This window comes from Sagittula sp. S175, assembly GCF_049800975.1.
Classification (GTDB): Bacteria; Pseudomonadota; Alphaproteobacteria; order Rhodobacterales; family Rhodobacteraceae; genus Sagittula.
Genome location: NZ_JBNAGB010000002.1, coordinates 55,909 through 112,214 on the forward strand (window position 1 = coordinate 55,909; position 56,306 = coordinate 112,214).

Here is a 56,306-nt window from a genome sequence, read left to right on the forward strand (position 1 = left end):
CAGGCTCTGTTCCGCTCGATCCCTCTGCCCGGCGCGGACAAGAACGCCCGCCCGCTGGTGGCGATCCCCGGCAACTTCCCCCTGCCCCACGAGCGCCCGCCCGGTTGCAACTTTGGCCCGCGCTGCGATTATTTCGAGGCCGGGCGCTGTGACGCCGTGGACCGCGTACCGATGTCGCCGGTGCCGGGCGATGAAAGGCATCGCTCGCGCTGCCTGAAATTCGCGGAAATCGACTGGACCGCTCCGCCTGCCAACGTCGTGGCCAAGGAGAAATCCGAACCGGGCCGCGTGATCCTGAAGATGGACCACCTCAAGAAATATTACGAGGTGGCGGCCAACAAGCTGTTCGGCGGCTCTGCCGGGACGAAGGTGGTCAAGGCCAACGAGACCCTGACCTTCGAGGCGCGTGAAAGCGAGACCCTCGCCATCGTCGGTGAATCCGGCTGTGGCAAGTCGACCTTTGCCAAGGTGCTCATGGGGTTGGAGACCGCGACCGACGGCCAGATCCTGCTGGACAACCGCAACATCGAAAGCACCCCCATCGAGGCGCGTGACACCCAGACCATCGCCGATGTGCAGATGGTGTTCCAGAACCCCTTCGACACGCTCAATCCGTCGATGACGGTCGGGCGGCAGATCATGCGCGCGCTGGAGATCTTTGGCAAAGGCGCATCGGATGCCGAGCGGCGCGACGAGATGTTGCGCCTGCTGGACCTCGTGAAACTGCCGCGCGAGTTTGCCGGACGGATGCCGCGCCAGTTGTCCGGCGGGCAAAAGCAGCGCGTCGGCATTGCCCGCGCCTTTGCCGGGGGCGCGCGGATCGTGGTGGCGGATGAACCGGTATCGGCGCTGGACGTCTCGGTACAGGCCGCCGTCAGCGACCTGTTGATGGAGATCCAGCGCGAGCAGAAGACCACGCTTTTGTTCATCTCGCACGACCTGTCGATCGTGCGTTACCTCAGCGACCGGGTCATGGTCATGTACCTTGGCCACGTGGTCGAACTGGGGACCACCGAACAGGTCTTCTCTCCCCCCTATCACCCTTATACCGAGGCGCTTTTGTCAGCGGTGCCCATCGCGGATACCTCGGTCGAGAAGACGCATATCGTCCTCGAAGGCGACATTCCTTCTGCCATGAACCCGCCCCCCGGATGCCCGTTCCAGACGCGCTGCCGCTGGAAATCGCAGGTGCCCGGCGGCCTGTGTGAGCGCGAAGTGCCGCCGGTCCGGATGCTGGCCGAGGGCCATCAGGTCAAATGTCACCTCTCCGACGCAGACCTTGCCGGCATGGAACCGGTCATCAAGATCGCGGCGGAGTAGCGCGGGCCACGCCGCTCCCTAGCATGTCGCGCTGTTCCGCGGCCTGCTCGGACGCGGCGGGGACCACCAGCGTGATGACCTCCGCCTCTCCGCCATCGCGGGACTTGCGGATGAAATACGGCGAGATCGTCGACTGCGCGAGAATGTCGTTCTGGCCCTTCACCGACAGGGCATCGGTCAGTCGGAAGTCCGCCACAGCCTCGTGCAGGCGGCTCAGCTCCGCCTGAAGCGGGACGGCCGCCTCGACGTGCAGGACAACGCTGGCCCCTTCGGCCAGGGTCAAATCGGCCATGTCATAGGGATGGAACCGAAAGCCCCCCCGGCCCAGCGTCAGGACAAGGCCGGGAACAGCGGTTCCGTTCACGTCCATCGTCGCGGGCACACGGCAGGCGCGACGGTTGTAAACCAGCGCCCAGGCCCATCGCACCACCAAATCCGCCCCGAACAACAGTCCGATCACCAGGATCAGAAGACCGACCACCGCACCACCGCTGACCACCTTGTTGTCGCGCAGCAACCGGTCGACCTCGTCCCAGTCGACGCGCCCCTCGGTAAAGACACCGGCCAGCTCTTCGGGGGTGCTGGTCATGGCGTTCTCCGCCTGCTGGCAGGCCAGCGTCGCCTGTTGGTCGAATTCCCGCAGCATCAGGCGCACATGGCGCCCGTCGAACTCTGCCCCGGGGTGTGACAAGCGCGCCGCTTCTGACATGATTTCCAGCGCAATCCCGCTGAGCACCTGCATGCGGTGCTCCTCCAGCGCGCGCAGCATGGACACCTCGCTCAGCGTACCGATCCTTGTCGACAGCCGGTCGGCAAAGGCGGGCGATATCGCACCACCGTTTGGCGGCAGAACGGACATCAGCCGCACCAGTCCCACGAGGTCGCCGGGCGCCTGGCATGGCTCCGCCCGCGCCCCGGAGGACGCCATTACGCATAGCGCCAACCCAAGCATCGCCACCAGCCGATGCCATGTCGCCGTCAACCGTTCTTGCCGTCCGTCACCCGCCATCACCCTCGGATCCTGCAACATCCGCGTTGGATGTAAGGATCGCGCAAAAGCCTCAACAGCGCGCTAAACTTTTCAATTGTCGGGAAATTTGCCCGCTGACCGAAGCCCGGCAGAGGCACGCCAGTGGCAACCCGGACAGGGAAAAGGCAGCCTCAGCTGCCCCAGATCACCTTCACGTAGTTCTTCGTCTCGCGGTAGGGCGGCACACCATTGTGCTTTTCCACCGCCCCCGGCCCCGCGTTGTAGGCCGCCAGAGCCAGTCGCCAGTCCCCGAACTTGCGGTACTGGATCTTCAGGTACTTGGCCCCGCCTTCGAGGTTCTGCTGAGGATCATGCGGATCGACTCCCAGCGCCTTGGCCGTGCCCGGCATCAACTGCGCCAGCCCGATGGCGCCCTTGTGCGACAGCGCTTTTGGATTGAACCGCGATTCCTGCATCACGAGGCGCAGGAACAGGTCCTCTGGCACGCCATGCTTCTGCGCGGCGACCCGCGCCATAACGGCATAGGGACCGTTATAACGTCCCCGGTACTTCGGCACCGGCCCGCCAGCCGCGGCATCATCCCCGGTGCCCCATTTCGTCGGCGTGACCACCTTTGGCGGCTGCAACCGTATGGAATTGTTGTATTGCTGGGATGCACGGTTATCCAGAACACTGGTCTGAGAGGAAAACAGCAGCGCGCGGTTCTTGGTCGAAATGGTCTCGGCCACAGTCGCACCGGCCACGAGGCTCAGCCCCACGGCCAAACCGATCCCAAAGCGTGACACCGCCATTCGCTATCCCTCACCGCTACTCTTCTTTTGCGCGAGACACTAACCGAAATGAACGAGACCGGGAACCCCGAACCACCCTACGCGTTTGTCCCCTCTGGGCCGCTGGTATAGAAACGGCAGACATTCGCCGACGCGATTCTCCCGCATCGGCCCCAATCCTGTTTCGAGAGGGAGTTACATGGCCGGTTCAGTGAACAAGGTGATCCTGGTGGGCAACCTCGGGCGCGATCCCGAAGTCCGCAGCTTTCAGAATGGCGGCAAGGTCTGCAACCTGCGCATCGCGACCTCCGAGACCTGGAAGGATCGCAACACCGGCGAGCGCCGCGAAAAGACCGAGTGGCACTCGGTGGCCATCTTCCAGGAAGGCCTCGTCCGCGTGGCCGAGCAGTACCTGCGCAAGGGCTCCAAGGTCTATATCGAAGGCCAGCTTCAGACACGCAAGTGGCAGGACCAGTCCGGTCAGGACCGCTATTCGACCGAAGTCGTCCTGCAAGGATTCGGCGGTCAGCTGGTGATGCTCGACGGCCCGGGTGGCGGTGGCGGTGGCGGCGGGGATCGCGGCGGCTACGGCGGCGGCTCCTCCGGTGGCGGCTACGATGACCGGGGCGGTTATGACGACGGCGGCTACGGTGGTGGTTCGGGCGGCGGCTACGGCGGCGGCTCCGGTGGCGGCTCTAGCCCATCGCGAGCACCCGCGCGCGACATCGACGACGAAATCCCGTTTTAAGGGACACGCAAGGGGGCCAATCGGCCCCCTTCTTCTTACGCAGCCGCCGCTGCGACAAAGGCGGCAACAACCGGATGCCGCCGCCCGACCAGCGCTGCGCGCTCGGGCCGGAACGCCGTCCCCAGAAAGAACCGCCGTCCCTCCAGCGCCATGGCCCGCACCGCGCCGTCCCTGTCGCGCGCCGCCACCCGCAACCCGCTGCCGTCGAAAATCCCCGCGTACTTCGGGTTCAGCCCGAAACTGCAACGATAGCTTTCGTCTTGCTGAGCCTCCCCGCACAGCCGCGCAACCAGCCCACCCGGCTCCGGCAGAACCGGCTCCGACACCTCGACCAGCGCACAGGTCAGCGCCGACACCAGCGGCATCCCGCACGTCGGATCAATCTCGGTGATCCCGGCCGCCGGATAGCCCAGCACGTTGCGCGCATATTCCACCAGCATATGCTGGTAGCCGCCACAGGTCCCGAGGAAGGGCATGTCCGCTTCGCGCAGGTATCGAATGGCGGCGAGGGCATTGTCGAAGTCGGCGTAGGGACTGGCCGGGACGACCCAGCCCGCATCATATTCCGCCAGGACCGATGGATCATCCAGCCGCGCGGTCCCGAGCCATGCGAAGGAGACCTCCAGTCCCAGCGCCGCAGCCTCCATATCCAAGGCCACGGGGATGGCGCGATGCGCCGTCACCTCCTCGGAATGATCCCCGATCAACGCGATCCGCATATCACACTCCCCAGCAAACCTCGTCACATGACCCCTCTCCGTCCCATCTGTCCAGCCCCGGGACACCACGTCCCCTTTACCCTTTGCGCGCGCCATGCTCCTATCGGGCGCAACCACGCGGAGCCGCCATGACCTGGTCCTTTCCCATCGGCCGCCTTCTCGGATCCGAGCTGCGCGTCCACGCGACGTTCTTCCTGCTGCTCGCCTGGATCGGCATCTCCGCCTGGACAACGGGTGGCCCCGCCGCCGCGCTCGACAACGTGCTGTTCGTGGTGCTGCTGTTCACCTGCGTCGTGGCGCATGAATACGGCCACGCCCTCATGGCCCGCCGCTTCGGGGTGAAAACCCCGGACATCACCCTCCTGCCCATCGGCGGCCTCGCCCGCCTGGAACGCATCCCCGAACGCCCCGGCCAGGAAATCGCCGTCGCCCTCGCCGGTCCTGCGGTCAACGTGGTGATCTGGGCCGTGCTGATCGCGCTTGGCGCCGACACCAGCGTCGAGGCCCTGTCCGACCCCACCGCCACCGGCAACCTCGCGGGCCGCATCGCCGCCGTGAACCTCGCACTGGCGCTGTTCAACATGCTCCCGGCCTTCCCCATGGACGGAGGCCGCGTGCTCCGCGCCGCCCTCGCCATGGGCACGAACCGCGTCCGCGCCACCCGCATCGCCGCCGCCGCCGGACAAGTGGTGGCCTTCGCCTTCGCCTTCTACGGGCTATACTCCGGCAACCTCATGCTGATCCTGATCGCCCTCTTCGTCTGGATCGCCGCCGAGGGCGAAGCGCAGGACGTCTCCATGCGCGACGTGGCCAAGGGCCTCTTCCTGCGCGACGCCATCATCACCAGCTTCGAACCCCTCGCCCCCGAGGACAGCCTGCACACCGCCGGCCAGACCCTGATCCGCACCACGCAACACGAATTCCCCGTCCTCGATCCTGATGGCCGCCTGCAAGGCTTCCTCACCCGGCAGGCCCTCTTCACCGCCATGGCCCAGGGCGAAACCGGCCTGCACGTCGGCGACGTCATGACCCACGACGTCCCGGCCCTGCCGCTGGCAACACCCCTGCTCAAGGTCCTCGAAGCCCTGCAATCCGCTCCCGCCGTCGCCGCAGTGGACCCGTCCGGCCACGTGCTGGGCTATGTCACGTCGGAAAACGTCGGCGAACTCATGGTGCTCCGCCGTCCACGCTGACCGCAGCGCCGTCAGAGCCAATCCTCGTGTTGGCCGTCGATATTCTCCCACGTGCGGGCGATGGCGCGCCGTGCTTCCAGAACGTAGTACCCGATGGGCTGACCATCGCCGCCTGTGATCTTTCCGATCCCCAGCGCCCAAGGCGTGCCATCGGTCGTGTACATTCCCCAGGCTTCCTTCGACGTGAAATCGTCGCCAGCGGGCGTGCTGCCCGGCAATGTCCCCACGTTGACGTATTCCGAGGGGCTGAACCCCATCACCGTGCCCGGCCGCAACCCCCTCACGTGGTTGCGAAACGCGGTCTTGACCGCAACGTTCATCCCCGCGGCCCAGGCGCCGGAACCTGTCCCCACATGCACCACTTGCCGATCACGGATGTTGAACAGCCAGCAGCCGCTGAACGGTCCGCTTATCACCGGACGCCAAAGGGTCGCCGTCGTGGCCACCCCCGCCTGCCACAACAGGAACCGAAGGTTATGGGCGACGGGCGCGTCCGAGTATCCAAGAATATGATAGACCGTGGACATGACCAACCCGGGTTCGGGCTTGCGTTGCATGACCTCGTCCAGATCCGCCACCGTCCAGGTGGCATCCCGGAAATAGTCGGCCACCGCGCCTTCGTTCGGGGCATCGGGGGCACCAAAATACGGGTTTGGTCCGACAAGCACCTTGCCGACAAGCTCACTGGGTCGCATCCATCGAACCTTTCACAAGACCGGGGCGCGCGACGCGGACCTGCCACCAGAGCAGCCGACGCGCACCTCTTCCGTCTCGATCTTGGGATGCGATCCGAGTCGCGGCAATGGATAAATTCCGCTAGGTAAAGTATACCATACCGTGTGTGACGCACGTCGGCCCGAAGGGGGTCAACGCCCGGCCAACTGCTCTGCCAGCAAGGCGCGCACGGTCTCGCGCGGCACGTCCGAGGTGACAAAGGCCTCCCCGATCCGGCGCGCCAGAATGAATCGCAACTGGCCGTCGATGACCTTCTTGTCCTGTCCCATCAGGTCCAGCAGGTGCTCCGCATCCGGCAGATCGCCGGGAATGTCCTTCAGGTCGCAGCGCATCCCCGCGTCTTTCAGAAGCGCCCGAACCCGGCTCGGGTCCTCCTGCGGGCACAGCCCCAGCCGCGAGGACAACTCGAAGGCCAGCGCGCAGCCGATCGCCACGCCTTCGCCATGCAGCAGCCGGTCGCCGTATCCCGTCGCCTTTTCAAAGGCGTGACAAAACGTGTGCCCGAGGTTCAGCAGCGCGCGGTCGCCCTGCTCCGTCTCGTCCCGCAGCACGATCTCCGCCTTCATCTCGACCGAGCGTTTCACCGCGTATTGCCGCGCCGCCACGTCGCCGCCGATCACCGCCGCCGCGTTCTGTTCCAGCCAGTCAAAGAACCCCGCGTCGCCCAGCATCCCGTATTTCACCACCTCGCCCATCCCGGCGCGGAAGTCGCGCGGCGTCAGCGTGCCCAGCACGCCAATGTCCGCCAGCACCCGCGCGGGTTGGTGGAAACTGCCCACGAGGTTCTTGCCCTGCGCCGTGTTGATCCCGGTCTTGCCACCGACAGACGAATCCACCTGCGCCAGCAGCGAGGTCGGGATCTGCACGAACCGCACACCCCGCCGCAGCACCGCCGCAGCAAAACCGACCAGATCGCCGATCACGCCGCCGCCAAGTGCGATCACCACGTCGCGCCGCTCGACCTTGGCCTCCAGCAGCCATTCCACCGTCTGCGAAAAATACGGCCAGCTTTTCGTCCCCTCGCCCGCAGGCAGGGTCATGGCAACGCTCTCGATCCCCTCGGATTTCAGCGCCGCCTGCAAGGTCGCCAGATGCGCCGCCGCCACCGTTTCATCCGAGACGATGGCCACGCGAGACCGCTTCAACAGCGGTGCGATCTCGGCCCCGGCCCGCTCCAGCAGGCCCTCGCCGATGCGCACCTCGTACTCACGACCTTCCAGCGGGACAGAGACGGTTTCGATCATGTCAGTCTTTCCAATACATCCGGGCGCGTGCTCAGCAGCGCCTCTTCCACCCGGCGCGCCATGGCGTCCAGCGACAGCCCCGGCTCGGAGCGCACGACCACATCCGCCTGCGCATAGACCGGCACGCGCTGCTCGTAGAGCGCGCGCAACGTGCCCTTCGGGTCGGGCGTCTTCAGCAGCGGTCGCGTATCCTTGTGCCGCACCCGCTCCCACAACAGGTCGAGGTCCGCGTTCAGCCAGATGGACACGCCCTTCTGCGTCATGATCTGCCGGTTGCGCTCCGCCATGAAGGCGCCGCCCCCAGTCGACAGAACGCCGGGCGCGCCGTCCAGCAGCCGTTCGATGATCTGGGTTTCCTTGCGGCGAAAGAACGCCTCGCCGTCGCGGGCAAAGATCTCGGCGATGGTGCGCTGCGCCGCTTCCTCGATCTCGTGATCCGAATCGCGGAAGACCACGCCCAGATGCGCCGCAAGCGTCCGGCCCACCGCCGTCTTGCCCGCGCCCATCATCCCCACGAAGACGATGGTCTTGTGCAGGACCAACCCCCTGCCGGACGCCTCGTCCGCCGCATTGGTCAATTCCCGGTGATCCGTCGCTTCGGCCATTCCTTGCCCATCTCTTGCCTGTTGCGTGAATGACGTGAACCGGACAAAAAGGCTAGGTATAAAGCGAAAAAACCTGAGGCAGGGGGTGCCCACATGGGGCGACTTATCAAATGGCTATTCTATCTCCTCATCCTGGGGCTGCTGGTGCTGATCGCTTACGTCTACGTCGGCCCGTACTTCGGCGCCGACTTCGGCCCGGCCCAGGATGAAATCCGCGTGCCCGTGCAACTGGACGGGAACTGACGTGACCATGGCGGCATGGAAACGACGTCTGGGAGTCGCATTGATCGCGCTGGCCCCCGCGCAGGTGCTGGCACAGACCGACCCCGTGACCTCCAGCGCCCTGCCGCCCGCCGTGGACAGCGCACCGCTGTCCGCCGCGAATGTCGGCGCGGCGGGGCTTCTGGGAACGGCGACGACCGGCCTGCCGCCGACGCTCTGGCGCGCCTCCGATCCACGCAGCCTTGCGACCCTGATCGCCGCCGTGGACCTGCCCGTGCCCGCCATGACCAGCCTGATGCACACGCTGATCCTGGCCGAGGCCGCGCCGCCTGCCGGGGACAACCGGCTCGACTTTCTCGCATCGCGGCTCGACTGGCTGATGGCGCAAGGCGCCGTCGAAGAGGCCCTGGCCCTGCTCGACATCACCGGCACCGAGGACCCGCGCCTCTTTGACCACTGGGTCGATCTGTCGCTGCTTCTGGGCCGCAGCGAACCCGTCTGCGCCAAGCTCGGAGCCCAGCCGCGCCTGTCCAACGACCTCTCGCTGCGCATCTTCTGCACCGCCCGCGCCGGTGACTGGCAACGCGCAGCCCTGATCCTGCAAAGCGCCGAGACGCTGGGCGAGATCACCGGCCGCCGCGCCGAACTGCTGCGCCGCTTTCTTGACCCCGACATGGGGGACGATCGCGTCCTGCTGCCGCCCGTGCGCCCGACGCCGCTGGAATTCCGCCTGTTCGAAGCCCTTGGCGAACCGCTGCCCACCGCGCCCCTGCCCTTGCCCTACGCCGTGCTCGACCTCTCTGGCGACAACGGCTGGCGCGCGCAGATCGAAGCCGCCGAACGGCTGGCCCGCGCAGGCAGCTTTGCGCCGAACCGCCTGCTGGGCATCTACACACTGCGACAGCCCGCCGCCTCCGGAGGGATCTGGGACCGCGTCGAGGCCCTTCAGGACTTCGAGACCGCACTGGACCGCAACAACGATGCCGCCATCTCACGCGCGCTGATCCGCGTCTGGCCGCAGATGGCCCACGCCCGCATGCTGACTCCTTTCGCCGACCTTTTTGCGCCGCGCCTCGCAGGCCGCAAGCTGGACGGACGCGCCATCAGCATGGCACGCCGTGCGATGTTCCTCAGCCCGCAATACGAGGAACTCTCGGTCCAGCTGGGCGACAGCGGAACGGAGGCCCGGTTCCTGACCGCCGTGGCGCGCGGCCTCCCGCCCGAAGACATCCCCAACCTGCCCCATGCCGATGCCGTCGCGCAGGCCTTCCGCAACGCGGCGATGCCCTCGGTCCTGCAAAACCAACTGGACGAAGGCCGCCTCGGCGAAGTCATCCTGCGCGCCATCGCCCTCTTTGGCTCGGGCGCCGCCGGGAACGGGCAGGACCTGACCGATGCCCTGGCCACCCTGCGCGCCGTGGGGCTCGAGGACACGGCCCGCCGCGCGGCGCTGGAACTGATGATCCTCGACGCCGAACGGGCCCTGCAATGAGGTCCGGGCGATGACCATCCCCCCCTCCCGCTGGCTTCCCCTGTTCCTCGAAGCCATGGCCGCCGAACGCGGCGCCGCCGCCAACACGCTGGCCGCCTACGAACGCGACCTCACCCATGTGGCCGACTGGCTGGCGGACAAGGGCCGCGATTTCGCCACGGCCTCGCGCGATGACGTCGAAAGCTATCTGGTGGATTGCGATACGCTGGGCCTGAGCCGCGCGACACGGGCGCGCCGGCTGTCCGCGATCAAGCAACTCTACCGCTTCGCCTTCGAAGAAGACCTGCGCGAAGACAACCCCGCCGTGCAGATCTCCGGCCCGGGCCGCGACAAGCGCCTGCCCAAGACGCTCTCCGTCGAAGAGGTCGACCGCCTTCTGACCGCCGCCGAAGCCCATGGCCGCACCCCCGCCGACCGCGCCCGCAACGCCTGCCTGATGCAGGTGCTCTATGCGACGGGCATGCGTGTCACGGAACTGGTCTCACTGCCCGTGTCCTCGGCGCGCGGCGATCCCCGGATGCTTCTGATCCGCGGCAAGGGCGGCAAGGAACGCATGGTGCCGCTGTCTCCGCCTGCGCGCGAGGCCCTGGCCACCTGGCTCGCCATCCGCGACGCCGCCGAGGACGAGGCGCGCAGCAAGGGCCACGCCCCCTCCGCCTTCCTCTTCCCCAGCCACGGCAAGGCCGGTCACCTGACCCGCCACGCCTTCTACATACTCATCAAGGACTTCGCCGTCGAAGCCGGCGTATCTCCGTCCAAGGTCACCCCCCACACCCTGCGCCACGCCTTCGCCACTCACCTTCTGGCGAACGGCGCGGACCTAAGGGCGATCCAAACCCTGCTCGGCCACGCTGACGTGGCCACGACCGAGATCTACACCCACGTCCTCGAAGAACGCCTGCGCGAACTGGTGCTGGACCACCACCCGCTCGCCAAGGACTGATAAGCCGCGTTTCCCGCCATGTTTCACATGGGCTTTCAGGTGTCACTTTCAATCAGATTTCGCTTGCTGACGCAGGCGACACTCTAAACGGGATTTCGCCTGCTGACGTAGGCGGCACTCTAAACGGGATTTCGCCTGCTGACGCAGGCGACCGGGGGGGGGGGGGGGCCCCGGGGGGGCCCCCCGGGGCCCGCGGGGGGGGGGCCGCCCCCCCCCCCCGTTTTTCGCTGGCAGACGCCGGCGACCGGCGCGCCGCTCCGCGGCGCGGGACCAGTAATTGCCAGTCGGATCTTCGCCAGACCGCACCGTCGAGGGGGCGCTGCCCCCGGCCGCTGCGCGGCCCCCCGAGGGTATTTGGATCAAGATGAAGGCACAGGACGGCCCTCCCCTTCATCTTGATGAAAATACCCTCGGGGTGTGGGGCAGAGCCCCACGATGCCGCAGGCATCTCACCGGACCTCCACCGGGCGGCGAAGTTGTTTGGGCAGAATGTCCTGCGACGGCCAGACCCCGGTTTCCAGACAGCGGTCGTAGCCCTGCGTCAATCCCACCGCCCGCATCCGCTCGCGCGCTCCCTGCCAATTGTACTCCAGCCGGTGCAACGACACCTGCCCGCTGTCCAGCACTGCATAGCAGGTGTGAGGCCGCCCATCGTTCGGCGGCAATCCAAGGGAGCCGGTGTTGATCCATTCCGTCTCGCCCACTTCGCGCCGAAACGGCAGCCCGCAATGGCCGGCAAAGATGCGACGTGGCGTGCCCTGCCCCGTCAGCGCCGACCGCCTTGCCAGTTCCTCGGCGAACGCTGCCTCCGCAGTGACCGGCCACAGGAACTGCGCGATATCCGTATAGCCGCCATGGATCGCCGCGCAGTCGTTGAAGGTGATCTCGTCGGGCAAACCCGCCATCCAGGCCCGCGCGTCCTCGTCGATCTTCCCCCGCGCGAAGCCGTACTACCCCACCGACAACACATCGCAGGTCGAGCCTTCGTCGAACCCGCAGCCACAGTCCTCGGCGTTCTCCGCCAATTGCCGCTCGCAGTTTCCGGCCAGGACGTGACAGCCCCAGTCGCGCACCTCGGCCACCGTCGCCGCCGGATCGCCGCAATAGGCGACAACGTCCCCGGTACACACAACCCGCTCCGCCGGGATGCCCCGGGCGGCGGCCTCTGCCCTCAGCGCCTGCACCGCCTGCAGGTTCGACACCGGCCCGCCAAAGACCATCACCGGCGCGTCGTCGTCAAACGCGTGCACAGTGCGAAAGCTCATTCTGCTGCCCCTTGAACCATGGGCGCACGCGCCCCATAACCCCTCCATACATCAAGGAAAGCGCGCCCACATGGAACCTCAAACCGACCTGGACACGGCCTTCTGGATCACTTCCGGGGCCATCCTCGCATTGATTACCATGTCCGCCTTCTTCTCTGGCTCGGAAACCGCGCTGACCGCTGCCTCGCGCGGGAAACTGCGGGCCGCCGCGGACAAGGGCGCATCCGGTGCCGAAAAGGCACTGAAGATCACAGAGGACAACGAGCGCCTGATCGGCTCCGTCCTTCTGGGCAACAACCTGGTGAACATCCTGGCCACCTCGCTTGCCACCGCCCTGTTCACCAACCTCTTCGGCGACAGCGGCGTGGCGCTGGCCACCATGGTGATGACCGTGGTCGTCCTCGTCTTTGCCGAGGTCCTGCCCAAGACCTACGCCATCACCAACCCCGAAACCGCCGCCGCCCGCGTCGCCACGCCGATTGCCGTGATCGTGCGGTTGTTCTCTCCGGTGGTCTCCGCCGTCCGCCTGCTGGTGCGCGGCGTGCTGCGCGTGTTCGGCGTGCAGACCGACCCGGACAGCCACATCCTCGCCGTCCGCGAGGAGATCGCCGGTGCCCTGCAACTCGGCCACTCCGAGGGCGTGGTCGAGAAGGAAGACCGCGACCGCATCCTTGGCGCGCTCGACCTTGGGGATCGGACCGTCGAAGAGATCATGCTCCACCGCTCCAACATCGAGATGATCGATGCCGAGACCCCGCCGCAGGACATCCTGCAACAGTGCCTCGAATCCTCCCACACGCGCCTGCCGGTCTACCGCAACGACCCCGAGAACATCATCGGCGTGGTCCACGCCAAGGACCTGCTGCGCGCCATGTACAAGCTGACCACCGGCGAGGAGCCGCTCTCCGAGGCGCTGAAGGGCTTCAAGGTCACCGACGTGATGATGAAGCCCTATTTCGTCCCCGACACGACCTGGCTGGACGACCAGATGCGCCAGTTCCTGCGCCGCCGCACCCATTTTGCGCTGGTGGTGGACGAATACGGCTCGCTGAAGGGGCTCATCACCCTCGAAGACATCCTCGAGGAAATCGTCGGCGAGATCACCGATGAATTCGACCCGCAGGCCGAGCACCAGATCACCCGCACCGAGGACGGACAGTTGCTGGTCGACGGGGCCATGACGATCCGCGACTTCAACCGCGCCACCGATTTCGCCCTGCCGGACGACGAGGCCAACACCGTGGCGGGCGTGGTGATCTACGAAAGCCAGATGATCCCCACAGTGGGTCAGGTCTTCAGCTTCCACGGCTTCCGCTTCGAGGTGCTGGCGCGCGAGAACAACCGCATCACCAAACTGAAGATCATGCCGCTCTGACCACCTGTGACAGCCTCCGGCGTTAACCCGTCGCATCTGATTAGAACTGTCATAACACCGGCGGCGCGGGGCAAGGGTTTGTCAACGAAGCTCTGGCCTGATGGCGGGTGACCCGGTCGCAGAACCGGCCCTTCGATCAGGCAGAGCAGCCATGAGCCCAGAGGCAATCCTCAACATCCTGCGCATGCGCGCGCAGGCCCTCGACGACAAAAGCGGCGCAGTCATGCACTGGCACATCCCGCGCCCGCTGAACGGTGTCACGCCGAAACCCCGGATGCACTGGGGAGTCCTTCCGTCCGAACGGCGCCCCTCCGCCGGCACGCCGCCTGTTCCGTCGCCCCGGCCCCGGCGCGGGACCAACTGACCTCAGCCGTCGCAGGCGCAGCCCACGCCCTTATGGCACTGGTAGCTGCGCGAAATGCAGCTGTTGCCACAGGCCTTGCCCTTGCTGCACCGCTTGCAGCAAGTGGCCGACCAGACAACACCGTCGTCGAGGTTCAGCAGCCGCTCCATGACGCCATTGGGATCGACCAACGTTTCCGGCGCGGTGGACTGCACGCCCACGTCCTGCGCCAAAGCGACTTGGGCCGTTGCTGTCACCACGACGGCGAAAAGACATGACATAAAACTGCGCAGCATCTAAATTCTCCCTGCCCCGCCAGCAGGTTACGCGCAGGTTAATGCATCGCCAACACGTTTACCGTTTATTAACCGTTAGCGGGTCTCGGAGAGTATCATCCGTTCGCCCGGTCATGGGCCGCCTTGGCCGCCGCCTCCAGCCGCTTGCGGTCCGGCTCCCAGTCCAGCGCCCCCATCGCCCGTTCGAGGTATTCCTCCGACCGCACCCGCGCCGCCTCGCTCAAGCCCTCGTCCGGGTGGCGCGTCAGACCGGCCAGCACCTTCTGCAACCGCTCCTGCACTTCGCGCGTGCCCGCCCCGTCGCGCGAAATCGCGTCAAAGGCATCGCCCACCAGCGCCTCGGCATCCAGCGGCCGCACGTACAGCCGCGGATTGCGCGCCTCTCCGTCGCCCTCGGTCTCGTCGCGGTATTCCGACAGGATCCGCCCCGACCGGTTGATGATGTCGATCGCCGTGCCGCCATCGTTGATCCCCGGCGACAAGGCCTTGGACGCGATCTGCGCCATGGTCATCAGGCCAAAGCGCGGGTCCTGGTCATACGTCCGTTCATCGCCCATCACCACGTTGGCATGGATTGTCTCGCGCAGCCGCCGCCGCGTGTCCTCGTCCGCCTCCGCCAGCCCGCAGACCTTCGCCACGGGCGCCCGGACAAAGACGAAATCCCCGATCTCCGCCAGCATGTAGACCTCGCAGCCCAGTTCCTCTGCCATCTCCTGCAAGGGCTCGGGGTGAATGATCTGCACGTACCCCGTCTCGGGCGCGACCACGGTCAGCCCGTCCTCCGGCACGTCACCGGTCAGGGGCGTCGCCCCAAGGCAGGGGTTCTCCAGCCGGTCGCGGAACTGCTGGTCGGTGATTTCCTCCACCTGCCGGGCCGAGTTGATGAGCGATCCCAGCGACTGCAGATGCATCATCCAGCGGATCAGCGACCAGACGATCAGCACCAGCACCGCCACCGTCAGGACAAACATCACCAGCGCCTTTTCGTCGCCGATGTAACTCACCTCGCGCAGCACGATGGCCGTCAGCGCATAGACATAGGACCCGATGAAGGTCGCCAGCGTGTTCTGCGTCACCGAATCCCGCCGGATCAACTGTTGCAGGCGCGGCGTGAACTGGCTCGCCGTGGCATGGTTGGTCGACACCATGACCGTCAGCGAAAAGGTCGTGACCGTCAGCATGGCCGCCGCGATGATGTCCAGCAGCCGGTCGACCGAGGTCCCCGCCACCCAGGCCTGCATCGCTTCGGGCAGCAGCCGCTCGATGATCTGGCTCAGCGGGATGACCGCCATGGCCATCAGGCCAAAGATCGCCACCCGCACCCAAAGCATGCGGGAGTATCCGCGCAGGATGCGCAGGGCTTTGCGGGGCAAGGAGAAAATACTGTCCATGCCGCGCAATCTAATGCGCCCGCAGGCCGTGCCAATCCCAACAAACACGACACCAAAGGTCGCATTCGGGCAAGGAACCGTCTCATCCGCCGCTAGGCTGAAATCAAAACCGCAGGGAGCCCACCATGAAAACCACCACCCGAGTCGTCGTGATCGGCGGCGGAGTCGTAGGCTGTTCCGTCCTTCATCACCTCACCAAACTCGGCTGGTCCGACGTCATGCTGCTGGAACGCTCCGAACTCACCTCCGGCTCCACATGGCACGCGGCGGGCGGCTTTCACACGCTGAACGGCGACACCAACATGGCGGCGCTTCAGGGCTACACCATCCGCCTCTACCGCGAGCTGGAGGAGCTCACCGGCATGTCCTGCGGGCTGCACCACGTCGGCGGCATCACCCTCGCCGACAACCGCGACCGCTTTGACATGCTGCTGGCCGAGCGCGCCAAGCACCGCTACATGGGCCTCGAGACCGAGATCGTCGGCCCCGAAGAGATCGCCAAGATGACCGATCTCATTAACCTCGACGGCATCGTCGGCGCGCTTTACGACCCCCTCGACGGCCACCTCGACCCCTCCGGCACGACCCATGCCTACGCCAAGGCCGCGCGCATGGGCGGCGCGGAAATCCACCTGCACACAAAGGTCATCGCCACCACCCAGCGCCCCGACGGCACATGGGACGTGGTGACCGACAAGGGCACCGTCCACACCGAACACGTCGTCAACGCGGGCGGTCTCTGGGCGCGCGAGGTCGGTGCCATGGCGGGCGTCTACCTGCCGCTGCACCCGATGGAACACCAGTACCTCGTGACCGAGGAAACCCCGGAGATCTACGAGCGCGCCGAGGAACACCCCCACGTCATGGACCCCGCCGGCGAGTCCTACCTGCGGCAGGAGGGCCGCGGCCTCTGCATCGGTTTTTACGAACAGCCCTGCCGTCCATGGGCCGTCGACGGCACGCCGTGGGAGTTTGGCCACGAACTGCTCCCCGACGACTTCGACAAGATCGAACAGTCCATCGAATTCGCCTATCGCCGTTTCCCGGTTCTGGAACGCGCGGGCATCAAATCGGTCATTCACGGCCCCTTCACCTTTGCCCCCGACGGCAACCCGCTGGTCGGCCCCATTCCCGGCCTGCGCGGCTACTGGTCGGCCTGCGGCGTCATGGCGGGCTTCTCCCAGGGCGGCGGCGTCGGCCTGATGCTCGCGCAATGGATGATCGAGGGCGAATGCGAACGCGACACCCGCGCGCTGGACGTGGCGCGGTTTGGCGACTGGATCAGCCCCGGCTACACGCTGCCCAAGGTGATCGAGAACTACCAGACGCGCTTCTCCGTCTCCTACCCGAACGAGGAAAAACCCGCCGCCCGTCCCCTCGCCACCACGCCGATGTACGACATCTTCGACGACATGGGCGCGGTCTGGGGCGCGCAATACGGCCTCGAAGTGCCGAACTACTTCGCCGCCGAAGGAGAGCCGCGATATGAAACGCCGTCCTTCCGCCGCTCCAACGCCTTTGACGCCACCGCCCGCGAGGTCCGCGCCGTCCGCGAAGCCGCAGGCATCAACGAGGTGCAGAACTTCGGCAAATACCGCGTCACCGGCGAAAACGCGCGGGCTTGGCTGAACCGCATCATGGCAGGCCGCATCCCGAAACCGGGCCGCATCGCGCTGAACCCGATGCTGTCCCACGCGGGCCGCATCATCGGCGATTTCACCGTCGCCTGCCTGTCGGACACGGACTTCCGCCTGACCGCCTCCTACGGCGCGCAGGCTTATCACATGCGCTGGTTCCTCCAGAACGCCGAACCGGGCGTCACGATCGAGAACATCTCGGACCGCTCCACCGGCTTCCAGATCGCAGGTCCCAAGGCCCGCGAGATCCTGCAATCCTGCACCCGCTCCGACATTTCGGACATGAAGTTTCTCGACGTGCGCCCCCTGACCGTCGGCATGGTCGACTGCCTCGTGCAGCGCGTCAGCTACACCGGCGACTTGGGGTTCGAGATCTACTGCGATCCGATGCAGCAACGCGCGCTCTGGTCCGTGCTGTGGGCCGCTGGCGAACCGCACCGCATGAAACCCTTCGGCATGCGCGCCATGATGAGCCTGCGCCTCGACCGCTTCTTCGGCTCCTGGGGGCGCGAGTTTTCGCCCGACTACACCGCCGCCGAAACCGGGCTGGATCGCTTCATCCAGTGGGACAAGGACTTCATCGGCAAAGCCAGGGCCGAGGCCGAACACGCCACGCCGCCCGACCGCACCCTCGTGCATTTCATCGTCGCGGTCGAGGACGCCGACGTTCAGGCCTACGAGCCGGTCTGGATCGACGGGAAGGTGCAGGGCTTCTGCACCTCTGGCGGGTATTCGCATCACACCGGCCAGTCGGTTGCATATGCATTGATTCCCCGCGCCTGCGACGCCCCCGACCTGTCCGCCGAGATCGAAATCCTAGGGAAACGCTGCCCGGCGCGAAAAATTTCCACGGATCTTTTCGACACGGACGGCAGCCGGATGCGCGGCTGACCGATACGGTTTGCCCTGCAAAACAAGGGCCAAATCACTACCGCAAAGGTTGCATTCGCCGCGTCGCGGCGGTGTCGCCTTCGCAGCCGCAGCGAATAATTTTCTGTCTTTTCAGGATATTCCTCGGTATAGAAATGACCATGCGAGACATTGCCATTTTGATCCCTGCCGCCGGTGCCAGCTCCCGGATGCGCGGTAAAGACAAGCTGCTAGAAACCGTCTGCGGCGTGCCACTCCTGCGCCGCATGGCTCAAACCGCCATTGCCACCGGTGCCCATGTCGCCGTGACGCTGCCAGACTACGACCACCCCCGCGCCCGCGCCCTAGCGGGTCTGCCGGTGCAAATCGTGGCCGTGCCCGATGCCTGCGACGGAATGTCCTCGTCGCTGCGGCGCGGCGTCGGCATGTTGCCCCGTGGCATGAGCGCCGTGGTGATCCTGCCCGCCGACATGCCGGAGCTGGAGGCCAACGACATTCGTCACCTGATGGAGGCGTTCAAGTCGATCCCCCATCCCATGCTGCAACAGGCCACGGCAGAGGACGGCACGCCGGGTCACCCGGTGCTCTTCCCCGCCGATTGCTTCTCGGCCATGGCGCAACTGACGGGCGATCACGGCGCACGAGAGATCCTGCGCGCCAACCAGCACCGCCTGCGCCGCGTGACCCTTCCGGGCAACCGCGCGCTTGTCGACCTCGACACGCCCGAAGCCTGGGCCAGCTGGCGTGGAAACTGCGACGACATGATCGTCGAAAACATGAAGGTGCCGGCGGAATAACCGCCGGTCCACCAGTCCCGACAGATCGGGGCCCCGCTCATGGGGTCCCCGTCCAAGGAACACTGACAGACGGGCACTTCCCGGAAAATTCGATGGAAACGTCAGGACGCCACGGCGTAGCGCTGCATGACGCGCCGCACCGACGGCCCCAGGAAATCGCGTTTCGACCAGACCTCCCGCACATTGGCGGCCTGCGCCTTGGCATACATGAAGGGCGTCGGGAAATCGCTGACGATCACCACCGGCACGCGCCTGAACTGTTCGCTCGCCGCCAGCTCGCGCACGAAATCCACGCCCATCCCGTCGGGCAAGGCATTGTCCAGAAACACCATCGTCACATTGCGATCGTTCAGCCGGGCGCGGGCCTCCTTCAGGTCCTTGGCGACCAGCAACGGGATATTCGGGAACTCCTTGGCCAACACCCGGCGCATCATCCGCCGGTCAAACTCCTGATCGTCGACGATCAGGCACAGCTGTTCTGTCTTGCCCATGGCCTTTCATCCTTCCCAAACGTCGACCGAGACTGACCGGGAAAGATTAACAAACCCACAACCTATTGAATTACATCAAATTAAACGCAAACAGGGCGGCCTCCCCCAAGGCCGCCCTGTTCGTTTGTCCGCCCCCGCGAAATGCGCGTTCAGGGGACAGGCTGCATATGTCAGGGCACCAGCAGTGCGGCCTCGTGCTTCTTCAGCGAGCGGCGCGCCGAAGCGTAGGCCTTCAGGCCCTCGGCCTCTGCCAGCTCCGGGAACAGTTCCAGGATTTCCTGGCGCTGCGCGTTCCCGATGCCCTTAAGCGAGTAGTCGCCGGGCTGGAAGCTCTCGGTCCATGCACCGTTCGACAGAACCACCTCGTGCTGGTCGAACATGATGTGGATGTAGGACACCGACCCGGTTTCCACTTCCTCGACACCGTCCAGACCCAGCAGGTGCTTCGCGGCCACCAGAACTTCGCGCTCTTCGAAGTACAGGGCGGTCTTGTCGTTGGCCACCAGCACGCGGTGGTTCGGCGACACCAGCATGTCGTGCTCGGGCAGGTTGTTGCCCAGGGCACCCTGACGGATCAGCACCGGGTTCAGGTGCGGCTTGCGGGCCAGATCGTGGCCGGTCAGGTCCTTGCGGCCGACCCACTTGATCTCCTGGATGCCGTTGTCGCGGGTGATGACCCGGTCACCGACTTCCAGATCCTCGACCAGCTTTTCACCGGCCGGGGTGGCGATCAGCGTGCCGGGGGTGAAGCAGGGCACCACTTCCTCGATCTCGAAGAAGTTCATGGTCCCGGTCACGTTGCCCGCGCCGTCGAGGTATTCCACGGTGCCGTCGATGCCGTTGCCGTTCGAGTCCGTCACGGTGTTGACGATGCGCCAGTCGACGTCCCGCACACCCGCACCGGTCAGGTCCAGAATGTCGTAGTCGCCGTTTGCCGGGTCGGACACGTCGGGCGTGTCCACGAAGCCCTCGGAGCCACCGTCGACCACGTCACCGGTGCCTTCGGCTGCCGAGGACACCACGATCACGTCGCGGCCTTCGCCACCCGAGATCGAGTCCACACCGGCGCCGCCGTTCAGCGTATCCGCGCCCTGACCACCGATCAGCGTGTCGTTGTCGTCACCGCCAAAGATCAGGTCTTCGTCGATGCCACCGTCGAGGTAGTCGTCGCCCGAGCCACCGCGCAGCGTGTCGTCGTCGTCGCCGCCAAAGATCGTGTCGTTGCCGAGGAAGCCCTCGAGCAGGTCACGGTCGTTCTCGGTGTTGACGTCGATGGCGTCGATCTGCTCCAGCGCGGCGATGTTCGACCCGTCGATGTAGTCATTGCCCTGGCCACCGTCGATGGTGTCGGAACCGTGACCGCCGATCAGGCTGTCGTCGTCGTTGTTGCCGCGGATCAGGTCGTCGTCGATGCCGCCGATCAGCGTGTCGTTGCCTGCGCCACCGGTGATGGTGTCACGGTCGTCGCCGGTCTCGATGTAGTCGTTGCCGCCTTCACCGTCGACCGAGTCACGGCCGTCTTCCTGGTTCGGGTCACGGGTGAAACCGAAGGTGTCGTTCAGGAACGACCCCGGCAGGAAGGCCGCGTCGTCACCCTCGTAATCCGAGAAGGTGTCGGTGCCCGCGATGATCGTGTCGTTGCCCTGACCGCCGGTGATGGTGTCGGCACCCTGCACGTCGTACAGGTAGTCGTCGCCACCCGCCAGGTCGACGAGGTCGTCGTCGATGCCCGGCAGAACGGTGTCATCGCCAGCGCCCGCCAGGATGGTGTCGGCATCGTCGCCCGTCGAGATCACGTCCGCACCGCTGGTGCCAACGACGCTGTCCAGATCATCCGACGGATCGGCGTCTTCGTCAAAGCCGTCCAGCGGGTCCAGCGGCTGCAGCGCCGGGTCGACCGGGAACACATCGGTGTCGATGCGCCCCAAGGCCGGGTTGTTGATGCCCACGCCCACGGTGATCGTACCGGTGTCGGTGCCGCCCTGACCGTCGGAAACGGTGTACTCCAGCGTCTCCAGGCCCAGGAAGCCCGCGTCCGGCGTGTAGGTCACTTCGCCCGTGGTCGGGTCAAAGGTCACGGTGCCGTTGGCCGGAGTGGTTACACCGGTCAGCGTCAGCGGGTCGCCATCGGCATCGGTGTCATTCACCAGCGGCAGGATGGTGACCGGAGTGCCCGGCGCGGTCTCGACCGCGTCGTCTACCGCCACCGGCGGGGTGTTCTCGGCCACGGTCACGGTGATGGTGCCGGTGTCGGTGCCGCCGTTGCCGTCGTCGATGGTGTACTCAATGGTGTCGGTGCCTTCGAAGCCGGGGTTCGGCGTGTAGGTCACTTCGCCCGTGGTCGGGTCCAGCGTCGCCGTGCCGTTGGTCGGCGTGGTGATCGAGGTCACGGTCAGCGGGTCGCCGTTCGGATCGGTGTCGTTCGACGCCGGGGTGATGACCACCGGGGTATCGACCGGGGTCGATGCCGTGTCATCCACCGCTGTCGGGGCTTCGTTGCCGGTGCCCACGGTGATCTCGATCACGGCGGTGTCGGTGTTGCCGTTGCCGTCGGTGATCGTGTACTCGATCCGGTCGATGCCGTTGAAGCCCGCATCGGGGTTATAGGTCACTTCGCCGGTACGCTCGTCGAACACGGCCACGCCGTTGGTCGGCTGGGTGATAGCGGTGATCGTCAGCGGATCGCCATCCGGATCGGTGTCGTTGTCCAGCGGAGTCATCACCAGGTTGACGTCCTCCGGCGTGGAGTACGCGTCATCCGCAGCGACCGGCGGGTTGTCGCCCGGCTCGGTCACGGTGAAGGTCACGGTGCCGGTGTCGGTGCCGCCATTGCCGTCGTCGACGGTGTAGAACAGCGTGTCGGTGCCGATGAAGCCGGCGTTCGGCGTGTAGGTCAGCTCGCCGGTTGCATCGTCCAGCACCACGGAACCGTTCAGCGGCGAGGTGATCGACAGGCCGGTCACGGTCAGCGTGTCGCCATCCGCATCGGTGTCATTGGCCAGCAGCGACACGGTCACCGGAGTGTCCAGCGAAGTCGTCGCGGAGTCATCCACGGCCACCGGCGGGGTGTTCGGATCGGTCGGATCGGTCACCGTCACGGTGATCAGGCCGGTATCGGTGCCGCCATTGCCGTCGGATACCGTGTATTCGATCGTCGCCTCACCGACGAAATCCGTATCCGGAATGAAATTGACAGCGCCAGAGCCCGGATCGACCTCGGCGAAACCGTTGGTCACTGTACCAATGGAGGTCACGGTCAACGTGTCGCCATCGGCGTCGGTGTCGTTCGCGGTGGCACTGATGGCCACACCCTCGTTGATCGTCGTGGTCGCGATGTCGTCCACGGCCACCGGCGGCGTGTTCGGATCGGTCGGGTCGGTCACGGTGAAGGTGATCGTCGCCGTGTCGGTGCCGCCGTTGCCGTCGGTGATGGTGTAGTCCACGGTGTCGGTGCCGACGAAACCCGCGTTCGGCGTGTAGGTCACTTCACCCGTGGTCGGGTCCAGCGTCGCGGTGCCGTTGGTGGCGGTGCCGATGGTGGTGACGGTCAGCGTGTCGCCGTCCGGGTCGGTGTCGTTCGACAGCGGGTTCACGATCACCGCGGTGTCCAGCGTGGTCGAGAAAGCATCGTCCACGGCATCCGGGTCCATGTTCGCGTCTGCCACGTCCACGGTCGAGAACTCGATGTCGGACACGTTCACGCGCTGCTCGGACACACCGCCGTTGGCATAGTTGATGACGATCTGTGCGACCGGACCCGCGATCTCGACGAGGACAGAGCCGTCCGCGTCGGTCAGACCGGTGGTGGTCTCGCCGTCCAGCGTGTTGCCGGTCACGTTGACCGAACCCGCCGGGGTGAAGGTCACGGGAACTTCGTTGCCCGCCGCGTCATAGGCGGTCACGGACAGGATGTCCTCGAAGGCGCCTGCGCTGCCGTCGATGTCGCCCACGGTGTCGGTGTCGATGTCGTTCAGACGGAAGGACACGTTCTGCACCTGGTCGGTGTACAGCGCGCTGTCGGTCGACCGGAAATCCAGCGTGGTGGTCGAGGTCGGCCCGGCCACGCCGTCAGCCTCACCGAACAGCTTCAGCCAGGACTGCGGGTCGTAGGTCTCGCCATCGGCCACGTAGCCCGGTGCGTTGAAGGTGAACGCCTGAGAGCCCACTTCCAGCCCGTCAAAGGTGATGTCCACGGCAACGCCGCCGGTGTCCACGGTTGCCGACGGTGCGCCCGCCAGTTCGTCGGTGTCGGTCAGAACGGTGCCGTATGCGCCCAGTGCACCCCAATCCAGAACCAAATCAGCCATCTCAAGACCCTCATTTTCCTGTCGGGGGCAGGCCCCAGCCGCAGATCATCGCGGCGACAATGCCCGCGGCACTGCCCATTTCCTCATTTCGCTCTGCTCTGATGGTCTCGACGTTTTCGCCGTGCCTCATGCCCACGTCTTTACGCGGACTGAAGAACGCCTGGCGGCTTGGACGAATCTCGTCCTCGCATCACGTCGGATCAACAAACCCGAGCCGTTCAGCGGCCGCCCCCGTGGCCTTAAATCTTCACCCCCCAGTTGGGCTTGAGAGATTAATACGGCATCGGACCGCCTCCCCGGAAGTGAAAAGTGGCGCAAACCGGGCAGCCGAGGTCCGCTTTGCGCCCCAATCTGGGCGGTCTGTACATATGGCGACAGAGGAAAATCGGGCGATTGTTCACGCTTGCGAAACGGAAAAATCGCCATTTCCTCAGGATTTAGCGGTTATCCACAATCGCCTTCGCCTCAGGCAGCGGTTTCGTCCCGCCGTTAACCAATATTTAAGAAACAATAATGCCTGCCCAAATTGTGGCCCGATTGCGCGCGGTCTTTAGTGACAGGCTCGCGATGTTTGTCCCAGCCCACGAACCAATCCCCAAGACTTGCGGAAATTGACCACCCAAGCCGCCGTCCAGAGGTAAAAGCAGCCCGAATCATTTGAGGAAAATCGGTCAGAACCGCCGCAATTCAGATCGCCACATTGGGACACCCCTGCCCCAATTCCGCCCGCTTTGCCGCCAAACCGCTACAAATCGTCCTGCCCCGCCGCACGGATCGACGCTGTTTCGGGCGCATTCCCCCCGCCAGACCGCCAATCCGGCGCAGATTGTGGCGGATGTCACCCACGCCCGGCCCCCCGAAGCCCGCGGCAAAGGGCAAATGCGGCAAGCTCGCCCCAATCAATGCCAAAGGCCCCCGGCATCGCACCGGGGGCCTCCTCGCTGCACCGCAACGAAGCCTCACTCCACGTAGATCATCTTCCGCGTCATACCGCCGTCGACCGTCACCACCTGCCCGGTCACAAATCCCGCGCCGGCCAGATACAGCACCGCCCCGGCGATATCCGCCACGCGCCCCGCGCGCCCCACCGGATGCTGCGCGTGATCCTCGTCCGACAGCGCGTCCCACTCACCGGTGACGATCCAGCCCGGCGCGATGGCATTCACCCGCACCTCTGGCCCCAGCGACACCGCCAAGGCCTGCGTCAGCCCCTCGACCCCGCCTTTCGACGCGCAATAAGCCTCGGTGTCAGGCTCGGCCATCCGCGCGCGCGTCGAGCTCAGGTTCACAACCGCCCCCCTGGCCCGCCGCAAATACGGCACCGCCGCGCGCACCATCAGGAAACTCCCGGTCAGGTTCACCCCGATCCAGCGGTTCCAATCCGCCAGCGACAGGTTCTCCACCGGCCCGCTGACCGGCCCGGCCACCCCGGCATTGTTCACCAGCAGGTCCAGTCCCCCGGACAGCGCATCCCGGCACGCATCAAAGGCCCGCGCCACCGCGCGCTCATCGGACACGTCGCAGACCACCTGCCGTCCCCCTCCACCCGCGTCAAAAGACAGGTCGAGCGCCAGAACCGTCCAGCCCTCCGCCTCCAGCCGCTCGCAGATGCCGCGCCCGATCCCGCGCGCGGCCCCTGTCACCATGGCAACCGGCAAGGCTCAGCCCGCCAGCGGCATCCGCCGCTCGACGATCTCCGCCCACCAGCTGCATCCCGCCGGGATGGCCTCGTCGTTGAAGTTGTACAAAGGGTGATGCACGTTCGCCGTGTCGCCGTTGCCCATCAGGATGTAGGCGCCCGGACGCTCCTCCAGCATAAAGGCGAAATCCTCGCCCCCCATCACCAGCGGCGCCTCGTTGCAGTCACCCGACACGGCCCGCGCGACCTCGGCGGCGAATTCGGTCTGCTCGTCGTGGTTCGCCATGACCGGGTAGTTGCGCTTGTAATGCACCTCGGCCTTGGCGCCAAAGCCCGTGGCGATGCCCTCGGCAATCTCGGCGATCCGCTTTTCCGCAAGGTCGCGGTTCTCGTTCGACATGGTCCGCACCGTGCCCATCATGTGCACCGAGGTCGGGATCACGTTGAACGACTTCGACGAGGTCTGGAACGAGCAGATCGACACCACGATCTGGCTGATCGGATCGGCATTGCGGCTGGCAATGGTCTGCAACGCCGTCAGGATCTGCGCCGCGCAGACGGTCGGGTCGATGGTCTCATGCGGTTTCGCCGCATGGCCACCCTTGCCGGTCACCGTGATCTCGATGTGATCGGCGGCGGCAAAAAACGCCCCCGACCGGATCGAGAACGCGCCCACCGGCTGCCCCGGCCAGTTGTGCATGCCATAGATCTCCTGCACGCCCCAACGCTCCATCAGCCCGTCGTCGCACATCTCCTTGCCACCGCCGCCACCTTCCTCGGCGGGCTGAAAGATCACCACGACGGTGCCGTCGAAATTGCGCGTCTCGGCCAGGTACTTGGCCGCGCCCAGCAGCATGGCGGTGTGGCCGTCATGACCACAGGCATGCATCGCCCCCGGCGTCTTCGAGGCATACTCGACGCCAGTCTGCTCCTCGATCGGCAAAGCATCCATGTCGGCGCGCAGACCAATCACCTTGCCCCCCTGCCCGCGCCCCTTGATGACGCCCACGACCCCGGTGCGCCCGATGCCGGTGACCACTTCGTCACAGCCGAAATCCTTCAGCTTCTCTGCCACCAGAGCACTGGTGCGGTGGGTTTCGAAAAGGATCTCGGGATGTTCATGAATATCGCGGCGCCAGGCGGTGATCTCGTCGTGCAACTCGGCGAAACGGTTCTTCACGGGCATTTGGGTCTCCTGTCGGGATGAGTCTCTGGGCCGGGGATGGCCTTCGCGCAGGAGCCTAATAAGATACATGCCGAGCGCAAGCATCTGGGCGGATATTTTTGATCAAACGGTCAGAGCCGCCGGTTCCCCGTGCAGTCCACCGCAACTTCCGCGCCACCCACACCTACTTTTCGCCCTCGCGTCGCTCGGGCGACCGGTCCTGAGTGTATAACCCTCGCGTCGCTCGGGCGACCGGCCCTCGGCTGACGCCTCGCGCCGTCGGAGGCTCTGCCTCCGAACCTCCGCGGTATTTTTATCAAGATGAAGGAGAAGAGCCCCCGGTTCCCTTCATCTTGATAAAAATACCTTGGGGGTTAGGGGGCAAAGCCCCCTTTCGCGCGCAGCGCGACAAACTGCGGTCGGAGATGAGGCAACGCGCTCCGACGACTTGACGCGCATCGGCCGGACGAAACCGGTCCTGTCTCAGGCGTTTCCATACAAAACTCTCGCGTCGATGCCCCGTGCGCCACAAACATCATCGGCGCACCCCACCTCAGATGTTCGGCCCCGGCACCAGCGGGCTGCCGTCGCTGAACCGCCCCAGCCGGAACCGCTCCAGCGAGACACCCGGATCACGCCCCAGCGCCAGGTCGGCCGTCACCCGGCCAAAGCCCGGTCCCGCGCCGAAGCCATGCCCGCACATCCCCGTGCAGACCACCAGCCCCGGCAATGTCTCGACCTCGTCGACCACCGGCACCACGTCCGGCAGCACGTCGATCATCCCGCCCCAGGCCGCCTGCGCCGCCACCTTGCCCACCTGGGGATACAGCATCGGGAATCGCTCAAGCAGGTCCGTCACCCGCGCCCGGTTCGGTCCGGGGTCAAGGATACGGCACCTCTCGAAGGGACTTTCCTCCGCCCCGCTCCAATGGCGCGGCGTGCCAAAGGCATCGGGCCAATGCGCGGGCTGGGGCTCCCTGAGCCGTACATCGAACGCGTCCGACAGCGCCAGCTTCAGGTACACCGGCAGATGCCGCAAGGCATCCGGCCCGGCGTACAACTCCGCGAACCCCGCAGGGGCGAGCGTATAGCCGCCATCCGCGCGCCGCCGGAAGGCGATTTCGCCATCCACGGACGCCGGAACCCCGAGGTCTGCCACCCGCCCCGTCGCACAGACCGTCGAGCGCACGGACAGCTGCGGAATATCCACCCCGTGCCGCCGCAGGAACAGCGACGACCAAGCGCCGCCCGCCAGCACGACCCGGTCGCAGCGCACCCGGCCCGCTTCGGTCACGACGCCGGCAACCTTGCCGCCCACCACATCCAGCCCCCGCACTGCGCAGCGCTCGCGCACCGTGACGCCCTCGGACACCGCCAGTCGCGCCAGCTCCGGCACGGCGACCCAAGGCTCGCCCTTCATATCCGTGGGCGTCAGCAGCCCGCCGCACCAGCCCGCATGGGGATAGCGCATCTCCCGCGCCATCTCGGCCCGGCCCATCAGGCGCGAGGACACGCCCGTCCCGCGCGCCGCCTCCAGCCAGCCCTCGAACCCGGCCATCTCCGCCTCGGAGCCCGCCAGATAGGCCACCCCCAGCTGCGCCAATCCCAACCGTCCGTGACACTCCGTATCTAGCGCCGTCCACAAGCCCTGCGCCTCCAGCGCCACGGGGATCTCGGCCAGATCGCGCCCCTGAACGCGGATCCAGCCCCAGTTCCGGGAGGACTGCTCGGCGGCCACCCGCCCCTTCTCCAGCAGCAAGACCGACGCCCCGCCCCGCGCCGAATAAAGCGCGGTGCAGACACCGATGACCCCGCCGCCGATCACCACCAGATCGACCGCCTCCGGCAGATCCGCGGCAAACTCCGGCGCCACCGGCAACAGAAACGGAAACCTCACGCGCATACCTCGACCAGTCGCGCCATGAAGCGCTGCCCCTCCTCCAGCTGCGCCACAGCCAGCGACTCATCGGGCTGATGCGCCACGGAAATCGACCCCGGCCCGCAGACGACGACCTTGTAGCCCGCCATCTGGAAATGGCTCGCCTCCGTGGCGTAACTCACGAAATTCTCGCTGTTATCGCCCGTCAGCCGCCGCACCAGCGCCTCGGCCCCGTTGTCCTCCACCGGCACGAAGGGCGGCAGCGAGAACCGCTCCGTCACTTCCACCCGCGTGCTGGGCACCACCGCCTGCATCTTCGCCTCCAGCGCCGCCACCTCGCGCACAAAGACCTCGCGCCACATGTCCAGCGTCTCCCCGGGCACCACCCGGAACCCCAACCCAAAGGAACAGTCCTTCGCCGTGATGTTATGCGCCGTCCCGCCCGAGATCGGCGCCACGTGCACATTGGTGTAGGGCGGATCGAACAGCGCCGCCATGCCCTGCGGCGCGACACCCGCCGCCGCCGCGTTCACGGCATTGGCCCACGAGATCAGTTCCGCGCCATACATGATCGCCGATACGCCGGTGTGCAGGATCGACGAATGCACCTCGTGACCATGCACATGCACCCAGTACGACAGCCCGCCCTTGTGACCCGTCACCGCCTTCATCATCGTAGGCTCCCCCACGATGACATCCGAGGCACGCGGCAACGCCCCCATCGCCTCGATCAGGTCCGGCACGCCGACGACCCCGATCTCCTCGTCATAGCTCAACGCCAGCTGGATCGGCCGCGAGACACCGCGATACCGCGCCTCCACCATGGCCCAGATCGACAGCGCCACGAATCCCTTCATGTCGCAGGCGCCGCGGCCATACAGACGCCCGTCCTTCTCGGTCAGCACAAAGGGATCAGTCGACCAGTCCTGCCCGTCCACCGGCACCACGTCCGTATGTCCCGACAGCACCACGCCGCCTTCGACCATCGGCCCGACATGGGCATACAGCCCCTTCCAGCCGGGATGCCCCGGCTTGTCGAACACGCCCGCCTCGATCCCATGCGAGGCCAGATACTCCGCCACCCAATCAATCAGCGGCCCGTTCGGATCACGCGATACGGTGGGAAACGCCACCAATCGCTCCAGCAGCGCCCGCGGCGTCAGCCTTTCAGCCATGTCTTTCCCCTTTACGGCACATGATGTCAGCCACCACGCCCGCCCTTCATCTTGATCCAAATACCCTCGGGGGAGTCGCGTCAGCGACGGGGGCAGCGCCCCCATCCCGCGATTTTTCCCCGAAAAAATCGCACCCGCCCCGTAACGGTTAATACCCCGACTCAGAGGTCAGCACGAAATGCCCCGGGTTCACCTCCGCGTAGACCGACGGCCCCGGCTCATGACCTGCGGGATGGATCGGCGAGGGGATCGGCTTGAAGTTCAGGTCCTTCTCCGATTTCCGCTGACGCGGGTCGGCGATCGGCACCGCCTTCATCAAGGCCTGCGTATAGGGATGGCGCGGGTCCTCGAAGACGGCGCGACGCGGTCCCAGTTCGACGATCCGGCCCAGGTACATCACCCCCACCTGGTGCGAGACCCGCTCCACCACCGCCATGTCATGCGAGATGAACACATAGCCCAGCCCCAGTTCCGCCTGCAGTTCCATCATCAGGTTCACCACCTGCGCCTGCACGCTGACGTCCAGCGCCGACACCGCCTCGTCCGCCACGATCAGCTTGGGGTTCAGCGCAAGCGCCCGCGCGATGGCGATCCGCTGGCGCTGGCCGCCGGACAGCTCGTGCGGATAGCGCATCATGAAGGACCGAGGCAGTTCCACCCGGTCGAACAGCATCGCCACGCGGTCCTGCCGCTCGGACTTCGAGCCCACACCGTAATTCACCAGCGGCTCCGCCACCTGGTCGGCCAGCTGCAACTGCGGGTTCAACGAGGCAAACGGGTCCTGAAAGATCATCTGCATCTCGCGCCGCGCCTCGCGCAGCTCCGCCTGCGACAGCGCCATCACATCCGTGCCGTCCAGATCGACCTTCCCGGCCATCGGCTCCACCAGCCGCAGGATCGACCGTCCCGCCGTGGACTTCCCGCACCCCGATTCCCCAACCAAAGACAGCGTCTGCCCCTTATTCAGAGTGAACGACAGGTCCTCCACCGCGTGCACATTCGCCACCGTGGTGCGAAAGAACCCGCCCTTCACCGGAAAGCGCGTGGTCAGCCCCTCGACCTTCAGCAGCACTTCGTCGGTGCCCGCAATCGGCGCAGTGGAATGCCCCTCCTGCCCCACCAGTTTCATCGGCGAAGGCAGGTCCGTGCCCTCCATCTCGCCCAGCTTCGGCACGGCCGCCAGCAGCGCCTTGGTATAAGGGTGCTGCGGGTTCTCGAAGATCTCCTGAACCGTGCCTTCCTCGACCTTGTTGCCCCGGAACATGACCACGACCCGGTCGGCCATCTGCGCGACCACCGCCATGTCATGCGTGATGAACATCACCGCCGTGCCGGTCTCGCGCTTCAGCCGGTCCATCAGGGCGAGGATCTCTGCCTGGATGGTCACGTCCAGCGCCGTCGTGGGTTCGTCCGCGATCAAGAGGCGCGGCTTGCAGGCCAGCGCCATGGCGATCACGATCCGCTGCCGCATCCCGCCCGACAACTCGTGCGGGTATTGCTTCAACCGCCGCTCGGGCTCCGGGATGCGCACCTGTTTCAGCAGGCTCAGCGCCTCCGCCTCGGCCTCGGCCTTGGACATGCCGCGATGCACCCGCAACCCTTCCGTCAGCTGCCGCCCCACGGTGAACACCGGGTTCAGCGCCGTCATCGGCTCTTGGAAGATCATGCCGATCTCGTTGCCGCGAATGTCGCGCATGGCGCGCTGGTCCTCGGTGGCAAGGTCCACGACCCCGCCGTCCTTGCGGTCGAACAGCAGCCGGCCCCCGGCAATCTCGCCGCCGCCGTATTCGATCAGCCGCATGAGCGACAGCGACGACACCGATTTACCCGATCCCGATTCGCCCACCACGCAGACGGTCTCGCCCGGGCCGATGTCGAAACTGACATTCTCGACCCCCGCGACCCTGCCGTTCTTGGTCTGGAATTCCACCCGCAGATTCTCGATCCGCGCGATGGGGCCCTTTGCCGTGGTGTCATCAAGCATGTCGTCTTTCCCCTGTCCGTCCCGAAGGCTAGTGGCGGCCCGCGCCCGGTGTAAAGCCCGCTTCTCGTGACGCCGCCCGCCGTCCGGCCCTGCGCCTCAATTTTCACCGCACCCCGAGTGTGCCCATTTTCGCATCACATGGAAACGGGCCTTAACCCCCGGAAATCCCCCCGCGAAGCGCGTCCCACCTGACCTTTCGGACAGGTTATTGACCAGATGGTCAAGAAAGCGAAGCCCTGACCCGAGGCAACGCTTGCAATTTAGGCGCGCTCGGTTTTCGATATGACCACGCGTGGGGATGTTTTGTGTCTGGGGGTCAAATACGGGTTGCAACACCCGTTGCCCCCTTGCAGCCTTTCCCACACAAACGACGCGGGCCGGAGGATACCGGCCCCGACCAACATGGAGATAGTCATGACTGTGAAGTCCTTGATGCTGGGTGCCGCGGCCGCCTTGGCCCTTGCCCCCGCTGCGTTCGCCGAACGCGGTGCGGACGGCGAAGTGAAAATCATCTACTGGCAGGCGCCCTCGATCCTGAACCCGTTCCTCTCGGGCGGCACCAAGGACGTCGAATCCGCCTCGATGATCATCGAGCCGCTGGCCCGCTTCGACCAGGACGGCAACCTCGTGCCCTGGCTCGTGACCGAGATCCCGACCGTCGAGAACGGCGGCGTGACCGAAGACCTGATGCAGATCACCTGGAAGATCACCCCGGGGCTCAAGTGGTCCGACGGCACCGACTTCACCTCCGAGGACGTGGCCTTCACCTATGAATACTGCACCCACCCCGAAGGCGGCTGCGCCCAGTTGACGAAGTTCGAACCCGTCGCCTCCGTCGAAACGCCGGACGAACTGACCGTCGTGGTCAAGTTCAAGGAAGCGACCCCCTATCCCTACACCGCCTTCGTCGGCGGCGAGAGCCCGATCCTGCAGAAGGCGCAATTCGCCAACTGCCTCGGCGCCGCGGCCTCGACCTGCACCGAGCAGAACTTCAACCCGATCGGCACCGGCCCCTTCGTGGTCGATGAATTCAAGCCGAACGACACCATCTCCATGTCGGCCAACCCGAACTACCGCGACCCGGCCAAACCGGCCTTCGCCAAGGTCACCTTCAAGGGTGGCGGCGACGCGGCAGCAGCCGGCACGGCGGTCATGGAAACCGGCGAATACGACTACGCCTGGAACCTCCAGCTTGCCCCCGATGTCATCGCCAAGATGGAAGCAGGCGGCAAGGGCGTGACCGTGGCAGGCTTCGGCCCGCTTATGGAGCGGATCGAACTCAACCACACCAACCCCAGCCCGGACCTCGGCCCGGACGAACGCTCGGTGATCCGTCCCCACCCGTTCCTGCAGGACCCGGCGGTCTACAAGGCCATGTCCATGGCCATCGACCGCCCGCTGCTGGTCGAAGTGGGCTACGGCAAGGCCGGCAAGCCGACCTGCTCCTACGTCCCCGCCCCCGAGGCCTACGCCAACGACCCCGAGGATTGCGCGGTCCAGGACATTGAAGGCGCCAAGAAGCTGCTGGATGATGCGGGCATCGTCGACACCGACGGCGACGGCATCCGCGAAAAGGACGGCGTGCCGCTGAGCATCCTCTACCAGACCTCCACCAACGCCGTCCGCCAGGACTTCCAGGCGCTCATCAAGGACTGGTGGGAGCAGATCGGCATGTCGGTCGAGCTGCGCAACATCGACGGGTCGGTCTTCTTCGGCGGGGATGCGGGTTCGCCCGACACCTTCCAGAAGTTCTACGCCGACGTGGAAATGTACGCCAACACCTTCAACGGCACCGACCCGCAGGCGTATCTCGCGAACAACCTCTGCGACAAGGCGCCGACCCCGGCGACCCAGTGGCAGGGCGAGAACATCACCCGCTTCTGCGACGAGGAATACGACGCGCTCTGGCTGGAACTGTCCAAGACCTCCGACATCGCCAAGCGCGAGGAAATCGGCAAGCAGATGGTCGGCATCATCTACGAAAAAGGCATGCAGATCCCGATCGTGCACCGTGGCCGCCTGTCCGCGCATTCCAACACCCTCGGCGGTGTGGTCCTGAACGTCTGGGACTCGGAACTGTGGAACGTGGCCGACTGGTATCGCGTGAAGTAACCTGATCGCCTCGCGGCGACCAGCGACCCAGGGCGGGGCCCCCTCTGCCCTGGGTTCACCAACAAAAAAAACAACAAGAACAATAAGACACGGGGACAGGGGCGCGCACGAATGCTTACCTACGCCACGCGACGGTTGATCCTATCCATCCCGACGCTGCTCTTCATCAGTTTCGTCATCTTCATGCTGCTGCAACTCGCCCCCGGCGATCCGATGGCACAAGTCCCGCTGACCGTCCCGCCCGAGGTCAAACAGAAGATGCGCGAGGCGCTCGGCCTCGGCGCGCCGCCTCTGGTGCAATACTGGAAATGGCTGGTGCAGGTCTTCTGGATCGAACCGCAGGTGTTCATCGACTGGTTGTTCGGCACCTCTCTTGCCGAAGGCAAGCTGCGCGTGATCTCCTGGCAGACCCGTTCGCCGGTGATGGACATCGTGCTCCAGCGCATTCCGCAGACGCTCTGGGTGGTGGGCCTGTCCTACGTGGTGGCGATCCTCATCGCCATTCCCATCGGCATCTACTCCGCCTACCGGCAATATTCGATCTTCGACCAGGCGGGCACCTTCGTGACCATGGTCGGCTTCTCGATCCCGCCCTTCTTCACCGGCCCGCTTCTGATCGTGGTTTTCTCCGTCCAGCTGGGCTGGTTCCCCTCGATCTACGACACCACGCTGGTGGTGGACGACTGGGCCAGCTTCAAGACGCAGCTGCAACAGATGATCATGCCCGTCATGGTGCTGGCGCTGCAGACCACCGCACAGCTCAGCCGCTACATGCGCGCCTCCATGCTCGACAACCTGGGCCAGGACTACGTCCGCACCGCCCGCGCCAAGGGCCTGTCCGAGGCGGTCGTCGTCGGCGTCCACGTCCTGCGCAACTCGATGATCCCGGTCGTCACGGTCATCGCCCTCGGCGTGCCCTCGATCTTTGGCGGCGCCATCATCACCGAAAGCGTCTTCAAGGTGAACGGCATCGGCCAGCTTCTCCTGACCGCGCTCTTTGCCAATGACCTGCCGATGGTCATGACACTCACCTTCATCTTTGCCGTGCTGATCGTCCTCTTCAACCTGGTGGCCGACGTCCTGTATGGCCTGCTCGACCCGAGGATCCGCTATGACTGACGGCCAGATTCCGCACCAGACTCCGGACCAGATCGCCACAGCCGCCGGCACGCCCGCCACCGCAACCGCCATCGGAGCGCTCAGGGACACCGGCCCCACCGCGCCGCCCACCTCGCGGGCGCGGGACATCTGGCAGCAGCTGCGCAAGCACAAGGGCGCCATGTTCGGCCTCACCTTCCTTATGCTGATAACCTTCGCGGTGCTCTTCGGCTCGCTGATCTGGACCGTCGATCCGCAAAAGCTCGACATCCGCAACAAGGACATGCGCCCGATCTACACCGCGCTCTGGGACGCCTCGGCAAAGGTCTCGTGGGAGAAGCCCCTCGGCTCCGACCAGCTGGGCCGTGACAACCTCGCGCAGCTTCTGGCGGGCGGGCGCACCTCCATGGCCGTCGGCTGGTCGGCCATGCTGCTGTCGCTTTTCATCGGCACGCTCATCGGGACGCTGGCGGGCTACTTCCGCCGTCTCGACGGGCCGCTCATGCGCATGACGGACCTGTTCCTCGCCCTGCCGATCCTGCCCCTGCTGCTGCTCGCCGTGACCCTGTTCCGGCAACCTCTGCGGGTGGCTTTCGGCCCCGAAGGCGGCATGTTCGTCCTCATCGTCGGCATCATCGCCCTGACCTCCTGGATGCCCACCGCCCGCATCGTGCGCGGCGACGTGCTGGCGATCAAGGAACGCGACTTCGTGCTCGCCGCCCGTTCCATCGGCTCGACCCCGGCGAAACTGATCCGCCGGCATATCCTGCCGAACATCCTCTCGCCCATCATGGTCTCGGCGGCGCTCGGCCTTGCCCGCGCCATCATCGAGGAATCCGCCCTCTCCTTCCTCGGCGTGGGCTTCCCCTCGGACTTCCCGACCTGGGGCAAGATGCTGGCCGACGCCGTTGTCCGCATGGAGGATTTCCCCGAACGCGTCCTGCTGCCCGGCATCGCCATCTCGCTGACCGTGCTCAGCGTGAACTACCTGGGCGACGGGTTGCGCGATGCGCTCGACCCGCGTATCCGGGGGCGGTAATTCAACCAGCGCGGCAGCCCTCCCGCTGCCGCGCGCCACTGGACGAGGTCATGCGCCATTACGCCGTCTTCCTTCGCGCCGTGAATGTCGGTGGCACCGGCAAGCTTCGCATGGACGACCTGCTCAAGATGGCCTCCGCGATCGGTGGCACTGCGCCCAAGACCCATGGCGTCTCGGGCAACCTCGTGCTGTCGACCGACGACAGTGCCGAACAGGTCCAGATGACCCTTGAGGAGCAGCTCCTCGCCTATGCCCGCAAACCCGTCGGCGTCCTCGTCCGCACCCTCCCGCAGCTGGACGCACTGATCGCGGCCAATCCCTTCCCCGAGGCGAACCCCTCCTTCCTCATCTGCCTGCTCACCGACGAAGACATCCCGGATCCGCTCCTGCCGGAGGCCCGCCACCACAGGACCGAGCTGATCGCCCCCGGTCCCGGAGCGATCTACCTGCACTACCCTGACGGGCAGGGCCGCTCCCGCCTGATCCTGCCACAGATGAAATCCGGCACCGCGCGCAACATGAACACGATCCGCAAGATGCGTGACCTGCTCGCCGTGCGCCGATGACCGCCGCTGCACGCAAATAAGAACACCCGTGCCCGGCCCCGCAGGACCCTGCGTCCCGCCGTTCCCCCAAGGCCGCGGCCCGCAAGGTCCACGTTTCCCGGCACGCCCGGTCAATCGGGAAATCGTTCCGCTTTTACGGCGGAAGCGCCCGGCCACCACCATTGAAACACGCCAAAACCTGCTTCAAATGGAACGATCATTCCATCGGAGACAGACCATGTACGAATCCCTCGGCTTCGAAGAGCTGACCGCGCCGCAGGCCGCCGTCTACTTCGCCGCGCTGATCGGCCTTGCCTACGGCATCCTCGCCGAGCGCACGAAGTTCTGTTTCCGCCGCGCACTGGTCGGCGAGGACCGCCGCTCCGCTGCGGGCGTCTGGTTCACCGCGCTGGCCTTCGCGCTGCTGGGCACGCAGGCCGCCGTGGCCGCCGGGCTCATCACCTTCGACGACCACCGCTTCCTGTCCTCCGACCTGCCGCTCGCCGCGATCCTCGTCGGCGGCGCGCTGTTTGGCGCGGGTATGGTGCTGACCCGAGGCTGCGCCTCGCGCCTGACCGTGCTGGCGGGCACCGGCAACCTGCGCGCCGTCACCGTTCTGGTGGTCTTCGCCATCACCGCCCACGCGCTGCTCAAGGGCGTGGCCGCACCGCTGCGCACCAGCCTCGGCGCGCTCACCGTGGATCTGGGCGACACCACCTCGCTGGCCGCGCTGCCCGGCGGCGCGCTGGTCTGGACCGCGCTGCTGATCGTCACCGCGCTGGCCATCGCCGCCCGCTCCGGCGCACGGCCGCTGACCCTGCTGGGCGCCGCCCTTCTCGGCCTGCTGGTCCCCGCCGCCTGGGTCGGCACCGGCTTCGTGCTTTACGACGACTTCGACCCGATCGCCCTCGAAAGCCTCGCCTTCACCTCCACCTGGGCCGACACGCTGTTCTGGACCATCGCCGCCAGCTCGATCCCCGCAGGCTTCGGCGTGGGCCTGATCGGAGGCGTCCTGACCGGCGGCTTCCTCTCTGCCGCCGCCGCGCGCCGCCTGCAGTGGCAAAGCTTCTCCACCCCGCGCGAAACCGGCCGCTACCTGAGCGGCGCCGTGCTGATGGGTGCGGGCGGTGTGCTTGCGGGCGGCTGCACCGTCGGCGCAGGCCTCGCAGGGGTCCCGACACTGGGCTTCGCCGCGCTTCTCGCGCTGGCCGCCATCGCCGCAGGCGCCCTGGCCACCAACGCGGTCCTCTCGCCCTCGGTCCGCCCTGTCCTGCAGCCCGCCGAATAACGGCCCCCCCCCCGGACAGCCCCGCAGACAGCCCCAAACAACACGAAAGCCCGCGGCATCCACCGCGGGCTTTTCGCATGTCGTCCCGGCAACCGGGTGTAAACAAAGCATAAGCGTGCTGGTACCCGAGGCCGGACTCGAACCGGCATGACCGTTAGGTCGGCGGATTTTGAATCCGCTGCGTCTACCATTCCGCCACTCGGGCACGCACGTCCATGTAGCCATACCCTCCGGGCAGGTAAAGAGGCATTGCGCATCCTTGACGCCCGTTTCACCACATGGTCTCTCCGCCGCAGGACACAGGAGACGCAGATGCGCAGGCTATACGACTGGACCATGGCACAGGCGCAGGGACGCAACGCGCTCTGGGTGCTGGCCTTCATTTCCTTCATCGAGGCCTCGGTCTTTCCGATCCCGCCCGACGTGCTGATGATCCCCCTCGTCCTCGCCGCGCCCCACCGCGCCTGGCTGATCGCGCTGGTCGCCACCACGGCCTCCGTCGCGGGCGGCCTCTTCGGCTACGGCATCGGCTTCTTCGCCTTCGAAGCCATCGGCCAGCCGATCCTCGAATTCTTCGGCAAGGCCGACAAGATGGCCGAGTTCAACCAGACCTTCAACGACGCAGGTTTCTGGGCGGTGCTGATCGCGGGCGTCACGCCCTTCCCGTTCAAGGTCATCACCATCATGTCGGGCTGGACCGCCATGCCGCTGGCCACCTTCATCACCACCGCCATCGTCGCCCGCGCGCTGCGCTTCTTCGTGGTCTGCGGGCTGCTGCGAGTCTTCGGCACACCCATTCGTGATTTCATCGAACGCTACCTCGGGCTTGTCTTCACCGCCTTCATCGCGCTTCTTGTCGGTGGCTTTTTCCTGCTGAGGTACATCTGATGCCCGACCTGACCACGGCGCTGAACCGCAAGACCCTGACCCTTCTCGCCACACTCGGCTCGGCGGCGCTTATACTCGGGGCCTGGGGCTTCCAGTACATCGGCGGCATGGCGCCCTGCAAACTCTGCTACTGGCAGCGCTACGGCCATTTCGGAGCGATTCTCTTCGGCCTTCTCGCCCTGTTCCTCCCCAACCGCCTCCTCCTTTGGTTGGGAGCCGCCGCAGCAGCCTCCTCCTCGGCCATCGCCATCTATCACACCGGTGTCGAACGCAAATGGTGGCTCGGCCCGCAAAGCTGCACCGGCTCCATGCCCCCCGGCCTGTCACCCGACGAGATGGTCGACTGGCTGAACAACCGCCCCGTGGTGGTCTGCGACGTGATCCCGTGGGAAATGTTCGGCCTGTCGATGGCAAATTACAACATCGCCGCCTCCGCCGTGATCGCCATCCTCTTTATCTGGGCATCGCGCAGCCGCGCCTGACCCAGACTCACCTGCATCTGGCCCACCTGCGTCCGGCCTACCCGCATCCCGCCCACCTGCGTAAGGCCCACTTGCATCCGGCCAAACCATTCCCCACCAAACAGGCCCGGCGCCCCGCCACGCGCGCCGCCACGCAACCAGCGTAGCACCCGAACCCAACCCCCAGCGTATCCTCACCGCCGCGCCCCCCTGAACGGGCGCGGCGCGCCGCCCATGCCAACCACCGTCCCCCGCCGCCCCACCACGCCCGACGGCGCAGACCCTTGCGCCACGCCCTGCCTTCATCTTGATCCAAATACCCGCGGGGGAGTCGCGTCAGCGACGGGGGCAGCGCCCCCACGCGGGCACGGCCCGCGCCACCCGATGCGGCTCCGCCAGATCGAAACCACACCTCCAACCCGATTGGCGCGCCCCTCCGACCGATCCGGCACAGCCATCGAAACCCTTCGAAAACCGCCCCTAAACCCCGGTTTCAAGCCCCTAAACCAAAGTCCAATGCCCCGGAACACCGCCTCCAGTCCAGTTTTCGGGGGCCGTCACAGCTGCCAGGTGTTCGTCATCGACAGGCCACGCTGCCTGCCGCGTCACTCAAGACAGACACAACACATACCGGAGCTTACCCAATGACCCGCATCCTCCTCTCCACCGCCCTCGTCACCCTGCTGGCCGCGCCGGTCTTCGCCGAAGAAGGCAGCCTGCTGCTGGACGAAGGCATCAAGGCCCGCATCACCGCGCAGCTGACCGCGCAAGGCTACGAAGTCCGCAAGATCCAGATCGAAGACGGCGAATACGAAGCCTACGCCATGAAAGACGGCCAGAAGTACGAAGTCTTCATGGACAAGGACCTGAACATCCTGCGCACCAAGGACTGATCGGGAACAGCTACGGCAGCCGCCTTCATCGGGACGGATCCAAAGACCTGTCCCGACCGGATCCCAGCCCTGATCCGGAGCCTGTCCCGCAGCGGCATGTCGTCAGACCGGGGGTTCCCCAACCCCCGGTCCCCCTCTCCCCCGTCCTCGCACCCGTCCTCGCCCCCGCCCTCTCCCATGCAACCGGACGTCCAGTCCCTCCCTTTTCCAACCCGCCCATTCAACCCGAGGTTTCCGCAATGACCCATCACCGCGTCTGGGACCCGCTCGTGCGGCTGTTCCACTGGAGCACGGTCCTGCTCTTCGCCGCCAACGCCTTTGTCACCGACCCCGAAAGCGACCTGCATCTCTACCTCGGCTATACCGTGGCCGCCCTGCTGGCGATCCGCATCGTCTGGGGCTTCGTTGGCCCGGCCACCGCCCGCTTCCTGCACTTCCTGCCGACTCCGGCCGGAGTCACGCAGCAGCTCTCCGACATGGTCACCGGCCGCAAGCGCGCGCATCTCGGCCACACACCGCTGGGCGCGCTGATGATCTTCAACCTGCTGCTGTCCCTGGCAGGCATCGCCCTGACCGGCTACATGATGGGCACCGACACCTTCTTTGGCATCGAATGGGTGGAAGAAGCCCATGAGCTGCTCGTCACCTGGGCCGAGATCTCGGTCGTCCTGCACGTCGCCGCCGTGATCTGGGAAAGCCGCCGCACCGGCGTCAACCTGACGCGCGCCATGGTGACAGGTGTCAAGGACGTGCCGAATGGTCTACAGATCGAACCATGACCAAGAACGCCCCCCTCGGCTTGCTGGCCCTGATCGTTGCCCAGACGCTCTGCGCGTTGTTCTTCTTCTCCGACGTCTTTGCTGACGCGCTCGAGAAGTGGCCGAACTTCGTCACCGTGCACATCGTCGTCGAAGCCATCGCATCGGTCGTCCTGCTGATCGGGGTGGCTTTCGAGAGCCGCATGCTCATCAACCTGCTCCGCCGCGAGGCCCATCTGAAGGAACAGCTCAGCCTCGCCGCCGGAGCCTTCCACGACATCGTCACCCAGCGGTTCCACGAATGGGGCCTGACCCCCTCGGAACAGGACGTGGCGCTGTTCACCCTCAAGGGCCTCGCCATCCCAGAGATCGCCGCGGTCCGCGGCAGCGCCGAGGGCACGATCAAGGCGCACCTCGGCGCCATCTACCGCAAGGCCGGCGTCAACGGACGCGGCGCCTTCCTCGCCCTGTTCATCGAGGAACTCATGGTCGGCCCCGCCCAGCCGGAACAGGCCGCCGCCTGACGCAGCGCGTTCAGCAACCCACCGCCCGCGCCGCCGAAAGACCGGCACGGCGACGTGGCGCAGGCGTCCGTCCTGCGGCGTGGCCTTGCCCGCCACGCAAAGCCCGCCACGCACGACCGCCTGCGCGTCAGGGCGTGACAGCGCCCCCCGTCTCTGGCATCACCAACCGGCACGACCGGAGCCCGCGCCATGAACAACACCCTCGCCCTCGTCCTCGGCGCGATGATCGCAGTCTTTCTCGCGGTTGATTTCATGGTCTTCGACTGGGCAAACACCATCTTCCTGGGACGCAAACTGTTTTGGCTGATTGACTACATCGCCTTCTGGCGGTGACACTGGTGCCGGGTTGACTCTTTGGCCCCCAAATGCATGTTAGCGCTAAAGTTCCGGGCGAAGCCCCGGGGCGAATTGGCCGGAACCTCCTCCCCCCGGCAAGACACCAGCGAAAAGGGGTTTGTCCCATGACTGTCACCGTCGCCATCAACGGCTTTGGCCGCATCGGCCGCAACGTGCTGCGCGCCATCATCGAATCCGGCCGCACCGATATCGAAGTGGTCGCGATCAACGACCTTGGCCCGGTGGAAACCAACGCCCACCTGCTGCAATACGACAGCGTGCATGGCCGCTTTCCGGTCGAGGTGAAGCACACCGACGACACGATCGACGTGGGCCGTGGCCCGATCAAGGTCACCGCGATCCGTGACCCGCGCGACCTGCCCTGGGGCAATGTCGACATCGCGCTGGAATGCACCGGCATCTTCACCGCCCGCGACAAGGCGGCAATCCACCTGGAAAACGGCTCCAAGCGCGTGCTGATCTCCGCCCCCGGCGACGGCGCGGACAAGACCATCGTCTACGGCGTCAACGACTCCGTGCTGACTGCCGAGGACATCGTCGTGTCCAACGCCTCCTGCACCACCAACTGCCTCTCGCCGGTGGCCAAGGTGCTGAACGACACGGTGGGCATCGTGAAGGGCTTCATGACCACCGTGCACAGCTACACCGGCGACCAGCCGACGCTGGACACCATGCACAAGGACCTCTACCGCGCCCGCGCGGCGGCCCTGTCGATGATCCCCACCTCCACCGGCGCGGCCAAGGCCGTGGGCCTCGTGCTCCCGGAACTCAAGGGCAAGCTGGACGGCGTCGCCATCCGCGTCCCGACGCCGAACGTGTCCGTGGTGGACCTGACCTTCGAGGCCGCCCGCGCCACCACCGTCGAGGAAATCAACGACGCCATCCGCGCCGCCGCCAACGGCCCGCTGAAGGGCGTTCTGGGCTACACGGACAAGAAGCTCGTCTCCAGCGACTTCAACCACGACCCGCATTCCTCGATCTTCCACTGCGACCAGACCAAGGTCATGGAAGGCACCATGGTCCGCATCCTGACCTGGTACGACAACGAATGGGGCTTCTCCAACCGCATGGCGGACACCGCCGTGGCGATGGGCAAGTTGATCTGATCCACCACGGAATCGAGCAACACGGCACGGGGCCCCACGCGGGCCCCGATTTCTTTGCAAGAAATCGTTCCGGAAACTTTTCAAGTTTCCGCCCCAGGCTCAGGCCACGGCGTGCCTGTTCAGCGGCGCCGCTGTCGGTGCTGTCGGATGCGAGGGGCCAGCCCCTCGCGCTCCCCGAGGGTATTTGGATCAAGATGAAGGGGAAAGCGTGGCGCGCCCTCAGTCCCGGCGCGCGAGGGCCAGCTCCGGCAGGGCGATGGCCGCCAGCAGGACACCCGTTGCTGTGAACAGCCAGTGTCCGACGATGGCATAGGCCAGCGTGCCCAGCACGCCCCCCACCGCGAAACAGGCCAGCGTCAGGCTGTGCAGCACCAGTTTGGGTCGGGCGTCGTCGCGCAGCCGCGGGCTGCCCAGCAGCGCCGCCAGCTCGATGCCGATATCCGTCGCCATGCCCGAGACATGCGTCGTGCGCACCCGTGCGCGCGAGATCACCGTTGTGACCGCATTCTGCAATCCCATGACAAAGCTCAGGACGATGACCACATGGGTCTCGGCCGGCCCTCCGGTGGCGGCCAGCAGCGCGCCCAGTCCCAGCAGGATGGCCGCCTCGGCCGCCACGGCCAGCGCATAGGTCTCGCGCACGCCCAGACGTTCGCCCCACTGGATCCCCAGCGCCGCCAGCGCCGCCCCGGTAATGAAGGCCAGCACCAGCCCCGCAAAGGACAACGCCAGCAGCACCTGCCCCTGCACCAGCGTTTCCGACACCATCGACAGGTTCCCCGTCTGGTTCGCCGTGAAGGAGCCCGCCACCACGAACCCCGCCGCGTTCAGCGCCCCGGCCACCAGAGACAGCAGCCCCGCCAGACCAAGGTCCATCCTCTGGGTCCGCGCCTCTCCGGTCCGTATCAGCATGCCTGTCGCGTCTCTCTCGTCGCTCTCACCGGAACGCTACGCCCGGTGTACCGCCGCGCCTAGTCCCCCAGGTTCCCCGGCGATGAAAAAAGGCGCCATCCTGATGGGGTGGCGCCTTTTCGGTTCGCGAGTGGTGTTTGTGGGGTGGCATCAGCCACCGTAGACCGCCTGATACGCGATGCGCGGCAGGTCGGCGCGGGACATGTTCAGGTCGCGCATGTCGGCTTCGGTCATGGTCTCGAGTTCGGTCAGGGTGCGGCGGTACTGCGCGTTCTTGGCCATGCGGTCGCGGAGGTTGGAAATCAGGGTCATCGTCGTGCCTCGTGTCGAGCGTTTCTGTTACCGCCAACATGGGGCTTGCTGCACCGCAGCACAATTGCCGTGATTTTCTACGCGCCATGCGTTTTGCGCATGGCTTTATTGAGCATTTCTTAAGGTTTCAGCAATGCTGCCATGCAGCAATCGCATGACAGCATCGCTTTACTCCCCGCGTCAGCCGAACTTCAGGAACAGGATCGAATAGGGCTTCTTCAGCCCGGCGATCGCGGTCTTCACCGCCTCGGCATCGCCGCTGTCCACCGCCGCGCGGAAGGCCGCGACCGAGCCCATGAAGTCCGTCATCAGCTTGGTGTATTCGGGGTTTTCGGTGTCCTGCACCTCGACCGGCGGCAACAACGCGACCTGCGCGGCGAGGTACTCCAGCACCGCCGCCTTGCCCGCCAGATCGGCGGCGCTGGCGGTGGCCGGGTCCATGTCCAGCACGTGCTCCATCTCGGCATGGTAGGCGTTCATCCGGTCGGAATACAGCTGCACGCCGTTGCGCAGGTGCAGCGCGCCAAAGACCTCGCGCACGCCCTCCAGCGTCTCATGCGCCTCACCCAGCGCGCCCGAGGCCACCTCGCCCTGCGCCTTCGCCAGCATCTCGTCCACCAGCTCCATCTGCACGGCCCAGTCCGGGTCGTCCATGTACTGCGGCGGCGGGGCCGCGCGGTAGGTGGCCATCAGGGCCTCCCACTTGTCCGAGAAGGCCTTCATGCTGCCCGCCGACTTCTCGGCGCTGCCCGAGTTCGTCATGAACAGCGCGGCGCGGTAGCTGCCGTACATGCCGCGATAGGCCTCTTCGAAATCGCGCACAGGCCCGGCCATGGCGGCACCGGCCAACAGGGCAACCCCCAGCGTCGTGCCCAAAAGGATGCGTTTCATGCGCGGAACTCCTTATTCCTGTACCATGGACGCACCTTAGACGGCGCAGACCACGCCTCACATGACACACATCAAATTTCGAATGTGACTAACGTCCCAGACCGTCGATGAACCGGTCGATGCTGTCGAGATACGGTGCCTTGCCCATCAGGTCGTCATGCCCGCCCGCCGGGATCGGCACCAGTTCCGCCCGCAGCGCCTCGGCCATGCGCTGCCCGTGTCCGAAGGGGATCAGGTCGTCCTCCACCCCATGCAGCACCATCGCGGGCTCCGTCACCCGCCCTGCGTCACGCAGGCTCTGCCACTTCTGCACCCCCGGCATCTGGCAGGCGGGCAACCAGGAGCGCGGCACCATCAGCTCGCACATCCGCGCATAAGGGGCCGACAGCACCAGCCCGTCCAGCCCCCGCTCCGCCGCCACATATGTCGCGATCCCGGTGCCCAGCGAATAGCCATGCGCCACCACCGGCCCGTGCCCCGGCACCAGCCGGTCCACCGCGTCATACAGCACCAGGGCATCCGCCTTCAGCCGCGCCTCCGACGGCTCTCCCGGCAGGCCACCGCCGCCGCGATAGCCCATCGCCAGCACGCTGCGCCCGGCCTCCGCGTGATGCTCCAGCATCGGCGCAAAGGCGGTCAGCGCGCCCACATTGCCCATGAAATACAGCACCACCGGCGCGCCCTCGGCGCCGCGATGCACATAGGCCGTCATCGGCCCCTCGTCCGTGTCCAGCACTTCGGGCACGAAATCGGGCAGATCCAGCACGCTTTGATCGTAGAACGGATAGACCAGCGCCCAATGCGCCTGCACCATCAGCATGCCGTACGCGACATACAGCAGCGCCGCGCCACCCAGCACAAAGCCAAGCACGCGGCCCATCCTCAGCGCAGCCGCTCGTCGAGGGCGGCCTTCACCGCCGGGGTCACGAACTTCGACACGTCGCCATCCAGCCGCGCGATCTCCTTTACCAGCTTCGAGGCAATCGCCTGATGCTGCGCCTCCGCCATCAGGAACACCGTCTCCACCGACTTATCGAGCGCGCGGTTCATGCCAACCATTTGGTATTCATACTCGAAATCCGCGACAGCCCGCAGCCCGCGCACGATTACCGACGCGCCCACATCGCGGGCGCAGTTGATCAGCAGGTTCTCGAAGGGATGCGCCACGATCTCTGTCCCGGTCTGCTCCGCAATGACGGCGCATTCCGCCTCCACCATGGCCACGCGCTCTTCGAGCGTGAACAGCGGCCCCTTGTCGCGGTTGATCGCCACGCCAATCACGAGCCGGTCGACCAGCGTCGCCCCCCGCCGGATGATGTCGAGATGCCCCAGCGTGATGGGATCGAAGGTGCCGGGGTAGAGGCCGATGCGCATGGAAGGCTCCCTTGCCTTTCAGAATGTTGCGCAACCACGCAACAATATTGCGCCCGGGAATGCAAGGCGAGAATCCATTTCCCGAAAGTCAGCCCAAGATGCGCGCGACGCGGCAGGGTGGCCCACCCACCCAAGGCCCCGCCGCGCGCGACCATGGGCCGCTCAGTGACCCATGATCATTCCTTCGAGGGCGTCACGCTCCATGGCCAGTTCCGACAGCCGCGCCTTCACCGCGTCACCGATCGTGATGAGCCCGACCATCATGCCGTCCTCGACCACCGGCATGTGGCGGAACCGGCCTTCGGTCATCTTGGACAGCACATCGTCGGCGCGATCCGCCAGCTGGCAGGTGACCAGCTTCACGGTCATATGCTCCTCCACCGCGTCGTCCAGCCCGGCCCCGCCCTTGCGCGCCAGCACCCGGACGATGTCGCGCTCCGACAGGATGCCGTCAGCGGTGCTGCCGTCCTTGGACACGACCACCGTACCGATCCGTTTCTCCGCCAGCATCTTTGCCGCCTCGGACACCTTGGTCCCCGGCGTCACGGTGTAAACCTCGTCGATGCCCTTGCTCTTCAGGATGTGCTGGACCTGCATGGCGCTCCTCCTCCTATACAGTTGTATAAGCTAGCCTTGTTCAGGTGCGACATTCTGTCAAGTAAACCCTAAGGAGGGGTTACCGGTTCTGGTCAGCCAGGCTTTCCAGCCGTTGCAATTCCTCGCGCATCCCCGCGACCAGCGCCTCGGCAAAGCGGTTCTGCCGTTCCAGCCGCCGGTCGTCCTCGTGCCGGACAAGGTGGAACGTCCGCGTCAGCGACACCTCCTCCACCAGCACCCGCCGCAGTCCGGGGGCCAGAGGCAGGCTGAAATCATGCACGATTCCCAGGCCCGCGCCCTGCCGCAGCCACTGGAACTGCACCGCGACGGAATTGGATGCGAGCGGCACCTGCGTCAGCCCGAGATCGCTGAGGTAATCCAGTTCCTTGTCGAAAATCATGTCCTGGATATAGCCCACCACCCGGTGCCCGCGCAGGTTCTCGCGCCGCGTGATCGGGGCATTTTGTGCAAGGTATTCGTCACTCGCCGCCAGATGCAGCCGATAATCGGTCACCTTCTGCACGACGAACCGCCCCGCCGTGGGCCGCGACACGGTGACCGCCATATCCGCCTCGCGGCGGCTTAGGTTCACCAGACGCGGCAGCGCGACGATCTGCACCTCCAGATCGGGGTTTTCTGCGGCGATCCTCGCGCAGACCTGCGGCAGCAGGAAGTTCGCGCAGCCATCGGGCGCGCCGATCCTGATCTGCCCCGACAGCCCCTCGGACCGCCCCTGCACCGCCTCGGCGGCCATCAGCGCCGCCTGTTCCGCCCGCTCCGCATGATCCACCAGCCGCGCGCCCGCTTCGGTCAGCGCGTAGCCTTGCGGCGATTTCACGAACAGCGGCGTCCCCAGCCCCTGCTCCAGCCGCGCGATCCTCCGCCCCACCGTCGCCGGGTCCATCTTCAGCACCTTGCCCGCCGCCGACAGGCTCTCGCCCCGCGCCACCCCAAGAAACACCCGCAGATCGTCCCAGTCCATCGCCGCCACCCTTTGCAAAAACGCAAAACCTCTTTGCCGGATTTTGCCTGTGCGGCGCAAATTTGCAAGGATACAGTCCGCGCAAACATCCCATGAAACCGGAGGAGTCCCCATGACCACCCTGACCAACTGGATCAACGGCGCGCATGTCGCATCGGCCAGCGCCCGCACCACCGACGTCTTCAACCCCGCCACCGGCGAAGTGCAGTCCAAGACGCCGCTCTCGACCGTCGAGGAACTCAACGACGCCGTGGCCAAGGCCAAAGAAGCGCAGGTCAAGTGGGGCGCCACCAACCCGCAGCGCCGCGCCCGCGTCATGATGAAGTTCGGCCAGCTCATCAACGAGCACATGGACGAACTGGCAGAGCTGGTCTCCCGCGAGCACGGCAAGACCCTCCCCGACGCGCGCGGCGACGTGCAGCGCGGCCTTGAGGTCGTCGAGGTCTGCATGGGCGCGCCGAACATGCTGAAGGGTGAGTTCACCGACGACGGCGGCCCGGGCATCGACCTCTACTCCATGCGTCAGCCGCTGGGTGTCGTGGCAGGCATCACGCCCTTCAACTTCCCCGCCATGATCCCGCTGTGGAAGATGGCCCCGGCACTGGCCTGCGGCAACGCCATGATCCTCAAGCCGTCCGAGCGCGTGCCCTCCACCGCCCTGCGCCTGGCCGAACTCATCAAGGAAGCAGGGCTTCCCGATGGCGTCCTGCAAGTCGTCAACGGTGACAAGGAAGTCGTCGACGCGATCCTCGACAACGAGGACATCGCCGCCGTGGGCTTCGTCGGCTCCACCCCCATCGCGCAGTACATCTATGGCCGCGCCGCCGCGAGCGGCAAGCGCGCCCAGTGCTTTGGCGGTGCCAAGAACCACATGATCATCATGCCCGACGCCGACATCGACAAGGCCGCCGACGCGCTGGTCGGTGCCGGTTACGGTGCCGCCGGTGAACGCTGCATGGCGATCTCCGTCGCCGTCCCCGTGGGCAAGGAGACCGCCGACAAGCTGATCGACGCCCTGATCCCCCGCGTCGAAAAGCTGAAGGTCGGCCCCTACACCTCCGAGGAAGACGTGGACTTCGGCCCCGTCATCACCGCCGCCTCGCAGGCGCGCATCAACTCGCTCATCACCTCCGGCGTGGACCAGGGCGCGAAACTGCTGATCGATGGCCGCAACTTCAAACTGCAGGGCTACGAGAACGGCTTCTTCTGCGGCCCGTCGCTGTTCGATGACGTGACCCCGGAGATGGACATCTACAAGGAAGAAATCTTCGGCCCGGTGCTGTCCACCGTCCGCGCCGACACCTACGAGGACGCGCTGAACCTCGTGATCGACAACCCCTACGGCAACGGCACCGCGATCTACACCGCCGACGGCGACACCGCGCGTGACTTCGCCCACCGGGTGAACGTCGGCATGGTCGGGATCAACTTCCCGATCCCGGTGCCGCTGTCCTACCACACCTTCGGCGGCTGGAAGAAATCTGCCTTCGGTGACCTCAACCAGTACGGCCCCGACGCCTTCCGCTTCTACACGAAGACAAAGACCGTCACCGCCCGCTGGTTCTCCGGCATCAAGGATGGCGCGGCGCTGAACTTCAAGCCGATGGACTGACCCACCGGCCCGACACATCAGGGGGAGCGTCCAAAAGGCCGCTCCCTTTTTTCATGGCCGCCGCCGAATCGTTGCATTCGTCTTAAATATTTATTTTGCCTACATAATATACACCGGCACACGCTCAAAGGCGGCAAACGGAAAACCACACACGCAATGGCGGAAAAACATCGAATCTGACGCTGGTTAGCACTATCATTTCCGCCAGTTGGCGTCAGCTTTGGCTTTTCAGAAATCTTCCCATGCGCAACACTGATAACCAGAGCAATCAAAGGACAGGGGGCGGGTCACACGCCCCGGGACGGGACTGACAATGCCCATAACCCTTGCAGTGCATAACGATCACGCCCTTGCCTACTTCCGAATGACCGGCATCACCACGGTGACAGAGGCCGCCAACAGCCTCCGGGCCTGGGTCTCGCACCCCTCCTTCAACCCGGACTTCACCATGCTGGTGAACATGGGCTCCGCCGAAAAGGTCGAGGCGACATTCCTCGGCACCGTCTTTGCCGCCGAACGGCTTACCACGGCCTTGCGTGCCTTTCGGCCACGCGGCCACTGCATCCTCTACGCGCCGGACGACATTGCCTTTGGCACCGCCCGCATGGTCCAGCAAATCGTCGAACCGATGTCCTCCATCTGCTTCGACCTCCACCGCACCGAACGCAAAAGCCTCGCGGTGGCGGGCCTCTCCTTCACCAGCTTCTCGCAACTCGACAGCGCGCTCGGCGTCCTCGCGCCCGCGGCATAACCGGGACTTGTCCCACAGGCCCCGACCTGCTTTCCTGCCCTGAAAACGGGGGGAAAGATGGACACACCGGACTTCACCATCGGCATCGAGGAGGAATACCTCCTCGTGGACCGCGACAGCTGCGCCCTTGTCGAGGCCCCCGAAGGCCTGCTTTCGGCCCTGACCGACGAGCTTGGCAGCCAAGTCAGCCCCGAGTTCCTGCAATGTCAGGTCGAGATCGGCACAAAACCCTGCCGCACCGTGGCCGAGGCCCGCGACGACCTCAAACGCCTGCGCGCCGCCGTGTCAAAGCAGGCCGCCAAACACAACCTCTCGCCCATCGCCGCCTCCTGCCATCCGCTCGCGGACTGGAAGGCACAGCACCACACCGACAAGGACCGCTACAACCAGCTGGACCGCGACTTGGGGTCGGTGGTGCGGCGGATGCTGATCTGCGGCATGCACGTGCATGTCGGCCTGCCCGACGATGCGACCCGCGCCGACCTCATGCGGCAGGCCTCCTACTTCCTGCCGCACCTGCTGGCGCTCTCCACCTCCTCGCCTTTCTGGCAGGGCGAGGACACCGGCCTCGCCTCCTACCGCATCTCGATCTTCGACAACCTGCCGCGCACCGGCCTGCCGCCGCAATTCGCCTCGTGGCAGGATTACGAACGCTCCGTCGCGCTGCTCTGCGACCTCGGCGTGATCGAGGATTCGTCCAAGATCTGGTGGGATCTGCGGCCCTCCGCGCGCTTTCCGACGCTGGAAACCCGCATCATGGACGTGCAGCCCCGGCTGGAACACGCCCTGACGCTGGCGGCGCTGAACCAATGCCTCATGCGGATGCTCTGGCGGCTGCGGGTGAAAAACCAGCGCTGGCGGCTCTATGACGCCTTCCTCATCGGCGAAAACCGCTGGCGCGCGCAGCGCTACGGCACCACCGAAGGCCTGATCGACTTTGGCCGCGCCGAAATCGTCCCCTTCGCCGAACTGGTCGAGGAACTGATCGACCTGCTGGAGGAAGACGCAGGCATCCTGCAAGCGACCGAGGCCCTTCACACCGCGCGCGACATGGCGAAGGCGACCTCCGCCACCCGCCAGCGCGCCGCTTTTGCCGCCGCCGCCGACGCTGGGGCCGATCACGACGGCCAGATGCGCGCCGTGGTGACCCATCTGATCGAAGAATATCACGCCGATCTCTGAAATTACGCCGGATTTCGCCCACCCGATTCTGTATACAAGAGCGGGTTAACAACCGGCCGGAAAACACCGGAAAAACGGCCGGTTCTGCCCTTAACGCTGGTGTTCCGGCGTTCACCTCCCGTTAAATCGCGGTGGTTTTGCGCCCATCCGCACCCATATCTTGCGCCCGCCCCGGCCCGCACGGCCCGCGCGGACGCTCTCCGTGCGACATTCCCACAGCCTGCGGTTGACCGTTCGACCAGCGTACGCCGCGCAACACCGTCCCGGCCTTGTTTCACACGGCCCAAGCCGCTATCCGGGCGGCACCATCGAAGGGAAACACCATGAAAGTCGCCATCGCCACCTCCGACTATTTCGTGCAGGGCGAGACCTTCATCAACCGCCATATCGAACACATGTTCGGCGGCCAGACCTGCGTCGTCTGCGGACGGCATAACGGTTTGAATCCCTACGACAAACCGCTGTTCGAGCGGCGCGCGAAACTCTCCGTCCCGGACCTGATCCGCACCCCCTTCGCCATGGGTCTCGGCGCGGCTCGACACGGCACCTCCCGCGTGCCCTACGGCGACAACGCCCGCGCCCTGACCGCCTTCCTGCGCGACCAGCAAGCAGATGTTATCCTTTCTGAATTCGGCACGCAGGCCATCGTTCTGGCCCCCCTCGCCAACGCTTTGGGAATCCCGATCTTCACCTATTGGCGCGGCACCGACGCGTCCAAGATGTTGCGGGTAAAACAACGGGTTAGGTCGTACCGCCTGATGATGCCGCGCCTCGCGGGCATGTTCTCCGTCAGCCAGTTCCTGCTCGACAACCTGGCCGCGCATGGCATTTCACACCCCAACGCCCATGTCGTCCCCTCCGGTGTCGACATCCGCCGCTTCACGCCGGGCGAAAAGACCCCCGGCAGCTTCCTTGCGGTGGGCCGCATGGTCGAGAAAAAAGCCCCCGAGATCACCCTGCGCGCCTTCGCCGAAGCCGCCCGTGGCCGCGACGCCCACCTGACCTTCATCGGTGACGGCCCGCTGCTGGACCCCTGCAAGACCCTCGCGCAAACCCTTGGCGTCGCTGAACAAATCACCTTCACTGGCGCGCAGCCGCATGACATCGTGCGCCAACACTTGCACCGCACCGAGGTCTTCCTCCAGCACTCCATCACCGCCAAGGACGGCAACACCGAAGGCCTGCCCACCGCCATCCAGGAGGCCCTCGCCTCCGGCTGCATCACCCTCTCGACCCGCCACGCAGGCATCCCCGAAGCGGTCGAGGACGGCGTCAACGGCCTCTTGGTGGACGAATGGGACGAATCCGGTTTTTCTCGCAAGATCAGTGACATACTGGACATGCCTGACCGTTCCGCCATGGCAACGGCCGCCCGCGCCACCGCCGAAGCCAAGTTCGACAACGCCAAGGGCCTCGCCCGCGTCGAACAGGTCATTTCCCGCACGATCCAACCCGCCTGACCTCGACGCCTGATCCGGGCAATCGGTAAAAATCTGCACGAAACCGGGAACATCCCGTCAGTTTCCTCGTTGTACAGCCAGAAGCCGGCTCTCTCCGGCACAACGCTCACAACGCTCCCGAAGGAGACACACAATGACCGGACTCGGTTGGCTCGCAGCTATCATCGTCGGCGGTATCGCTGGCTGGTTGGCAGAACATTTCATGCGCTCGAACATGGGCATCATCATGAACATCATCCTCGGCATCGTCGGCGCGATCATCCTGAACGCCGTGCTGGTCGCCGTGGTCGGTGGCACCCTTGGCGGCTGGATCGGCCAGCTCATCATCGGCTTCATCGGCGCCTCGCTGCTGATCTGGATCGCCCGAGCCGTTCGCGGCCACGCCTGATACATACCCGATTTCAAACACTTGCGCGCCGATCCTCCGGGTCGGCGCGCATTGCTTTTCAGCCTCACCTTAGGCATCGCGCAAACGCTCAATCCGCTTGCATTCCCCCGCCCCGCGCCTAAACTGAACAAGCGTTCATTTAGACCGTTCCGCGATACGGTCAGGCAAGGAGGAGGCCACAAATGGATTTCGCGCTGACCGAGGAACAGACAGCAATCTTCGACATGGCCCATGCCTTCGGGCAGGAACATATTGCCCCCCACGCCCGCCAGTGGGAGGCCGACGGCACCATCCCGAAAACCCTCTGGCCACAACTGGCCGACCTCGGGTTCGGCGGCCTCTACGTCTCCGAGGACAGCGGCGGCTCCGGCCTCTCCCGCCTCGACGCGACACTGGTTTTCGAAGCGCTTTCAATGGCCTGCCCCTCGGTGGCGGCCTTCCTGTCGATCCACAACATGTGCGCGAAGATGATCGACACCTTCGCCTCCGACGACTTCAAGGCCCGCGTCCTGCCCAAGGCGCTGACCATGGAAACCGTCCTCTCCTACTGCCTGACCGAACCCGGCTCCGGCTCCGACGCCGCCGCCCTCAAAACCCGCGCCGAGAAGACCAACACCGACTACCGCCTGACGGGGACCAAGGCCTTCATCTCCGGCGGCGGCTACTCCGACGCCTATGTCGTCATGGTCCGCACCGGCGATGACACGGCCCGAGGGATTTCAACGGTTTACGTCGAGGACGGCACGCCCGGCCTCTCCTTCGGCGGGCTCGAAGACAAGATGGGCTGGAAAAGCCAGCCCACCCGCCAGGTGCAATTTGACGACTGCGCCGTCCCCCACGCCAACCTCATCGGCGAAGAAGGCAAAGGCTTCAAATACGCCATGGCGGGCCTCGACGGCGGTCGCCTCAACATCGCCGCCTGCTCGCTGGGCGCCGCCCAGACCGCCCTCACGAACACCCTGCAATACATGTCCGAACGCCGCGCCTTCGGCCAGTCCATCGACCAGTTCCAGGCGCTGCAATTCCGCCTCGCCGACATGGAGATCGAACTCCAGGCCGCCCGCACCTTCCTGCGCCAGGCCGCCTGGAAACTCGACCAGGGCGCGCCCGATGCCACGAAATTCTGCGCCATGGCCAAGAAGTTCGTGACCGAGGCAGGCTCGAAGACCGTCGACCAGTGTCTGCAACTGCACGGCGGCTACGGCTACCTCGCCGACTACGGGATCGAGAAACTCGTCCGCGACCTCCGCGTCCACCAGATCCTCGAAGGCACCAATGAAATCATGCGCATGATCGTCGCGCGCCAGATGCTCGCCAACTGATCGACCGCCTGTTTCTTCTTGGGTCAAATACTCCGGGGTCCGGGGCAGCGCCCCGGTCCGCCCTCCCCGAAAGGACCGCCATGACCGACCTGCATATCCGCACCACCGGCCACGCCGGCCATATCACCCTCACCCGCCCGCAGGCGCTGAACGCGCTGACCTACCAGATGTGCCTCGACATCGAGGCCGCGCTGGACAACTGGCGCCATGACGAGACCATCGCGCTGGTCATCCTCGACGCCGAGGGTGAAAAGGCCTTCTGCGCCGGCGGCGACATCGCCGAGATGTACCGCACCGGCACCTCCGGCGACTACGCCTATGGCCGCCAGTTCTGGCGCGACGAATACCGCCTGAACGCGAAACTCGCGGAATATCCCAAACCCATCGTCTCCTTCCTCAACGGCTTCACCATGGGCGGCGGCGTGGGTCTTGGCGGCCACGTCAGCCACCGGATCGTCAGCGAAACCTCGAAAATCTCCATGCCGGAATGCGCCATCGGCTTTGTCCCCGACGTGGGGGGCACGCACCTGCTGTCACAGGCGCCGGGTCGGCTGGGCGAATACCTCGGCCTCACCGCCTACCGCATGAACGCCGCCGACGCGATCCACGCAGGCTTTGCCGACCTCTACATCCCCGAGGAAGAATGGCCCGCCCTCAAACGCAGCCTGAGCGATTCCGGCACCACCGAAGCCCTGGTCGGCACAGATCCCGGCCCCAGCATGCTCAGCGCCCTGCACCCGCAGATCGACGCGGTCTTTGCCGGGGAGCGCCTTCAGGACATCGTCAACGCCCTGCGCGCCGTCGGCTCGGAATTCGCCGACAAGACGCTGAAAACGCTCGAACGCAATTCGCCGCTCGCCATGGCCGCCACGGTCGAGATGCTGCACCGCCTGCGCGCCATGCAGGCCCCCGACATCCGCCGCGCGCTGGAACTGGAATACCGCGTCAGCCATCGCATCATGGAACACGGAGACTTCCTCGAAGGCATCCGCGCGGCCATCATCGACAAGGACAAGTCCCCCCACTGGCGCCACGCGCTGGACCGCGTGCCACAGGTGGACGTGTCGAAACTGCTCCGGCCACTGGGGCCGGACGCGCTGGATTTCAGGGAGAGAGCCATGCAGATCGCCTTCATCGGACTTGGCAACATGGGCGCGCCCATGGCCGCCAACCTCGCCGCCGCCGGGCACAGCGTCACGGGTTTTGACGTGGCAGGCACCACCGCCACCGGCGTCACCAACGCCGCCACCGCGGTCGAGGCCGTCACCGGCGCGGACGTGGTCATCACCATGCTCCCCAACGGCGACATCCTGCGCGCCGTGGCCGCCGACATCGTCCCCCATATGAAGCCCGGCGCCGTGCTGCTGGATTGCTCCACCGTAGACGTGTCCTCGGCCCGCGCCGTGGCAGAACTCTGCGCGGCAGCGGGCCTCGGCGCGCTGGATGCCCCGGTTTCTGGCGGCATCGGCGGGGCCTCGGCGGGCACCCTGACCTTCATGGTGGGGGGATCGGACGATGCCTTCACCATTGCGCAACCCCTGTTCGACATCATGGGTCAGAAGGCGGTGCATTGCGGTGCCTCCGGCAACGGACAGGCCGCCAAGATCTGCAACAACATGATCCTCGGCGTCACCATGATCGCCACATGCGAGGCCTTCGCCCTTGCCGACAAACTCGGCCTCGCGCGGGACAAGATGTTCGACGTGGTCTCCACCTCCTCGGGCTACTCGTGGTCGATGAACGCCTATTGCCCCGCGCCGGGTGTCGGACCGACCTCTCCCGCCGACAACGACTACAAACCGGGCTTCGCCGCCGAGCTGATGCTGAAGGACCTGCGCCTGTCGCAACAGGCCGCCGA

General features: G+C 65.8%; 53 protein-coding genes, 1 tRNA gene and 1 pseudogene (2 of these 55 only partly in view). 30 read left to right on the forward strand and 25 right to left on the reverse strand.

The window, feature by feature from the left end:
- Positions 1-1,320: the 3' portion of a dipeptide ABC transporter ATP-binding protein gene (locus ACP16H_RS03365; protein WP_425070839.1), read on the forward strand. The gene continues 768 nt to the left of window position 1, outside the view; only the last 1,320 of its 2,088 coding nucleotides appear in the window; its start codon lies beyond the left edge, outside the window; its stop codon occupies positions 1,318-1,320.
- On the opposite strand, the gene ACP16H_RS03370 is transcribed toward ACP16H_RS03365, so the two are convergent.
- The gene (locus ACP16H_RS03370) at positions 1,301-2,329 is read right to left on the reverse strand and encodes a hypothetical protein (RefSeq protein ID WP_425070840.1); all 1,029 of its coding nucleotides are present in this window, start codon (positions 2,327-2,329) and stop codon (positions 1,301-1,303) included. The two genes, ACP16H_RS03365 and ACP16H_RS03370, sit on opposite strands and share 20 nt — an antisense overlap.
- Before the next feature lie 152 nt (positions 2,330-2,481).
- On the reverse strand, positions 2,482-3,102 hold the full coding sequence (locus tag ACP16H_RS03375) for a lytic transglycosylase domain-containing protein (protein ID WP_425070841.1): 621 nt from the start codon (positions 3,100-3,102) through the stop codon (positions 2,482-2,484).
- Between the two features lie 178 nt (positions 3,103-3,280).
- Here ACP16H_RS03375 and ssb point away from each other — a divergent pair, with 178 nt between their 5' ends.
- Complete coding sequence (gene ssb / locus ACP16H_RS03380) at positions 3,281-3,829, forward strand: single-stranded DNA-binding protein (RefSeq protein ID WP_425070842.1); 549 nt, start codon at positions 3,281-3,283, stop codon at positions 3,827-3,829.
- A gap of 35 nt (positions 3,830-3,864) precedes the next feature.
- On the opposite strand, the gene ACP16H_RS03385 is transcribed toward ssb, so the two are convergent.
- Positions 3,865-4,548, reverse strand: a complete 684-nt coding sequence (locus ACP16H_RS03385) for a glutamine amidotransferase-related protein (RefSeq protein ID WP_425070843.1) — start codon at positions 4,546-4,548, stop codon at positions 3,865-3,867.
- 128 nt (positions 4,549-4,676) lie between these two features.
- On the opposite strand from ACP16H_RS03385, the gene ACP16H_RS03390 reads away from it, so the two are divergent.
- Positions 4,677-5,741, forward strand: coding sequence for a site-2 protease family protein (locus ACP16H_RS03390; protein WP_425070844.1), 1,065 nt, complete (start codon positions 4,677-4,679; stop codon positions 5,739-5,741).
- An 11-nt stretch (positions 5,742-5,752) separates the two neighbouring features.
- Here the strand turns inward: ACP16H_RS03390 and ACP16H_RS03395 are convergent, their stop codons facing one another.
- The 3 genes from ACP16H_RS03395 to ACP16H_RS03405 form a co-directional block, all read right to left on the reverse strand.
- Positions 5,753-6,436: a hypothetical protein gene (locus ACP16H_RS03395; protein ID WP_425070845.1), complete on the reverse strand. Its 684-nt coding sequence runs from the start codon at positions 6,434-6,436 to the stop codon at positions 5,753-5,755.
- Between the two features lie 171 nt (positions 6,437-6,607).
- Positions 6,608-7,720 (reverse strand): 3-dehydroquinate synthase, encoded by a 1,113-nt coding sequence (gene aroB / locus ACP16H_RS03400; protein ID WP_425070846.1) that lies wholly within the window; start codon positions 7,718-7,720, stop codon positions 6,608-6,610.
- Entirely contained in the window at positions 7,717-8,325 is a 609-nt protein-coding gene (locus ACP16H_RS03405) for a shikimate kinase (RefSeq protein WP_425070847.1), read from the reverse strand. Before ACP16H_RS03405 ends, aroB begins: the two co-directional genes overlap by 4 nt.
- 93 nt (positions 8,326-8,418) lie before the next feature.
- Here ACP16H_RS03405 and ACP16H_RS03410 point away from each other — a divergent pair, with 93 nt between their 5' ends.
- The 3 genes from ACP16H_RS03410 to ACP16H_RS03420 are packed head-to-tail and all read left to right on the forward strand — an operon-like array spanning position 8,419 to position 10,982.
- Positions 8,419-8,568, forward strand: a complete 150-nt coding sequence (locus ACP16H_RS03410) for a hypothetical protein (RefSeq protein ID WP_425070848.1) — start codon at positions 8,419-8,421, stop codon at positions 8,566-8,568.
- Between the two features lie 7 nt (positions 8,569-8,575).
- Positions 8,576-10,039: a hypothetical protein gene (locus ACP16H_RS03415; RefSeq protein ID WP_425070849.1), complete on the forward strand. Its 1,464-nt coding sequence runs from the start codon at positions 8,576-8,578 to the stop codon at positions 10,037-10,039.
- A gap of 10 nt (positions 10,040-10,049) precedes the next feature.
- Complete coding sequence (locus ACP16H_RS03420) at positions 10,050-10,982, forward strand: site-specific tyrosine recombinase XerD (protein ID WP_425070850.1); 933 nt, start codon at positions 10,050-10,052, stop codon at positions 10,980-10,982.
- 449 nt (positions 10,983-11,431) lie between these two features.
- Here ACP16H_RS03420 and ACP16H_RS03425 read toward each other — a convergent pair whose 3' ends face one another.
- Both ACP16H_RS03425 and ACP16H_RS03430 read right to left on the reverse strand, forming a co-directional pair.
- A complete protein-coding gene (locus tag ACP16H_RS03425) occupies positions 11,432-11,887 on the reverse strand; it encodes a metallophosphoesterase family protein (RefSeq protein ID WP_425070851.1) in 456 nt (151 codons plus the stop codon).
- 45 nt (positions 11,888-11,932) lie between these two features.
- Positions 11,933-12,247 (reverse strand): metallophosphoesterase family protein, encoded by a 315-nt coding sequence (locus tag ACP16H_RS03430; RefSeq protein ID WP_425070852.1) that lies wholly within the window; start codon positions 12,245-12,247, stop codon positions 11,933-11,935.
- Between the two features lie 70 nt (positions 12,248-12,317).
- Between ACP16H_RS03430 and ACP16H_RS03435 the strand changes: the two genes are divergently transcribed.
- Both ACP16H_RS03435 and ACP16H_RS03440 read left to right on the forward strand, forming a co-directional pair.
- Positions 12,318-13,622, forward strand: coding sequence for an HlyC/CorC family transporter (locus ACP16H_RS03435; protein WP_425070853.1), 1,305 nt, complete (start codon positions 12,318-12,320; stop codon positions 13,620-13,622).
- A 151-nt stretch (positions 13,623-13,773) separates the two neighbouring features.
- Positions 13,774-13,986 (forward strand): hypothetical protein, encoded by a 213-nt coding sequence (locus ACP16H_RS03440; protein WP_425070854.1) that lies wholly within the window; start codon positions 13,774-13,776, stop codon positions 13,984-13,986.
- A gap of 2 nt (positions 13,987-13,988) precedes the next feature.
- Here ACP16H_RS03440 and ACP16H_RS03445 read toward each other — a convergent pair whose 3' ends face one another.
- Together ACP16H_RS03445 and ACP16H_RS03450 are read right to left on the reverse strand one after the other, a co-directional pair.
- Entirely contained in the window at positions 13,989-14,261 is a 273-nt protein-coding gene (locus ACP16H_RS03445) for a hypothetical protein (RefSeq protein WP_425070855.1), read from the reverse strand.
- 95 nt (positions 14,262-14,356) lie between these two features.
- Entirely contained in the window at positions 14,357-15,652 is a 1,296-nt protein-coding gene (locus ACP16H_RS03450) for a DUF2254 domain-containing protein (RefSeq protein WP_425070856.1), read from the reverse strand.
- Between the two features lie 125 nt (positions 15,653-15,777).
- Between ACP16H_RS03450 and ACP16H_RS03455 the strand changes: the two genes are divergently transcribed.
- Both ACP16H_RS03455 and ACP16H_RS03460 read left to right on the forward strand, forming a co-directional pair.
- Positions 15,778-18,180, forward strand: coding sequence for a GcvT family protein (locus ACP16H_RS03455; protein ID WP_425070857.1), 2,403 nt, complete (start codon positions 15,778-15,780; stop codon positions 18,178-18,180).
- A 140-nt stretch (positions 18,181-18,320) separates the two neighbouring features.
- Positions 18,321-18,956: a nucleotidyltransferase family protein gene (locus ACP16H_RS03460; protein WP_425070858.1), complete on the forward strand. Its 636-nt coding sequence runs from the start codon at positions 18,321-18,323 to the stop codon at positions 18,954-18,956.
- A gap of 101 nt (positions 18,957-19,057) precedes the next feature.
- Here the strand turns inward: ACP16H_RS03460 and ACP16H_RS03465 are convergent, their stop codons facing one another.
- The 7 genes from ACP16H_RS03465 to ACP16H_RS03495 all read right to left on the reverse strand — a co-directional run bounded on the left by ACP16H_RS03465 (position 19,058) and on the right by ACP16H_RS03495 (position 31,596).
- Positions 19,058-19,447 carry a response regulator gene (locus ACP16H_RS03465; protein ID WP_425070859.1) on the reverse strand — a complete coding sequence of 130 codons (390 nt, stop codon included), beginning with the start codon at positions 19,445-19,447 and terminating at the stop codon, positions 19,058-19,060.
- A gap of 170 nt (positions 19,448-19,617) precedes the next feature.
- On the reverse strand, positions 19,618-23,754 hold the full coding sequence (locus ACP16H_RS03470) for an Ig-like domain-containing protein (protein WP_425070860.1): 4,137 nt from the start codon (positions 23,752-23,754) through the stop codon (positions 19,618-19,620).
- 959 nt (positions 23,755-24,713) lie between these two features.
- Positions 24,714-25,412, reverse strand: coding sequence for an SDR family NAD(P)-dependent oxidoreductase (locus ACP16H_RS03475; RefSeq protein ID WP_425070861.1), 699 nt, complete (start codon positions 25,410-25,412; stop codon positions 24,714-24,716).
- 3 nt (positions 25,413-25,415) lie between these two features.
- Positions 25,416-26,579: a M20 aminoacylase family protein gene (locus ACP16H_RS03480; protein ID WP_425070862.1), complete on the reverse strand. Its 1,164-nt coding sequence runs from the start codon at positions 26,577-26,579 to the stop codon at positions 25,416-25,418.
- A gap of 532 nt (positions 26,580-27,111) precedes the next feature.
- Positions 27,112-28,461 carry an NAD(P)/FAD-dependent oxidoreductase gene (locus tag ACP16H_RS03485; protein WP_425070863.1) on the reverse strand — a complete coding sequence of 450 codons (1,350 nt, stop codon included), beginning with the start codon at positions 28,459-28,461 and terminating at the stop codon, positions 27,112-27,114.
- Positions 28,452-29,612 (reverse strand): acetylornithine deacetylase, encoded by a 1,161-nt coding sequence (gene argE, locus ACP16H_RS03490; protein ID WP_425070864.1) that lies wholly within the window; start codon positions 29,610-29,612, stop codon positions 28,452-28,454. Before argE ends, ACP16H_RS03485 begins: the two co-directional genes overlap by 10 nt.
- Before the next feature lie 148 nt (positions 29,613-29,760).
- A complete protein-coding gene (locus tag ACP16H_RS03495; protein WP_425070865.1) occupies positions 29,761-31,596 on the reverse strand; it encodes an ABC transporter ATP-binding protein in 1,836 nt (611 codons plus the stop codon).
- Between the two features lie 414 nt (positions 31,597-32,010).
- On the opposite strand from ACP16H_RS03495, the gene ACP16H_RS03500 reads away from it, so the two are divergent.
- The 5 genes from ACP16H_RS03500 (at position 32,011) to ACP16H_RS03520 (ending at position 37,678) form a co-directional block, all read left to right on the forward strand.
- Complete coding sequence (locus tag ACP16H_RS03500; RefSeq protein WP_425070866.1) at positions 32,011-33,708, forward strand: peptide ABC transporter substrate-binding protein; 1,698 nt, start codon at positions 32,011-32,013, stop codon at positions 33,706-33,708.
- Between the two features lie 111 nt (positions 33,709-33,819).
- Positions 33,820-34,827, forward strand: a complete 1,008-nt coding sequence (locus tag ACP16H_RS03505; protein WP_425070867.1) for an ABC transporter permease — start codon at positions 33,820-33,822, stop codon at positions 34,825-34,827.
- A complete protein-coding gene (locus tag ACP16H_RS03510) occupies positions 34,820-35,845 on the forward strand; it encodes an ABC transporter permease (RefSeq protein WP_425070868.1) in 1,026 nt (341 codons plus the stop codon). Before ACP16H_RS03505 ends, ACP16H_RS03510 begins: the two co-directional genes overlap by 8 nt.
- 50 nt (positions 35,846-35,895) lie before the next feature.
- A complete protein-coding gene (locus ACP16H_RS03515; RefSeq protein ID WP_425070869.1) occupies positions 35,896-36,411 on the forward strand; it encodes a DUF1697 domain-containing protein in 516 nt (171 codons plus the stop codon).
- A gap of 217 nt (positions 36,412-36,628) precedes the next feature.
- Entirely contained in the window at positions 36,629-37,678 is a 1,050-nt protein-coding gene (locus tag ACP16H_RS03520; RefSeq protein ID WP_425070870.1) for a YeeE/YedE family protein, read from the forward strand.
- A gap of 119 nt (positions 37,679-37,797) precedes the next feature.
- On the opposite strand, the gene ACP16H_RS03525 is transcribed toward ACP16H_RS03520, so the two are convergent.
- A tRNA-Leu gene (locus tag ACP16H_RS03525) sits at positions 37,798-37,883 on the reverse strand.
- A 107-nt stretch (positions 37,884-37,990) separates the two neighbouring features.
- On the opposite strand from ACP16H_RS03525, the gene ACP16H_RS03530 reads away from it, so the two are divergent.
- The 7 genes from ACP16H_RS03530 (at position 37,991) to gap (ending at position 42,665) form a co-directional block, all read left to right on the forward strand.
- Positions 37,991-38,566 carry a YqaA family protein gene (locus tag ACP16H_RS03530; protein ID WP_425070871.1) on the forward strand — a complete coding sequence of 192 codons (576 nt, stop codon included), beginning with the start codon at positions 37,991-37,993 and terminating at the stop codon, positions 38,564-38,566.
- Positions 38,566-39,048, forward strand: a complete 483-nt coding sequence (locus tag ACP16H_RS03535; RefSeq protein WP_425070872.1) for a disulfide bond formation protein B — start codon at positions 38,566-38,568, stop codon at positions 39,046-39,048. The genes ACP16H_RS03530 and ACP16H_RS03535 overlap by 1 nt, the downstream gene beginning before the upstream one ends.
- Positions 39,049-39,671: 623 nt before the next feature.
- On the forward strand, positions 39,672-39,920 hold the full coding sequence (locus tag ACP16H_RS03540; protein ID WP_425070873.1) for a PepSY domain-containing protein: 249 nt from the start codon (positions 39,672-39,674) through the stop codon (positions 39,918-39,920).
- 239 nt (positions 39,921-40,159) lie between these two features.
- A complete protein-coding gene (locus tag ACP16H_RS03545; RefSeq protein WP_425070874.1) occupies positions 40,160-40,699 on the forward strand; it encodes a cytochrome b/b6 domain-containing protein in 540 nt (179 codons plus the stop codon).
- Positions 40,696-41,202: a helix-turn-helix transcriptional regulator gene (locus tag ACP16H_RS03550; protein ID WP_425070875.1), complete on the forward strand. Its 507-nt coding sequence runs from the start codon at positions 40,696-40,698 to the stop codon at positions 41,200-41,202. The genes ACP16H_RS03545 and ACP16H_RS03550 overlap by 4 nt, the downstream gene beginning before the upstream one ends.
- Positions 41,203-41,391: 189 nt before the next feature.
- Entirely contained in the window at positions 41,392-41,535 is a 144-nt protein-coding gene (locus ACP16H_RS03555; protein WP_425070876.1) for a hypothetical protein, read from the forward strand.
- 128 nt (positions 41,536-41,663) lie between these two features.
- The gene (gap, locus tag ACP16H_RS03560; protein ID WP_425070877.1) at positions 41,664-42,665 is read left to right on the forward strand and encodes a type I glyceraldehyde-3-phosphate dehydrogenase; all 1,002 of its coding nucleotides are present in this window, start codon (positions 41,664-41,666) and stop codon (positions 42,663-42,665) included.
- A 219-nt stretch (positions 42,666-42,884) separates the two neighbouring features.
- Here the strand turns inward: gap and ACP16H_RS03565 are convergent, their stop codons facing one another.
- The 7 genes from ACP16H_RS03565 to ACP16H_RS03595 all read right to left on the reverse strand — a co-directional run bounded on the left by ACP16H_RS03565 (position 42,885) and on the right by ACP16H_RS03595 (position 47,733).
- Entirely contained in the window at positions 42,885-43,577 is a 693-nt protein-coding gene (locus tag ACP16H_RS03565) for a YoaK family protein (protein ID WP_425070878.1), read from the reverse strand.
- A 150-nt stretch (positions 43,578-43,727) separates the two neighbouring features.
- Positions 43,728-43,889, reverse strand: a complete 162-nt coding sequence (locus ACP16H_RS03570) for a DUF1127 domain-containing protein (RefSeq protein WP_425070879.1) — start codon at positions 43,887-43,889, stop codon at positions 43,728-43,730.
- A gap of 180 nt (positions 43,890-44,069) precedes the next feature.
- Positions 44,070-44,780, reverse strand: a complete 711-nt coding sequence (locus ACP16H_RS03575; protein ID WP_425070880.1) for a hypothetical protein — start codon at positions 44,778-44,780, stop codon at positions 44,070-44,072.
- Between the two features lie 88 nt (positions 44,781-44,868).
- The gene (locus ACP16H_RS03580; protein ID WP_425070881.1) at positions 44,869-45,651 is read right to left on the reverse strand and encodes an alpha/beta hydrolase; all 783 of its coding nucleotides are present in this window, start codon (positions 45,649-45,651) and stop codon (positions 44,869-44,871) included.
- Positions 45,652-45,662: 11 nt separating this feature from the next.
- Positions 45,663-46,154: a pantetheine-phosphate adenylyltransferase gene (gene coaD / locus ACP16H_RS03585; protein WP_425070882.1), complete on the reverse strand. Its 492-nt coding sequence runs from the start codon at positions 46,152-46,154 to the stop codon at positions 45,663-45,665.
- Between the two features lie 162 nt (positions 46,155-46,316).
- On the reverse strand, positions 46,317-46,751 hold the full coding sequence (locus ACP16H_RS03590) for a CBS domain-containing protein (RefSeq protein WP_425070883.1): 435 nt from the start codon (positions 46,749-46,751) through the stop codon (positions 46,317-46,319).
- Between the two features lie 79 nt (positions 46,752-46,830).
- Positions 46,831-47,733: a LysR family transcriptional regulator gene (locus ACP16H_RS03595; RefSeq protein ID WP_425070884.1), complete on the reverse strand. Its 903-nt coding sequence runs from the start codon at positions 47,731-47,733 to the stop codon at positions 46,831-46,833.
- A 112-nt stretch (positions 47,734-47,845) separates the two neighbouring features.
- Here ACP16H_RS03595 and ACP16H_RS03600 point away from each other — a divergent pair, with 112 nt between their 5' ends.
- The 8 genes and pseudogenes from ACP16H_RS03600 to mmsB all read left to right on the forward strand — a co-directional run.
- Positions 47,846-49,345 (forward strand): CoA-acylating methylmalonate-semialdehyde dehydrogenase, encoded by a 1,500-nt coding sequence (locus ACP16H_RS03600; RefSeq protein WP_425070885.1) that lies wholly within the window; start codon positions 47,846-47,848, stop codon positions 49,343-49,345.
- 313 nt (positions 49,346-49,658) lie between these two features.
- The gene (locus ACP16H_RS03605; RefSeq protein WP_425070886.1) at positions 49,659-50,096 is read left to right on the forward strand and encodes a hypothetical protein; all 438 of its coding nucleotides are present in this window, start codon (positions 49,659-49,661) and stop codon (positions 50,094-50,096) included.
- A 57-nt stretch (positions 50,097-50,153) separates the two neighbouring features.
- Positions 50,154-51,278: a carboxylate-amine ligase gene (locus tag ACP16H_RS03610; protein WP_425070887.1), complete on the forward strand. Its 1,125-nt coding sequence runs from the start codon at positions 50,154-50,156 to the stop codon at positions 51,276-51,278.
- Positions 51,279-51,601: 323 nt separating this feature from the next.
- Positions 51,602-52,738 carry a glycosyltransferase gene (locus tag ACP16H_RS03615; RefSeq protein WP_425070888.1) on the forward strand — a complete coding sequence of 379 codons (1,137 nt, stop codon included), beginning with the start codon at positions 51,602-51,604 and terminating at the stop codon, positions 52,736-52,738.
- 133 nt (positions 52,739-52,871) lie between these two features.
- On the forward strand, positions 52,872-53,126 hold the full coding sequence (locus ACP16H_RS03620; protein WP_425070889.1) for a GlsB/YeaQ/YmgE family stress response membrane protein: 255 nt from the start codon (positions 52,872-52,874) through the stop codon (positions 53,124-53,126).
- Positions 53,127-53,308: 182 nt separating this feature from the next.
- A complete protein-coding gene (locus ACP16H_RS03625; protein WP_425070890.1) occupies positions 53,309-54,448 on the forward strand; it encodes an acyl-CoA dehydrogenase family protein in 1,140 nt (379 codons plus the stop codon).
- Between the two features lie 80 nt (positions 54,449-54,528).
- Positions 54,529-55,533, forward strand: a pseudogene (locus ACP16H_RS03630) (enoyl-CoA hydratase/isomerase family protein); the annotation flags it as partial.
- Positions 55,534-55,566: 33 nt separating this feature from the next.
- Positions 55,567-56,306, forward strand: partial view of a 3-hydroxyisobutyrate dehydrogenase gene (gene mmsB / locus ACP16H_RS03635; RefSeq protein ID WP_425071126.1) — the 5' portion only. It continues 136 nt past the right edge of the window; only the first 740 of its 876 coding nucleotides appear in the window; it begins with the start codon at positions 55,567-55,569; the stop codon falls past the right edge of the window.

Bases quoted from the DNA above. Each gene is read 5' to 3' on its own strand.
- ACP16H_RS03610 (WP_425070887.1), top strand. From the start codon at position 50,154: ATGGACACACCGGACTTCACCATCGGCATCGAGGAGGAATACCTCCTC.
- coaD (WP_425070882.1), bottom strand. From the start codon at position 46,154: ATGCGCATCGGCCTCTACCCCGGCACCTTCGATCCCATCACGCTGGGG.
- ACP16H_RS03420 (WP_425070850.1), top strand. From the start codon at position 10,050: ATGACCATCCCCCCCTCCCGCTGGCTTCCCCTGTTCCTCGAAGCCATG.
- ACP16H_RS03465 (WP_425070859.1), bottom strand. From the start codon at position 19,447: ATGGGCAAGACAGAACAGCTGTGCCTGATCGTCGACGATCAGGAGTTT.
- ACP16H_RS03535 (WP_425070872.1), top strand. From the start codon at position 38,566: ATGCCCGACCTGACCACGGCGCTGAACCGCAAGACCCTGACCCTTCTC.
- argE (WP_425070864.1), bottom strand. From the start codon at position 29,612: ATGGCTGAAAGGCTGACGCCGCGGGCGCTGCTGGAGCGATTGGTGGCG.
- ACP16H_RS03495 (WP_425070865.1), bottom strand. From the start codon at position 31,596: ATGCTTGATGACACCACGGCAAAGGGCCCCATCGCGCGGATCGAGAAT.
- ACP16H_RS03485 (WP_425070863.1), bottom strand. From the start codon at position 28,461: ATGCGCGTGAGGTTTCCGTTTCTGTTGCCGGTGGCGCCGGAGTTTGCC.
- ACP16H_RS03510 (WP_425070868.1), top strand. From the start codon at position 34,820: ATGACTGACGGCCAGATTCCGCACCAGACTCCGGACCAGATCGCCACA.
- ACP16H_RS03430 (WP_425070852.1), bottom strand. From the start codon at position 12,247: ATGAGCTTTCGCACTGTGCACGCGTTTGACGACGACGCGCCGGTGATG.
- ACP16H_RS03605 (WP_425070886.1), top strand. From the start codon at position 49,659: ATGCCCATAACCCTTGCAGTGCATAACGATCACGCCCTTGCCTACTTC.
- ACP16H_RS03395 (WP_425070845.1), bottom strand. From the start codon at position 6,436: ATGCGACCCAGTGAGCTTGTCGGCAAGGTGCTTGTCGGACCAAACCCG.
- ACP16H_RS03445 (WP_425070855.1), bottom strand. From the start codon at position 14,261: ATGCTGCGCAGTTTTATGTCATGTCTTTTCGCCGTCGTGGTGACAGCA.
- ACP16H_RS03440 (WP_425070854.1), top strand. From the start codon at position 13,774: ATGAGCCCAGAGGCAATCCTCAACATCCTGCGCATGCGCGCGCAGGCC.
- ACP16H_RS03480 (WP_425070862.1), bottom strand. From the start codon at position 26,579: ATGCCCGTGAAGAACCGTTTCGCCGAGTTGCACGACGAGATCACCGCC.
- gap (WP_425070877.1), top strand. From the start codon at position 41,664: ATGACTGTCACCGTCGCCATCAACGGCTTTGGCCGCATCGGCCGCAAC.
- ACP16H_RS03615 (WP_425070888.1), top strand. From the start codon at position 51,602: ATGAAAGTCGCCATCGCCACCTCCGACTATTTCGTGCAGGGCGAGACC.
- ACP16H_RS03545 (WP_425070874.1), top strand. From the start codon at position 40,160: ATGACCCATCACCGCGTCTGGGACCCGCTCGTGCGGCTGTTCCACTGG.
- ACP16H_RS03555 (WP_425070876.1), top strand. From the start codon at position 41,392: ATGAACAACACCCTCGCCCTCGTCCTCGGCGCGATGATCGCAGTCTTT.
- ACP16H_RS03520 (WP_425070870.1), top strand. From the start codon at position 36,629: ATGTACGAATCCCTCGGCTTCGAAGAGCTGACCGCGCCGCAGGCCGCC.
- aroB (WP_425070846.1), bottom strand. From the start codon at position 7,720: ATGATCGAAACCGTCTCTGTCCCGCTGGAAGGTCGTGAGTACGAGGTG.
- ACP16H_RS03435 (WP_425070853.1), top strand. From the start codon at position 12,318: ATGGAACCTCAAACCGACCTGGACACGGCCTTCTGGATCACTTCCGGG.
- ACP16H_RS03370 (WP_425070840.1), bottom strand. From the start codon at position 2,329: ATGGCGGGTGACGGACGGCAAGAACGGTTGACGGCGACATGGCATCGG.
- ACP16H_RS03575 (WP_425070880.1), bottom strand. From the start codon at position 44,780: ATGAAACGCATCCTTTTGGGCACGACGCTGGGGGTTGCCCTGTTGGCC.
- ACP16H_RS03455 (WP_425070857.1), top strand. From the start codon at position 15,778: ATGAAAACCACCACCCGAGTCGTCGTGATCGGCGGCGGAGTCGTAGGC.
- ACP16H_RS03570 (WP_425070879.1), bottom strand. From the start codon at position 43,889: ATGACCCTGATTTCCAACCTCCGCGACCGCATGGCCAAGAACGCGCAG.
- ACP16H_RS03620 (WP_425070889.1), top strand. From the start codon at position 52,872: ATGACCGGACTCGGTTGGCTCGCAGCTATCATCGTCGGCGGTATCGCT.
- ACP16H_RS03375 (WP_425070841.1), bottom strand. From the start codon at position 3,102: ATGGCGGTGTCACGCTTTGGGATCGGTTTGGCCGTGGGGCTGAGCCTC.
- ACP16H_RS03625 (WP_425070890.1), top strand. From the start codon at position 53,309: ATGGATTTCGCGCTGACCGAGGAACAGACAGCAATCTTCGACATGGCC.
- ACP16H_RS03505 (WP_425070867.1), top strand. From the start codon at position 33,820: ATGCTTACCTACGCCACGCGACGGTTGATCCTATCCATCCCGACGCTG.
- ACP16H_RS03415 (WP_425070849.1), top strand. From the start codon at position 8,576: ATGGCGGCATGGAAACGACGTCTGGGAGTCGCATTGATCGCGCTGGCC.
- ACP16H_RS03425 (WP_425070851.1), bottom strand. From the start codon at position 11,887: ATGGCGGGTTTGCCCGACGAGATCACCTTCAACGACTGCGCGGCGATC.
- ACP16H_RS03565 (WP_425070878.1), bottom strand. From the start codon at position 43,577: ATGCTGATACGGACCGGAGAGGCGCGGACCCAGAGGATGGACCTTGGT.
- ACP16H_RS03385 (WP_425070843.1), bottom strand. From the start codon at position 4,548: ATGCGGATCGCGTTGATCGGGGATCATTCCGAGGAGGTGACGGCGCAT.
- ACP16H_RS03540 (WP_425070873.1), top strand. From the start codon at position 39,672: ATGACCCGCATCCTCCTCTCCACCGCCCTCGTCACCCTGCTGGCCGCG.
- ACP16H_RS03450 (WP_425070856.1), bottom strand. From the start codon at position 15,652: ATGGACAGTATTTTCTCCTTGCCCCGCAAAGCCCTGCGCATCCTGCGC.
- ACP16H_RS03390 (WP_425070844.1), top strand. From the start codon at position 4,677: ATGACCTGGTCCTTTCCCATCGGCCGCCTTCTCGGATCCGAGCTGCGC.
- ACP16H_RS03410 (WP_425070848.1), top strand. From the start codon at position 8,419: ATGGGGCGACTTATCAAATGGCTATTCTATCTCCTCATCCTGGGGCTG.
- ACP16H_RS03530 (WP_425070871.1), top strand. From the start codon at position 37,991: ATGCGCAGGCTATACGACTGGACCATGGCACAGGCGCAGGGACGCAAC.
- ACP16H_RS03595 (WP_425070884.1), bottom strand. From the start codon at position 47,733: ATGGACTGGGACGATCTGCGGGTGTTTCTTGGGGTGGCGCGGGGCGAG.
- ACP16H_RS03550 (WP_425070875.1), top strand. From the start codon at position 40,696: ATGACCAAGAACGCCCCCCTCGGCTTGCTGGCCCTGATCGTTGCCCAG.
- ssb (WP_425070842.1), top strand. From the start codon at position 3,281: ATGGCCGGTTCAGTGAACAAGGTGATCCTGGTGGGCAACCTCGGGCGC.
- ACP16H_RS03590 (WP_425070883.1), bottom strand. From the start codon at position 46,751: ATGCAGGTCCAGCACATCCTGAAGAGCAAGGGCATCGACGAGGTTTAC.
- ACP16H_RS03460 (WP_425070858.1), top strand. From the start codon at position 18,321: ATGCGAGACATTGCCATTTTGATCCCTGCCGCCGGTGCCAGCTCCCGG.
- ACP16H_RS03470 (WP_425070860.1), bottom strand. From the start codon at position 23,754: ATGGCTGATTTGGTTCTGGATTGGGGTGCACTGGGCGCATACGGCACC.
- ACP16H_RS03405 (WP_425070847.1), bottom strand. From the start codon at position 8,325: ATGGCCGAAGCGACGGATCACCGGGAATTGACCAATGCGGCGGACGAG.
- ACP16H_RS03500 (WP_425070866.1), top strand. From the start codon at position 32,011: ATGACTGTGAAGTCCTTGATGCTGGGTGCCGCGGCCGCCTTGGCCCTT.
- ACP16H_RS03515 (WP_425070869.1), top strand. From the start codon at position 35,896: ATGCGCCATTACGCCGTCTTCCTTCGCGCCGTGAATGTCGGTGGCACC.
- ACP16H_RS03600 (WP_425070885.1), top strand. From the start codon at position 47,846: ATGACCACCCTGACCAACTGGATCAACGGCGCGCATGTCGCATCGGCC.